The organism is Arthrobacter glycogeni, from assembly GCF_054510815.1.
In genome coordinates this window covers 110,891-165,935 of record NZ_JBTNDV010000009.1, presented here as the reverse complement: position 1 = coordinate 165,935, position 55,045 = coordinate 110,891, and the positions used below count along the sequence as shown (strand labels likewise).

At 65.4% G+C, this 55,045-nt stretch carries 49 protein-coding genes, 1 tRNA gene and 1 riboswitch (1 of these 51 only partly in view); of the genes, 39 read left to right on the top strand and 11 right to left on the bottom strand.

Translation table 11 applies throughout. From position 1 onward, the window contains the following. The coding region (locus tag ACX80G_RS11530; RefSeq protein ID WP_459307781.1) for an HNH endonuclease signature motif containing protein at nucleotides 1-1,529 on the top strand (1,529 nt) is incomplete at its 5' end. Between the two features lie 126 nt (nucleotides 1,530-1,655). Here ACX80G_RS11530 and ACX80G_RS11525 read toward each other — a convergent pair. Together ACX80G_RS11525 and ACX80G_RS11520 are read right to left on the bottom strand one after the other, a co-directional pair. Then, a complete protein-coding gene (locus ACX80G_RS11525; RefSeq protein ID WP_459307780.1) occupies nucleotides 1,656-1,913 on the bottom strand; it encodes a mycoredoxin in 258 nt (85 codons plus the stop codon). Nucleotides 1,914-2,048: 135 nt separating this feature from the next. After that, entirely contained in the window at nucleotides 2,049-2,486 is a 438-nt protein-coding gene (locus tag ACX80G_RS11520; RefSeq protein WP_459307779.1) for a VOC family protein, read from the bottom strand. Nucleotides 2,487-2,655: 169 nt separating this feature from the next. Between ACX80G_RS11520 and thrS the strand changes: the two genes are divergently transcribed. From thrS to pdxS, 4 genes are all read left to right on the top strand, one after another. Beyond that, a complete protein-coding gene (thrS, locus tag ACX80G_RS11515) occupies nucleotides 2,656-4,671 on the top strand; it encodes a threonine--tRNA ligase (RefSeq protein ID WP_459307778.1) in 2,016 nt (671 codons plus the stop codon). A gap of 5 nt (nucleotides 4,672-4,676) precedes the next feature. Continuing rightward, nucleotides 4,677-5,315, top strand: coding sequence for an HIT family protein (locus tag ACX80G_RS11510; RefSeq protein ID WP_459307777.1), 639 nt, complete (start codon nucleotides 4,677-4,679; stop codon nucleotides 5,313-5,315). Then, on the top strand, nucleotides 5,305-5,925 hold the full coding sequence (pgsA, locus tag ACX80G_RS11505; RefSeq protein ID WP_459307776.1) for a phosphatidylinositol phosphate synthase: 621 nt from the start codon (nucleotides 5,305-5,307) through the stop codon (nucleotides 5,923-5,925). Before ACX80G_RS11510 ends, pgsA begins: the two co-directional genes overlap by 11 nt. Nucleotides 5,926-5,992: 67 nt before the next feature. Beyond that, nucleotides 5,993-6,907: a pyridoxal 5'-phosphate synthase lyase subunit PdxS gene (gene pdxS, locus ACX80G_RS11500; RefSeq protein ID WP_196841623.1), complete on the top strand. Its 915-nt coding sequence runs from the start codon at nucleotides 5,993-5,995 to the stop codon at nucleotides 6,905-6,907. Nucleotides 6,908-7,025: 118 nt separating this feature from the next. Here pdxS and ACX80G_RS11495 read toward each other — a convergent pair whose 3' ends face one another. Together ACX80G_RS11495 and ACX80G_RS11490 are read right to left on the bottom strand one after the other, a co-directional pair. Next, a complete protein-coding gene (locus tag ACX80G_RS11495) occupies nucleotides 7,026-7,736 on the bottom strand; it encodes a GNAT family N-acetyltransferase (RefSeq protein ID WP_459307775.1) in 711 nt (236 codons plus the stop codon). 6 nt (nucleotides 7,737-7,742) lie between these two features. Then, entirely contained in the window at nucleotides 7,743-9,752 is a 2,010-nt protein-coding gene (locus ACX80G_RS11490; protein ID WP_459307774.1) for a M3 family metallopeptidase, read from the bottom strand. 94 nt (nucleotides 9,753-9,846) lie between these two features. Between ACX80G_RS11490 and ACX80G_RS11485 the strand changes: the two genes are divergently transcribed. Then, the gene (locus ACX80G_RS11485; protein ID WP_459307773.1) at nucleotides 9,847-11,184 is read left to right on the top strand and encodes a CapA family protein; all 1,338 of its coding nucleotides are present in this window, start codon (nucleotides 9,847-9,849) and stop codon (nucleotides 11,182-11,184) included. A 78-nt stretch (nucleotides 11,185-11,262) separates the two neighbouring features. Here the strand turns inward: ACX80G_RS11485 and ACX80G_RS11480 are convergent, their stop codons facing one another. Next, nucleotides 11,263-11,985, bottom strand: coding sequence for a type 1 glutamine amidotransferase (locus tag ACX80G_RS11480; RefSeq protein WP_459307772.1), 723 nt, complete (start codon nucleotides 11,983-11,985; stop codon nucleotides 11,263-11,265). Continuing rightward, nucleotides 11,985-13,256, bottom strand: a complete 1,272-nt coding sequence (locus tag ACX80G_RS11475) for a Mur ligase family protein (RefSeq protein ID WP_459307771.1) — start codon at nucleotides 13,254-13,256, stop codon at nucleotides 11,985-11,987. The genes ACX80G_RS11480 and ACX80G_RS11475 overlap by 1 nt, the downstream gene beginning before the upstream one ends. Before the next feature lie 69 nt (nucleotides 13,257-13,325). On the opposite strand from ACX80G_RS11475, the gene pdxT reads away from it, so the two are divergent. The 9 genes from pdxT to ACX80G_RS11430 all read left to right on the top strand — a co-directional run bounded on the left by pdxT (nucleotide 13,326) and on the right by ACX80G_RS11430 (nucleotide 23,432). Further along, nucleotides 13,326-14,042, top strand: coding sequence for a pyridoxal 5'-phosphate synthase glutaminase subunit PdxT (gene pdxT / locus ACX80G_RS11470; protein ID WP_459307770.1), 717 nt, complete (start codon nucleotides 13,326-13,328; stop codon nucleotides 14,040-14,042). Next, nucleotides 14,026-14,784, top strand: coding sequence for a YebC/PmpR family DNA-binding transcriptional regulator (locus ACX80G_RS11465; RefSeq protein ID WP_459307769.1), 759 nt, complete (start codon nucleotides 14,026-14,028; stop codon nucleotides 14,782-14,784). The genes pdxT and ACX80G_RS11465 overlap by 17 nt, the downstream gene beginning before the upstream one ends. Before the next feature lie 48 nt (nucleotides 14,785-14,832). Further along, nucleotides 14,833-15,405, top strand: a complete 573-nt coding sequence (gene ruvC / locus ACX80G_RS11460) for a crossover junction endodeoxyribonuclease RuvC (RefSeq protein ID WP_459307768.1) — start codon at nucleotides 14,833-14,835, stop codon at nucleotides 15,403-15,405. 88 nt (nucleotides 15,406-15,493) lie between these two features. Then, nucleotides 15,494-16,120 (top strand): Holliday junction branch migration protein RuvA, encoded by a 627-nt coding sequence (gene ruvA, locus ACX80G_RS11455; protein WP_459307767.1) that lies wholly within the window; start codon nucleotides 15,494-15,496, stop codon nucleotides 16,118-16,120. Continuing rightward, on the top strand, nucleotides 16,120-17,280 hold the full coding sequence (ruvB, locus tag ACX80G_RS11450; RefSeq protein ID WP_459307766.1) for a Holliday junction branch migration DNA helicase RuvB: 1,161 nt from the start codon (nucleotides 16,120-16,122) through the stop codon (nucleotides 17,278-17,280). The genes ruvA and ruvB overlap by 1 nt, the downstream gene beginning before the upstream one ends. A 103-nt stretch (nucleotides 17,281-17,383) precedes the next feature. After that, nucleotides 17,384-17,935 (top strand): preprotein translocase subunit YajC, encoded by a 552-nt coding sequence (locus tag ACX80G_RS11445; RefSeq protein WP_459307765.1) that lies wholly within the window; start codon nucleotides 17,384-17,386, stop codon nucleotides 17,933-17,935. An 89-nt stretch (nucleotides 17,936-18,024) separates the two neighbouring features. After that, on the top strand, nucleotides 18,025-19,764 hold the full coding sequence (secD, locus tag ACX80G_RS11440) for a protein translocase subunit SecD (RefSeq protein WP_459307764.1): 1,740 nt from the start codon (nucleotides 18,025-18,027) through the stop codon (nucleotides 19,762-19,764). Further along, on the top strand, nucleotides 19,765-20,775 hold the full coding sequence (gene secF / locus ACX80G_RS11435) for a protein translocase subunit SecF (protein ID WP_459307763.1): 1,011 nt from the start codon (nucleotides 19,765-19,767) through the stop codon (nucleotides 20,773-20,775). A gap of 167 nt (nucleotides 20,776-20,942) precedes the next feature. Next, nucleotides 20,943-23,432, top strand: a complete 2,490-nt coding sequence (locus tag ACX80G_RS11430) for a RelA/SpoT family protein (RefSeq protein WP_459307762.1) — start codon at nucleotides 20,943-20,945, stop codon at nucleotides 23,430-23,432. An 8-nt stretch (nucleotides 23,433-23,440) separates the two neighbouring features. Here the strand turns inward: ACX80G_RS11430 and ACX80G_RS11425 are convergent, their stop codons facing one another. Both ACX80G_RS11425 and ACX80G_RS11420 read right to left on the bottom strand, forming a co-directional pair. Beyond that, nucleotides 23,441-24,070: a hypothetical protein gene (locus ACX80G_RS11425; protein WP_459307761.1), complete on the bottom strand. Its 630-nt coding sequence runs from the start codon at nucleotides 24,068-24,070 to the stop codon at nucleotides 23,441-23,443. A 138-nt stretch (nucleotides 24,071-24,208) separates the two neighbouring features. Then, the gene (locus tag ACX80G_RS11420) at nucleotides 24,209-25,924 is read right to left on the bottom strand and encodes a DUF349 domain-containing protein (RefSeq protein ID WP_459307760.1); all 1,716 of its coding nucleotides are present in this window, start codon (nucleotides 25,922-25,924) and stop codon (nucleotides 24,209-24,211) included. A 434-nt stretch (nucleotides 25,925-26,358) separates the two neighbouring features. On the opposite strand from ACX80G_RS11420, the gene hisS reads away from it, so the two are divergent. Beyond that, on the top strand, nucleotides 26,359-27,705 hold the full coding sequence (gene hisS / locus ACX80G_RS11415; RefSeq protein WP_459307759.1) for a histidine--tRNA ligase: 1,347 nt from the start codon (nucleotides 26,359-26,361) through the stop codon (nucleotides 27,703-27,705). A gap of 21 nt (nucleotides 27,706-27,726) precedes the next feature. Here hisS and ACX80G_RS11410 read toward each other — a convergent pair whose 3' ends face one another. Next, entirely contained in the window at nucleotides 27,727-29,007 is a 1,281-nt protein-coding gene (locus ACX80G_RS11410; RefSeq protein ID WP_459307758.1) for an APC family permease, read from the bottom strand. 117 nt (nucleotides 29,008-29,124) lie between these two features. Here ACX80G_RS11410 and aspS point away from each other — a divergent pair, with 117 nt between their 5' ends. The 10 genes from aspS (at nucleotide 29,125) to hisF (ending at nucleotide 37,594) form a co-directional block, all read left to right on the top strand. After that, entirely contained in the window at nucleotides 29,125-30,891 is a 1,767-nt protein-coding gene (gene aspS / locus ACX80G_RS11405) for an aspartate--tRNA ligase (RefSeq protein ID WP_459307757.1), read from the top strand. Nucleotides 30,892-30,966: 75 nt separating this feature from the next. Beyond that, a riboswitch (FMN riboswitch) is annotated at nucleotides 30,967-31,110 on the top strand. 103 nt (nucleotides 31,111-31,213) lie between these two features. Continuing rightward, nucleotides 31,214-31,897, top strand: a complete 684-nt coding sequence (gene pnuC / locus ACX80G_RS11400; RefSeq protein ID WP_459307756.1) for a nicotinamide riboside transporter PnuC — start codon at nucleotides 31,214-31,216, stop codon at nucleotides 31,895-31,897. Nucleotides 31,898-31,902: 5 nt separating this feature from the next. Further along, nucleotides 31,903-33,006 (top strand): bifunctional diaminohydroxyphosphoribosylaminopyrimidine deaminase/5-amino-6-(5-phosphoribosylamino)uracil reductase RibD, encoded by a 1,104-nt coding sequence (ribD, locus tag ACX80G_RS11395; protein ID WP_459307755.1) that lies wholly within the window; start codon nucleotides 31,903-31,905, stop codon nucleotides 33,004-33,006. After that, the gene (locus ACX80G_RS11390; RefSeq protein WP_459307754.1) at nucleotides 32,991-33,731 is read left to right on the top strand and encodes a riboflavin synthase; all 741 of its coding nucleotides are present in this window, start codon (nucleotides 32,991-32,993) and stop codon (nucleotides 33,729-33,731) included. Before ribD ends, ACX80G_RS11390 begins: the two co-directional genes overlap by 16 nt. Beyond that, a complete protein-coding gene (ribB, locus tag ACX80G_RS11385) occupies nucleotides 33,728-34,405 on the top strand; it encodes a 3,4-dihydroxy-2-butanone-4-phosphate synthase (RefSeq protein ID WP_459307753.1) in 678 nt (225 codons plus the stop codon). The genes ACX80G_RS11390 and ribB overlap by 4 nt, the downstream gene beginning before the upstream one ends. Continuing rightward, the gene (gene ribA / locus ACX80G_RS11380; RefSeq protein ID WP_459307752.1) at nucleotides 34,402-35,037 is read left to right on the top strand and encodes a GTP cyclohydrolase II; all 636 of its coding nucleotides are present in this window, start codon (nucleotides 34,402-34,404) and stop codon (nucleotides 35,035-35,037) included. Before ribB ends, ribA begins: the two co-directional genes overlap by 4 nt. 55 nt (nucleotides 35,038-35,092) lie before the next feature. Continuing rightward, entirely contained in the window at nucleotides 35,093-35,572 is a 480-nt protein-coding gene (gene ribH / locus ACX80G_RS11375) for a 6,7-dimethyl-8-ribityllumazine synthase (RefSeq protein ID WP_459307751.1), read from the top strand. Between the two features lie 63 nt (nucleotides 35,573-35,635). Beyond that, nucleotides 35,636-35,899 carry a phosphoribosyl-ATP diphosphatase gene (locus ACX80G_RS11370; protein ID WP_459307750.1) on the top strand — a complete coding sequence of 88 codons (264 nt, stop codon included), beginning with the start codon at nucleotides 35,636-35,638 and terminating at the stop codon, nucleotides 35,897-35,899. A gap of 72 nt (nucleotides 35,900-35,971) precedes the next feature. Further along, nucleotides 35,972-36,814, top strand: a complete 843-nt coding sequence (gene hisG, locus ACX80G_RS11365) for an ATP phosphoribosyltransferase (RefSeq protein WP_459307749.1) — start codon at nucleotides 35,972-35,974, stop codon at nucleotides 36,812-36,814. A 9-nt stretch (nucleotides 36,815-36,823) separates the two neighbouring features. Further along, entirely contained in the window at nucleotides 36,824-37,594 is a 771-nt protein-coding gene (hisF, locus tag ACX80G_RS11360) for an imidazole glycerol phosphate synthase subunit HisF (protein ID WP_459307748.1), read from the top strand. A 290-nt stretch (nucleotides 37,595-37,884) separates the two neighbouring features. Here the strand turns inward: hisF and ACX80G_RS11355 are convergent, their stop codons facing one another. Further along, nucleotides 37,885-38,532, bottom strand: a complete 648-nt coding sequence (locus ACX80G_RS11355) for a TIGR03085 family metal-binding protein (protein ID WP_459307785.1) — start codon at nucleotides 38,530-38,532, stop codon at nucleotides 37,885-37,887. A 120-nt stretch (nucleotides 38,533-38,652) separates the two neighbouring features. On the opposite strand from ACX80G_RS11355, the gene hisI reads away from it, so the two are divergent. From hisI to pyk, 11 genes are all read left to right on the top strand, one after another. Next, complete coding sequence (gene hisI / locus ACX80G_RS11350; protein WP_459307747.1) at nucleotides 38,653-39,099, top strand: phosphoribosyl-AMP cyclohydrolase; 447 nt, start codon at nucleotides 38,653-38,655, stop codon at nucleotides 39,097-39,099. 37 nt (nucleotides 39,100-39,136) lie between these two features. Next, entirely contained in the window at nucleotides 39,137-40,711 is a 1,575-nt protein-coding gene (locus tag ACX80G_RS11345) for an anthranilate synthase component I (RefSeq protein WP_459307746.1), read from the top strand. Next, a complete protein-coding gene (locus ACX80G_RS11340; RefSeq protein ID WP_459307745.1) occupies nucleotides 40,708-41,334 on the top strand; it encodes a Trp biosynthesis-associated membrane protein in 627 nt (208 codons plus the stop codon). The genes ACX80G_RS11345 and ACX80G_RS11340 overlap by 4 nt, the downstream gene beginning before the upstream one ends. A 75-nt stretch (nucleotides 41,335-41,409) precedes the next feature. After that, on the top strand, nucleotides 41,410-41,742 hold the full coding sequence (locus tag ACX80G_RS11335; protein ID WP_459307744.1) for an HGxxPAAW family protein: 333 nt from the start codon (nucleotides 41,410-41,412) through the stop codon (nucleotides 41,740-41,742). Continuing rightward, nucleotides 41,743-42,567 carry an indole-3-glycerol phosphate synthase TrpC gene (gene trpC, locus ACX80G_RS11330; protein WP_459307743.1) on the top strand — a complete coding sequence of 275 codons (825 nt, stop codon included), beginning with the start codon at nucleotides 41,743-41,745 and terminating at the stop codon, nucleotides 42,565-42,567. A gap of 44 nt (nucleotides 42,568-42,611) precedes the next feature. Next, entirely contained in the window at nucleotides 42,612-43,946 is a 1,335-nt protein-coding gene (gene trpB / locus ACX80G_RS11325) for a tryptophan synthase subunit beta (RefSeq protein WP_459307742.1), read from the top strand. Next, on the top strand, nucleotides 43,943-44,743 hold the full coding sequence (gene trpA / locus ACX80G_RS11320) for a tryptophan synthase subunit alpha (RefSeq protein ID WP_459307741.1): 801 nt from the start codon (nucleotides 43,943-43,945) through the stop codon (nucleotides 44,741-44,743). The genes trpB and trpA overlap by 4 nt, the downstream gene beginning before the upstream one ends. A gap of 3 nt (nucleotides 44,744-44,746) precedes the next feature. Further along, a complete protein-coding gene (gene lgt / locus ACX80G_RS11315) occupies nucleotides 44,747-45,844 on the top strand; it encodes a prolipoprotein diacylglyceryl transferase (protein WP_459307740.1) in 1,098 nt (365 codons plus the stop codon). Nucleotides 45,845-46,115: 271 nt separating this feature from the next. Continuing rightward, entirely contained in the window at nucleotides 46,116-50,849 is a 4,734-nt protein-coding gene (gltB, locus tag ACX80G_RS11310; protein WP_459307739.1) for a glutamate synthase large subunit, read from the top strand. Next, nucleotides 50,842-52,299, top strand: coding sequence for a glutamate synthase subunit beta (gene gltD / locus ACX80G_RS11305; RefSeq protein WP_459307738.1), 1,458 nt, complete (start codon nucleotides 50,842-50,844; stop codon nucleotides 52,297-52,299). Before gltB ends, gltD begins: the two co-directional genes overlap by 8 nt. Nucleotides 52,300-52,371: 72 nt before the next feature. Next, nucleotides 52,372-53,865, top strand: coding sequence for a pyruvate kinase (pyk, locus tag ACX80G_RS11300; RefSeq protein WP_459307737.1), 1,494 nt, complete (start codon nucleotides 52,372-52,374; stop codon nucleotides 53,863-53,865). Nucleotides 53,866-53,933: 68 nt separating this feature from the next. On the opposite strand, the gene ACX80G_RS11295 is transcribed toward pyk, so the two are convergent. Beyond that, nucleotides 53,934-54,536, bottom strand: a complete 603-nt coding sequence (locus ACX80G_RS11295) for an ANTAR domain-containing response regulator (protein ID WP_459260250.1) — start codon at nucleotides 54,534-54,536, stop codon at nucleotides 53,934-53,936. A gap of 147 nt (nucleotides 54,537-54,683) precedes the next feature. Between ACX80G_RS11295 and ACX80G_RS11290 the strand changes: the two genes are divergently transcribed. Together ACX80G_RS11290 and ACX80G_RS11285 are read left to right on the top strand one after the other, a co-directional pair. Then, nucleotides 54,684-54,765 (top strand) — tRNA-Leu (locus tag ACX80G_RS11290). A gap of 88 nt (nucleotides 54,766-54,853) precedes the next feature. Next, nucleotides 54,854-55,045, top strand: partial view of a tyrosine-type recombinase/integrase gene (locus tag ACX80G_RS11285; RefSeq protein ID WP_459307736.1) — the start only. It continues 957 nt past the right edge of the window; the window shows 192 of its 1,149 coding nt (coding positions 1-192); its start codon is at nucleotides 54,854-54,856; its stop codon lies beyond the right edge, outside the window.

The window sequence follows — 55,045 nt, the reverse complement described above, 5'->3', positions numbered from 1 at the left end:
AGGACACTGTTGAGGACACTGTTGAGGACACTGTTGAGGACACTGTTGAGGACACTGTTGAGGACACTGTTGAGGACACTGTTGAGGACACTGTTGAGGACACTGTTGAGGACACTGTTGAGGGCGCGCCTGAAGAACCAGCGGAGCAGCCGGCTGACGGCCCTGCTGAAGGCGCTGGTGGGGGTTTGCCGGGGACTGCTGAGTTGTTGGTGGCGGTGGAGCGGTTGGCGTCGTGGGTCGCTGCCCGGCAGGCGGAGCTGGTTGCTGCCCTCCATGTTGAGGTGCGGGCCCAGGCCGCCGCCCTGGCTGCCTCGCGTAGCGGATCGGGTTCGCAGATTGGTAACGGGCTCGGCTTCACCCTTTCTGCCGAGGAATTGGCGCCGTTGCTGAATATTTCCGGCCGGGCAGCGCACCGGTTGCTGGGTCAGAGCCTGACCCTGGTCCTGGACCTCCCGAAAACCCTGCACTGCCTGGGCCGGGGAATGATTTCGGTCCGGCAAGCCCAGCTGATCGCCGACGAAGCGTTGTTCTTACCGGCCGAGGTGTTGCCTGGGTTCGAGGATCAGGTCCTGGCCCGCGGCGCGCATCTGACCCCGCCACGGTTGAGAGCGACCTGTCACCGGGTCCGGGAAAGACTGCATCCCGCATCCATCGTCACCCGTAAGGCCGCCGCAGCCTTGGACCGGCACGTGGAAGTGACCTCAGCCCAGGACGGGATGGCCTGGCTCTCCGCGTATCTGCCGGCCGAGCAGGCCTGCGGCATCGAACACCGCCTGACCTTCACCGCACGGGCCCTGCAAAACCCGTCCGAATCCCGGACTCTCACCCAACTCAAGGCCGACGTCTTCAGCGACCTCCTCACCCACCACTGCCCACCCACCGAGAGCACTCACCACGACGCCGACGCTGATGGTGCTGGCGGTGCCGCTGACGGCCGCGCCGGCGCGGCCGACCCCAGCACAGCTACCGGCACTGGTGATACCGGTGGTGCTGGTGGTGCTGCTGGGGCTGGTGGTGGTGGGGGTGGGTTGGTTGATCTGGCGTCGGTGAAGGGTGTGCAGCCGGTTGTGTTCGTGACCGTTCCGGTGCTGACCCTGCTCGGCGGCGATGGGCCGGCCGACCTCGAAGGGTACGGTCCGATCGACCCGGACACGGCACGCCAACTCGCCGCCCACGCCCCCGGATTCATCAGGATCCTCACCCACCCCGAAACCGGGACCGTGCTCAGCGTCGGCCGGGACCGCTACAAAGTCCCCCAAGGCCTGCGCACCACAATCCTGGTCAGGGATAAAACCTGCCGCCACCCGGGCTGCAACCGGTCCGCGCCGGCCTGCGATATCGACCACACGATCCCCTGGCACCAGGGCGGGACCACCAGCTACGACAACCTGGCAGCGCTCTGCCGACGCCACCATATGCTCAAAACCGAGGGTTTCTGGCACTACGAACAACCCGAACCAGGGACCATCGCCGCTACCTCACTGACCGGCAAAAACTACACCACCCTGCCCCAACCACCACCCTTCTAACCTGGGCGAGAGGTGGGGCAAGCCATGGGCGAGAGGTGGGGCACCATGTGAGAGCAGGCAGCGGGGCAAAAGGTCGGACATGCCTGGAGCGGTGGTGCAGGCTTCACCGGATCGAAGAGTGCAGAGCTAGCTTCCCAAACGAGCCAGGACGTCCGACACCGAAGGGTTGGTAGCAGCGGAGCCGTCGGGGAACAGCACCGTCGGGACCGTCTGGTTACCACCGTTGAGGGATTCGACCAATGCCGCGGTGCCTTCCACCTCTTCGATGTTGATCTCGGTGTAGCCGACTCCCTTGGCATCCAGCTGCTTCTTCAACCGGCGGCAGTAGCCGCACCAGCTGGTTGAGAACATGGTGATCGTGCCGGCATCGGGGGTGAAGTCCACGGTGCTCCTTCTTGAATTGATAAATCGAATTAAGGGAAGCGCTGGGAAGCGCTCACTCAGTTTGGGCGGTCCATAGTCTTCAACACGCGGAACTGCAGTTAGATTCCTGAGCCGAGCTCGGGCACTGCTTTCCGGTCAGACAATCTCGCGCAGCGAGACGGTGCCGTCCTCGACGACAGCCAGGCCCGGATTGTGGCAGACCTCCCAATGGAAGCCGTCCGGATCGGCGAAGTACCCCGAATATCCGCCCCAACTCATCGCGGTCCCCTCCGCGATCAGCTCAGCACCGGCATTGACCGCCGTCTGAAGGATCACATCCACCTCATCGGGAGAGTCCACGTTATGCCCCAAAGTCAGCGGAGGTGCGATGGGTCCGTGACCGATGTTCCCCACCTCAGCAGCCAGATGATCCGCCCTGAAGAGGGACAGCACCAAACCATGGCCTACCTGGAAAAATGCCACCTCATCAGGAACGTAGACCAGGGGCTCCCAGCCAAGAGCTTTAGCGTAAAAACCGTAGGACGTATCAAGGTTACGGACGCCCAACGTAATGACTGAGACCTGAGACTTCATGGATTGATCCTACTGACAATGACTGAGACCTGAGACTTCATGGATTGATCCTACTGACACCGTGGCGCTTCGGCAGCGACGCGCGCTAGCCAGGTTGTTGGAGGCGCCCAAGCACAGCAGATACCATCAGAGAGTTAACCCGCCGTACCACCCTAGCTAGGAGACCACTGTGTCAGCGCCCTCCCTTATCACCCTCCTCGTCGACGGCGAGGAGCACCAGGTGACTACGGGCACAACCGGCGTTGACCTGTTCGCGGAACGCCGCGACGTCGTCGTCGTCCGGGTGGACGGTGAACTGGTCGACCTTGACCAGCCGCTCCCCGCGGGTGCCCGCGTTGAACCCATCACCATCAGTTCACCCGAGGGGCTGGAAGTGCTGCGCCACTCCACGGCCCACGTGATGGCACAGGCGGTCCAACAACTGCGCCCCGATGCAAAGCTCGGCATCGGCCCCTACATTACCGACGGATTTTACTTCGACTTTGACGTCGAAACCCCCTTCACTCCAGAAGACCTGAAGCAGCTCGAAAAGATGATGCTGAAGATCGTCAACAACAACCAGCTGTTCGTCCGCCGCGTCGCCACCGACGCCGAAGCCCGCGAAGCGATGGCCAACGAGCCCTACAAGCTGGAGCTGATCGGCCTCAAAGGCGGTTCGGGCGATATCACTGACGACGACGGCGCCTCCGTCGAGGTTGGCGCCGGCGAGCTGACCATTTACGACAACATCGACCGCAAGAGCGGCGACGTGGTCTGGAAAGACCTGTGCCGTGGGCCACACCTGCCCAACACCAAGCTCATTTCCAACGCCTACGCCCTGACCCGCTCCGCCGCCGCCTACTGGCGCGGCAGTGAGAAGAACCAGCAGCTGCAGCGCATTTACGGCACCGCCTGGCCCACCAAGGACGAGCTGAAGGCCTACCAGGAGCGCATCGCCGAAGCTGAGCGCCGCGACCACCGCAAACTCGGCACCGAGCTGGATCTGTTCTCCTTCCCCGACGAGCTGGGCTCCGGACTGCCCGTCTTCCATCCCAAAGGCGGCATCATCCGCAAGGCAATGGAGGACTATTCCCGGCAGCGCCACGTCGACGCCGGCTACGAGTTCGTCTACACCCCGCACATCACCAAGGGGCACCTGTACGAGGTGTCCGGCCACCTGGACTGGTACCGCGACGGCATGTTCCCGGCGATGCACGTCGACGAGGAACTCAACGAGGACGGCACCGTGCGCAAGCCGGGCCAGGACTACTACCTCAAGCCCATGAACTGTCCCATGCATAACCTGATCTTCAAATCCCGGGGCCGGTCCTACCGGGAACTCCCGTTGCGGATGTTCGAGTTCGGGTCCGTGTACCGATACGAAAAGTCGGGGGTGGTACATGGGCTGACCCGCGTCCGCGGTATGACCCAGGACGACGCCCACATCTACTGCAGCCGCGAACAAATGAAGGACGAGCTCACCGAGACGCTCAACTTTGTCCTCGGCCTGCTCAAAGATTACGGACTGGACGACTTTTACCTCGAACTGTCCACGAAGAATCCTGAAAAATCGGTCGGGTCTGACGAGATCTGGGAGGAAGCCACCCGGACCCTCGCCGAGGTGGGGGAAGCTTCCGGTCTTGAGCTGCGGCCCGATCCAGGTGGAGCCGCGTTTTACGGTCCGAAGATCTCGGTGCAGGCCCGCGACGCCATCGGCCGTACCTGGCAGATGTCCACCATTCAGTTGGACTTCAACCTGCCGGAACGGTTCGAACTCGAATACCAGGCGGCGGACGGCACCCGGCAGCGCCCGGTGATGATCCACCGCGCCCTGTTCGGCTCCATTGAGCGGTTCATGGGCGTCCTGACCGAGCACTACGCGGGCGCGTTCCCGGCCTGGCTCGCTCCGGTCCAGGTCCTTGCCATCCCGGTGGCCGAAGCGTTCAACGACTACCTGTTCGACGTCGTCGCCTTACTCAAGGCCGAGGGAATCCGTGCCCAGGTGGACATCGGTACCGACCGGTTCCCGAAGAAGATCCGCACCGCAAGCAAGGAGAAGGTTCCCTTCGTGCTGATCGCGGGCGGAGATGACCAGGATGCCGGAGCCGTGTCCTTCAGGTTCCGCGATGGTAGCCAGGACAACCAGGTGCCGATCGATGAGGCAGTGCGGCGCATCGTCGAGGCCGTCCGGAATCGGGACAAGTAAAACGTATGGAGAGTGCTACAGGGGCTGACGGGCAACACGCCGATGGGCGTTATCCGGGCGACGACGGTGTGACCGATGACTTCGAGATCGCTGGCGTCCCGGATGCCTTTCAGCGCCTGTGGACTCCCCACCGGATGGCGTACATCAAGGGTGGACAGTCCCAGTTCAAGGACAAAGACGACTGTCCCTTCTGTGTTGCGCCGTCCCGCAGCGACGAGGATTCACTCATCGTGCATCGGGGGATCCACGCCTACGTGATCCTCAACCTCTTCCCTTACAACCCGGGGCACCTGCTGGTCTGCCCCTACCGGCATGTACCCGACTACACCGACGTCGACAGCGACGAGACGATCGAGATCGCCGAGCTTACCCAGACAGCGATGCGGGTGCTGCAGGAAGTGGCTAAACCCACAGGCTTCAACCTCGGCATGAACCAGGGGGTCACCGGGGGAGCCGGCATCGCCGCCCACCTGCACCAGCACGTGGTGCCGCGTTGGGGTGGAGACGGCAACTTCCTGCCGATCATCGCTCAAACCAAGGCGATCACCCAAACCCTCGACGAGGTGCGGATCCAGATGGCGGGTGCCTGGCCCCAGACCGCTGGTGTTCGGACCCCACAGGCCGGTGATTCAGGTGCTGAATAAGTATGCGCGCAGTTTTTTCACGAGGCTTTTCAGCCCGATCGCCAGGCTCTTCCTCAGATGGGGCGTCTCTCCCGACGCGGTGACTATTGTCGGAACCTTGGGCGTGGCGATCGGTGCCCTGGTTTTTTACCCGCTGGGTGAACTGTTCTGGGGCACCATCTTCATCACCGCCTTCGTGTTCTCCGACTTGATCGACGGCATCATGGCCCGCATCAAGGGCGCAGGCGGCACTTGGGGAAACTTCCTTGACTCCACCCTGGACCGGATTGCCGACGGTGCCTTGTTCGCCGGGGTGGCTATCTGGTTCTTCGGCGGCGGCGACAACCACCCCATCGCTATTGCCGCGCTGGCGTGCCTGGTGTTGGGCATGCTGGTCTCCTATGCCCGGGCAAAAGCGGAATCCCTGGGCTTCACAGCAAACGTTGGCATCGCCGAACGAGCCGAACGGCTGGTATCGGTTCTGGTGGTGACCGGCCTGACCGGACTGGGGTTACCCCAGGCGTTCCTCCTGACTGTCCTGGTCCTACTGGCTCTCGCAAGCACCGCGACAGTGATTCAGCGGGTAGTGGCAGTTCACAAACAGGCGATGGCCTCCAGCGACACCCGTTAGCGGCAATTGCCGCCCATGAGCGGGCGTATTATTAATTGTTATCTTTTACCTAACTTAGGGGCGAATTGTGTCCACCGTTGAAGAAACTTCGACAACCGCGCCCGTGACCGGCAGCAGCCGGGTCAAGCGCGGCATGGCTGAAATGCTCAAAGGCGGCGTCATCATGGACGTGGTCACCGCGGAGCAGGCGCGCATCGCTGAAGATGCTGGCGCCGTCGCGGTGATGGCGCTCGAGCGTGTTCCCGCCGATATCCGCGCGCAGGGTGGCGTGTCCAGGATGAGCGATCCGGACATGATCGACAGCATCATTGCGGCTGTCTCCATTCCGGTGATGGCAAAGGCAAGAATCGGGCACTTTGTCGAGGCGCAGGTTCTGCAGTCCCTCGGCGTCGACTACATCGACGAGTCCGAGGTCCTGACCCCCGCCGACTACGCCAACCACATCGACAAGTGGAAGTTCACCGTCCCCTTCGTCTGCGGTGCAACTAACCTGGGCGAGGCGCTGCGTCGCCTCAACGAGGGTGCTGCGATGATCAGGTCCAAGGGCGAGGCCGGCACCGGCGACGTCTCGAACGCCACCATGCACATGCGTAAGATCCGTTCGGAAATCCTTCGCCTGTCATCGATGGCTGAGGACGAACTGTACGTGGCAGCGAAAGAGCTGCAGGCACCGTTTGACCTGGTCAAGGAAGTAGCGCGGACCGGAAAGCTCCCGGTCGTGCTCTTCACCGCGGGCGGCATTGCCACCCCGTCCGACGCAGCAATGATGATGCAGCTCGGAGCCGACGGCGTGTTTGTTGGCTCGGGAATCTTCAAGTCGGGCAACCCGGCTGAACGCGCCGCAGCCATTGTGAAGGCCACTACCTTCCACGACGATCCCGACATGATCGCCAAGGTGTCCCGTGGCCTGGGCGAAGCAATGGTTGGCATCAACGTTGACGAAATCCCTGAGCCTCACCGCCTCGCCGAGCGCGGCTGGTAAGCACCAGGTTACCCCGGACAAAAAGTCGGACCGCCAGAATCTGGCGGTCCGACTTTCTGTCGATGCAGGTCAGTGCAGGCCGAGCAGGTCGAGCAGGTCGGTCAGCGTCGCATCCACATCACAGTTGCCGCCAGTAAGTCTGGCCCCTGCCGATCAGCTCAAACCCCCGCTTTGAGTACAGCTCGTAGCCTTGCGGTGTGGCGTTCAATGCCAGATGCTCGGCGCCCGAGGCCGCGGCGGCCTTGGAGAGTCTGCTCAACAGCGCAGTCCCCAGGCCGCGCCGCTGGTAGTCCTGAAGTACCTCCATATTGAAGATGCCACCGAGCCCTTTGAGCCCCGGAACCCCTGACGGGTAGAATGAATACCCCGCGCCAACAATGCTGCCGTCCAACCGTGCCTCGGCATGCCACGCCTGACGGGGCTGGGACCGCACCACCCGTAGTTCCCGCGCCAGGGGCCCCCCGTAGTCGGGGACGTCGGTGGACAGGGAGGTGCCGGCGTCGTCGTACGCGGAGGGTTCCTCGACCGGAGCAGCCATCCACCAGGGCTGCCAGCCCGGGCTGAAGCCCAGCCCGGTCAGCTGGGACCCCTTCACCCCGCCGCCGAGCCACGCTCCCGCGCTGTGAGCACCCAGCCGGGCGCCTTCCGCCAGGGCGGGCCGGATCCCCGCGGGGGAGATTTCCTGAGGAAAGAGCAGGATCAGCTCACGCCGCGCTGGCAGCCACACCCAGTCGGACCCGTGAGTTGTGAAGGTTCGGCCGCTAGTCGCTGAGGACACCGCGGCAAACCAGGAACGTTGGAGGCGCTGGCACGCCGCGATGGTCACCATGGTGGTCTAGGCCAGCCCGCGGCGGGTGAGCAGGGGATCGATCAGTGCGTCGCGGCCGCGGAAGTTGCGGAAGGCCTGCAGCGGATCAATGCTGTTGCCGCGGGAGAGTAATTCGGTCCTGAAATGGTCGCCGTTCTCGCGGGTGAGTCCGCCCGCGGACTTGAACCACTCGACGGTGTCGGCGTCCAGTACTTCGCTCCAGATGTAGGCGTAGTACGCCGCCGAGTATCCGCCGGCGAAGATGTGCTTGAAATAGCCGGTACGGTAGCGTGGCGGGACGGGGGAGAAGTCCAGCCCTGCGGCGGCCAACGCCTCCCGTTCGAACGCCGCCGGGTCGGCAACCGTGGATCCCTCCGGAAGGGCGTGCCAGGCGAGGTCCAGCAGGGCTGCGCCCAGGTACTCGGTGGTGGCGAAGCCCTCGCCCCAGGTCTGGGCGGCGAGCAGCTTGTCGATGGTCGCCGTCGGCAGCGCCTCGCCGGTCCGATGATGCTTGGCGTAATTGGCCACCACCTCCGGCCACAGGATCCACATCTCGTTCACCTGCGACGGGTACTCGACGAAGTCCCGGGGCACACTGGTACCTGAGAAGGTGGGGTAGGTGACCGCGGAGAACAGCCCATGCAGCGCGTGGCCGAACTCGTGGAAGGTGGTCACCACCTGGTCGAAGGTGAGCAGGGTCGGCTCGCCGGCCGGCGGCTTGGGAATATTGAGGTTGTTGACGACGACGGCGTGGGTCCCGTTCAGCGCTGACTGTTCCACAAAGGAGTTCATCCAGGCGCCGCCGTTCTTCGTGTCCCTGGTGTAGTAATCGCCGAGGAACAGGCCCAGCCCGTCGCCGTCGGCGTCCTTGACTTCCCAGACCCGCACCTCGGGGTGGTAGCCCTCAAGATCGGTCCGCTCGGTGAAGGTCAGCCCATACAACCGGTTGGCGGCGAAGAAGATCCCGTCCTGCAAAACACGTTCCAGTTCGAAGTACTGGCGCAGTGAAGCGAGGTCGACGTCGAACTTGGCGGCGCGCACCCTTTCCGAGTAGTAGGCCCAGTCCCAGGCTTCGATCGGATGGCCTGCGGCAGCCTCCAGCTCCACCGCCTCGGCTCGCGCATTGCGGACAGCCGCCGGTGCGAGCTGTCCCAGCATCCGATGGATGGCGTCGAGTGAGGGTGCTGTCTGGTCATCGGTGGCGGCCGCGGCATGGCTGTCAAACCCGAGGAGAGCTGCCCGTTCGGCGCGCAGCTCCGCCATCCGGGCTGCAATGCCCAGGGTGTTGAACTCGTTGTCGGCCAACCCCCGGCTAATCGACGCCTCGTGCAACCGCTGGCGGGTGGTCCGGTTGGTCAGGGTCTCCAACGCGGGTTGCGCCGTCGGCAGGATCAAGGTGATCAGGTACTTGCCAGGCTGGCCAGCCGACTCGGCGGCTGCGGCAGCCGATCCGACGTCATCGGCGGACATGCCGTCCAGCTCGTCGACGGTGTCAACCCACAGGGCGGAGCGGTTGGTGTCCTTCAGGAGTCGCTGCTGGAAGTCGGTGCTCAGCTGGGACAGCTCGGTGTTCAGCTCCCGGAGCCGGTCCTGGGCGGCGTCGTCGAGCTGGGCACCCGCACGGATGAACCGTTTGACGTATTCCTCGACCAGACGGGTTGCCTCCGCGTCCAGACCATCAGCCGATACGGCGTTGACCCGCTCAAACAATTTACGGTTCAGGAAGATGTTATCTTCGTGGGCGGCGTAGCGCGGGGCGACCGCGGTCTCCAACTCCTGGATCGCCGGGGTGGAATGGGACGAGGAGCTGTTGTAGAACGCCAGGGCCACCCGGCGCAGGGTGTCCCCGGCGCGTTCGAGACCGACGATGGTGTTCTCGAAGTCCGCCGGCTCCCGCGAGGAGACGATCGCGTCAATCTCGGCGAGATGTTCGGCGAAGCCCGTTTCGAAGGCCGGCAAATAGTGGTCGTCCTTAATCAGCCCAAACGGGGGGAGCTGATACGGCAGGGTACTTGGTGCGAGGAAAGGGTTGCTCATAACAACTACCCTTACACACCAGCGACCCGCCCTCCAGCACCCGGTATACCCCAGCTGTGACGAAACGGGGACTATCGACGATGCAAGGTCTATCATGACTGTACGTCCGTTCAAGGAGGCTGCCATGGCAGTGAGGCTGAACAGGGTGGCGGCGACGGCGCTGACCATCGGAATGCTCTGCGGCTGCTCAGGAGTGGACGGCGGCACCCCCACAGCAGGTGACGGCACGACGGTGGCAGCGTCCGCCACCGCGTCCGGTTCGGCGACGAGCACCAAGTCAGCACCTGAACCGTCTCCCGAACCAGCACCTGAACTGTCGCCTGAACCGTCTCCTCAGCCAGCGCCTGAGATCACCCCAGGCGAAGGGCCACCCTGTGCGGCGGATCGTTGTTTCACAGTGGCCGCCACCGGCGACCTCCTGATCCATCCGGGCCTGTGGGAGCAGGCTGCCGCCGACGCGCACGACGCCTCCAACGACCCTGCCGCCGGTGGCACCGCATCCTTCGACTTTGGGCCCTTGCTGGCGAAGCAACGGGAATACCTGAACCACAGCGATCTGGGATTGTGCCACCTGGAAACCCCTGTGGCGGTGCCCGAGGGCCCGTTCAGTGGTTACCCCCAGTTCAACGTGCCGCCGCAGATCCTCGACGCTGCCAAAGCCGTCGGCTACGACGCCTGCACCACGGCCAGCAACCACACCATCGACGCCGGCACCCAGGGGTTGACCAGAACACTCGACGACCTCAACCGGGTGGGTCTTGAGCACACCGGTTCCTACGCCGACGAGAAATCGTCCCAGGACGTCATGATCCTCGAAACCACTGCCGCACGGGTGGCAGTCATCGGGGCCACCTACGGCCTCAACGGGCTGATCCCCGACCAGCCCTGGCAGGTTGACCTGATCGACGCCGACGTGATGATCGCCAAGGCGCGGCAGGCCCGGACGGAGGGGGCCGACGTCGTAATCGCCGCCATGCACGCCGGTGATGAGTATGCTTCGGTGCCCAACGCGCAGCAAGTCGAGGTGGCCCACGCCCTGGCCGACAGCGGCGAGGTCGACCTTATTTACGGCCACCACACCCACTCGGTGCTCCCGATCGAGAAGTACAACGGCACCTGGATTGTTTACGGCCTGGGCAACGGGGTCAGCGAACTGTCCCCGGTCCATGCCGTCAACAACGAGGGTCTGATGATCAGGGCCCAGTTCGCGCAAACTGACGGCGCGTGGACGGTCAGCGATCTGGCCTGGGTACCGTCGATCATTGTCAGCGCTCCGTACCGCTGGTGCGCGCTGCCACCGGAACAGCCGCCCGGCGAGTGCACCTCGCCAGACCGGGAAGCTGAGGTCAGCGCCCGCATCCTGGCCACGGTTGACACCTACGGAGCGGTCGACGACGGTGCCCACCTCTGGAATCTCGCCGAGGACCGGTGACCCGGGCTGGCTACTTGTATCGCCTGAGAGGTTGGTGACCCGGGCTGCGTGACCCGGGCCGGGCGCAGCCGGCCCGCTCTAGCGTGGACGCGCTCCCGCGTGGCGGCGGGCCAGATCGGCGAGGCTGTCGTCGAGGACGCCCGGTTCGAAGGACCCGAACTTCCGTTCGGCGGCCTTTCGGAGCAGGAAATCGGCGATCGCCGGGTTTTTCGGCAGCAGCGATCCGTGGAGGTAGCTCGCGACGACGTTCAGGTGGCGTGCACCCTCGTGACCGTCGCTGGAGTTGTTGCCTGCCCCCTTGGTCACCATGCCCAGCGGCCTGACACCGGGCCCCAGCCGGGTCTGTCCGCTGTGGTTCTCATACCCGTGGATCTCGCCGAATTCTTCGCTCTCAGCCACCACGTTGCCGATGAGGCGCTCGTTGGTGCCGTGGGTTTCCAGGTCGAGGATCCCGATGCCGGGAATGACAGTGCCGTCATGGGTTCTGAAGAACTTTCCGAACAGTTGGTACAGTCCGCAAATGACCAGCATCGGCAGCCCGTCCTCGGCGAGCTGCCGCAGCCTCGGCGCGATGGCCTGCAAATCCTGCTGGATGACCAGTTGGCCGCTGTCCTGCCCGCCGCCGCCAATAATCAGGTCGACGTCCGCCGGGAACTCGTCCCCGGCGGCGTGCTCAAGGATGGTGGCGGTGTACCCGTGCCAGGCGAGCCGCTGCTTCAGCACCAGGACGTTGCCCCAGTCGCCGTAGATGTTCATTTCCTTCGGATAGAGCTGCAGGATATTCAGGGTGCCTTTGGACATCAGGAAACCACCTCGACGGTTGTGATCTTGGAGAGGTCACGCCGGACCGCGAGCATCGCCGTATAGGTGCAGAAAATGCGTTTGGGCTGATCCGTCGCCGCGCTGATGAAGGACCGTAGCGCTGCTGTGGTGTCGGGTTCAACGGCGCGCACCTCGACGTCGTCGTACTTCAGCCGCAGCGCCATATCGTAGGCGCGGACCCCGCTGACCATGTCGACGCCAGCGAGCCCGAGGGAATCGAAGTCGACGTCCCAGAGCCAGGACATGTCACGGCCGTCGGCGTAGTTGTCGTTGATGGCGATCATCGTGGCGTAGCCGGCGGCGTCGAACGACTTCAGCCCCAGCCGGAACCCGCTGGGGTTCTTCACCAGCACCAGTTCCAGCGGTTTGCCGTCCACCACCAGCGACTCGCCGCGTCCGAAGGCCGGTTCCACGGTCGCGAGTGACGCGAACAGCGCCGCACGGTTGATGGTGTCACCGAGGACCACCCGGGCGGTGGCCAGCGCTGCCGCCGCGTTGAAAATGTTGTAGACCCCGCGCAGCCGCAGGTCGACGCTGGTCGACTCGCCGTCGGTCAGGAACGACGCCGAGTTCCCGTCGACGTGCTCCAGGATGACGTCGGCAGGAATGCTCGACGGGGGAGCGACGCCGATGTTGCCGCGCAGTTCGTCGTCGTTGGGGAAGGTGCTGCGCAGCGAGGAGTCAAGACCGAAGTAGGCGATGTCGGCAGTTGTCACAGTCGATGCGATACCCGCCACCCGTGGATCCTCGCGGTTCAGCACCACGGTGCCGGTGGTTCTCGCAGCAATTCGCTCGAGCAGGCGGGTGGTTTGGTCAATTTCACCGAACCGGTCCAGCTGGTCGCGGAGCACGTTGAGCAGCAGGCAGTGGGTGGGTGGCACCAGCTTCACGAAGTGGACTGCGTGTGCCTCATCCAGCTCCAGGACGGCGATGTCAGCCGTGAGCCTGCCCCGCCAGTTCACCTCGCCGAGCAAGGCTGCGGCGACGCCGCGGGTGAAGTTGCTGCCGGTACGGTTGGTGAAGACCGTCAGGCCCTGACCCTGCAGTAGCTCGACCACCATCTTGGTGGTGGTGGTCTTCCCATTGGTTCCGCTGATCACTACCACGCCTTGCGGCAGGCCGCTGAGCGCCCGCCCCATGAATCCTGGATCAATTTTTTCGACCACCAGGCCCGGCAGCGCCGAGCCTCCGCCCCGCAGCCGCGAGACGCGACGCACAGCCTTGCCGACCAGCACACTAAAGGGGAACATGACACCTAACTTATCGCAGTCGGGGCGGCCGTTTCTCCCCAGCGCCGCGCCCCAACCTAGAATGGATGGATGACCACTTTTCCCGCACCGGACTCATCCGGTGTGCACGTCGGCGTGTTGGCCGTCCAGGGTGACGTGCGAGAACACATCAGCACGATCGAGTCCCTGGGGGGCCGTGCTAGTGCTATCCGCCGCCCAACCGAACTGGCCAGGCTGGACGGCCTGATTATCCCGGGCGGTGAATCCACTGCCATGGATAAACTCACCAGGGCTTTCGACCTGGCCGAACCGTTGCGTAAGCTGATCGGGTCCGGGCTGCCCGTCTACGGGTCATGCGCGGGCATGATCATGCTGGCCGATGCCATCGCCGATCCGGCGACAGACCTGCAGGGCCGCCCGCAGCAGACCCTGGGCGGGCTCGACATCGTGGTGCGCCGCAACGCATTCGGTAGGCAACGGGATTCCTTCGAGACTGACCTTGAGTTCTCGGGGCTGGCCCCTGACGATTCCGGCACCGTCCCGCCGGTGCGTGCCGTCTTCATTCGCGCACCCTGGGTTGAGCGGGTCGGGGACTCGGTTGAGGTGCTGGCCGCGGTGCCGGGACGGGCGCCTGGCACGGACCTGCAGCAACCGGAAACCCACCGGGTCGCTAGGATTGTTGCGGTGCGGTCGGGGAACCTCCTCGCCACCAGCTTTCATCCCGAGGTAACCGGGGAGCGGCGGATTCACCAATTGTTTATGCAGATGATCCTAAGGAGAACGGTAGATCATGTCGGGGCACTCTAAATGGGCAACCACCAAACACAAGAAGGCCGCGATTGATGCGAAGCGCGCCAAATCCTTTGCCAAGCTGATCAAGAACATCGAGGTCGCCTCCCGTGCGGGCGGTGCCGATCTGGCAGGCAACCCGGGGCTCGAGCTTGCGGTACAGAAGGCGAAGAAGACTTCGGTGCCGATCGACAATATTAACCGCGCAGTGAAGCGCGGCGCCGGTCTGCTGGGCGACGCCGTCGAATATCAGACCATCATGTATGAGGCCCGCGGCCCGCAGGGTTCAGCCCTGCTGATTGAGTGCCTCACCGACAACAAGAACCGCGCCGCCTCGGAGGTCCGGTTGGGGGTCACCCGCAACGGCGGATCGATGGCCGATCCAGGGTCCGTGGCCTACCTCTTCACCCGGAAGGGTGTGGTGACGCTGCCAGCCAGCGAGCTCACCGAGGACGATCTGTTGCTGGCAGTGCTCGACGCCGGTGCCGAGGAAGTCAAGGAGACTGCGGGACGCTTTGAGGTCATTTCCGAACCTCAGGATCTTCGCGCCGTGGTGGCGGGGCTTGAGGAAGCCGGCATCGACTACGACACCGACGAGGCTGAGTTCGTCCCGTCCATGCAGGTGGAGCTCGACGCCGACGGCGCCCGCAAGTTCATCCGCCTGGTCGACGCGCTGGAGGACCTCGACGACGTCCAGAACGTGTACTCCAACGCCGATCTTTCGGATGAGGTGCTGGCCGAACTGGATGGCGACGACTAACCCAGTGGCTATCCCTTCAGCCCCGCCGCAGCACCGCCGGGCCGTCGCATGACCCTGCGCGTCATGGGAGTCGACCCGGGCCTGACCCGGTGCGGGCTGGCTGTCGTCGACATTGAGCCCAACCGGCGGTCGACTCTCGTGGCCGTGGGGGTGGTGGGCACACCCGCCGACCAATTGCTGGACCGGCGGCTGCTCGTCATCTCCGATGCAGTCGATGAATGGCTCGACGCCCACTCACCCGACGTGCTCGCCGTCGAACGCGTGTTCAGCCAACTCAACGTGAGCACGGTGATGGGTACAGCCCAGGCCTCCGGCGTCGTCATGGTCGCGGCGGCCCGGCGCGGCATCCCGGTGGCCCTCCACACACCCACCGAGGTGAAGGCTGCAGTGACGGGCAACGGCCAGTCGGACAAGGCGGCGGTTACCAAGATGGTGACGAAAATTCTCCGACTCGACACGGCGCCCAAACCCGCCGACGCCGCCGATGCCCTTGCCCTGGCCATCACGCACGCCTGGCGGCAGGGGGTCGCCGCCAATCGCGCGTCGGCCGACCGCGGGACAGCGACGGTGGCGCAACGGATCTGGGCCGAGGCCGAGGCGAAAGCCCGACGACGCCGGTAACCCGACGGTGTGGCGCTCCGGAGAAAGTCCGAGAAGACCAGTACGCTGTTCGTAGATATGTTCGGATAGAAATTTTGGAGTAGCGCGCATGATCAGTTCCCTCCGCGGCACCGTTAGCCACGTTGGCCTCAACTCGGCCGTGCTGGACGTCAACGGGTTTGGTATGCAGATTCTTGCCACCCCGCAGACGCTTGCTACCCTCCGTACCGGGCAGGAAGCCCAGGTGTTCACCGCGATGATCGTCCGCGAGGATTCCATGACGCTCTTCGGGTTCGAGGAAGCCGATCAGCGTGAGGTGTTCGACACGCTCCTCGGCGTCAGCGGCGTCGGCCCCCGGCTGGCATTGGCGGTGCTGGCCGTGCACACGCCGGAGGCCATCCGGGTGGCCGCGTCGTCCGGCGACGACAAGGCGTTCAGCAGGGTGCCCGGCATCGGACCGAAGGGCGCCCGACGGATTGTGCTGGAACTGGCTGACAAGCTAATTCCCCTGGGCACCACCGGGACGACGCCGAAGAATAGCTGGCAGGGACAGGTCCTGACAGCGATGATGGGGCTCGGTTGGTCGGAAAAGGACGCCACAGCCGCGATCGACGCAGCAACCGCCGAAGCACCCGAGGTGGCCGCGACGGGCGACGTCGGAGCCATCCTGAAGCTCACTCTGCGCAGGCTCGGCCAGGACGGTGCCCGGGCGTCAGCACGTAGCCGGGTCAGCTGATGGCCCGCGACGACGCAGCAACGGGGGAGGAGACCCCCGTGGTCGCACCCGCCGGTGACCCCGAGGACCGGGCGGTCGAGGCAGCGCTGCGCCCCAAGAACCTTGACGACTTTGTGGGGCAGCAGCGGGTCCGCCGACAGCTGTCGTTGGTGCTGGAAGCCTCACGGCTGCGCGGCAGGACGGCCGATCATGTGCTATTGTCCGGCCCGCCGGGACTGGGCAAGACCACGCTGGCAATGATTATCGCCGCCGAGATGAACGCTCCGCTGCGGATCAGTTCCGGGCCGGCCATCCAGCACGCCGGCGACCTCGCAGCTATCCTCTCCTCACTCACCGACGGGGAGGTGCTGTTCCTCGACGAAATCCACCGCATGTCCCGGCCCGCCGAGGAAATGCTGTACATGGCGATGGAGGACTTCCGGGTCGACATCATTGTCGGCAAGGGTCCCGGAGCGACCGCGATCCCGCTGGACCTGCCGCCGTTTACCCTGGTGGGTGCCACTACGCGAGCCGGCCTGCTGCCCGGCCCGCTGCGTGACCGGTTCGGTTTCACCGGACACCTCGAGTTTTATTCGACGGCGGAGCTTGAGCTGGTGCTGCGCCGGTCGGCGATGCTGATGGATATGAAGGTGAATTCGGCTGCCTTTTCCGAGGTGGCCGGGCGGTCCCGCGGCACGCCCCGTATCGCCAACCGCCTGCTGCGCCGGGTCCGCGACTGGGCGCTGGTGCACGGCGTCGACCTGATCGACGCGCGCTGCGCCGGGGCGGCGCTGGACATGTATGAGGTGGACGCCAAGGGCCTTGATCGTCTCGACCGGGCGGTCCTGACCGCCCTGATCACCAAGTTCAACGGCGGTCCGGTGGGCTTGTCCACGCTGGCCATCGCCGTCGGCGAAGAGCCTGAGACTGTCGAGACGGTCGCTGAACCGTTCCTGGTGCGGGAAGGGATGCTCGGACGGACCCCCCGTGGCCGGATCGCCACCCGGGTGGCCTGGGACCACCTTGGCCTGGTCATGCCGGCCACTGTTGCTGCGGCCATGCCGGAAGACCTGTTCACCGTGCTGTCCGAAGAAGACACCCTGAGTGAGAACAACCTCGGTGACAGCAACCTTGGCAGCGACAACGACGAGGTAACAGAATGGGCCAACACCGAGGGGTAGGCGAGCCGGCAGGACGCGCACCATCACGTTTCCCTTTACACTGATATGACGTGCGGCACGTCAGGTGCGTGCGGATCCCAAGATATAGAAACGGAATCACCCTGTGTTCCCCACCCTTTTAGCCCAGACTGCCGCCCAAGATCCAGGTTTTGACATTTTCAACCTGCTCCTGCCGTTGGCGCTCGGAGTATTGATCTTCATGATGTTCCGGAGGCAGCGGAAGACCCAGAAGACCATCAAGGAGCAGCGTACTCAAATGGTTCCCGGCACCGAAGTGATGACCAACTTCGGCCTCTTCGGCACCGTTATCTCACTCGATGAGGAAGCCAATAAGGCGCTCCTGCAGCTCGGTCCGGGCGCCACGGCCACGGTCCACATGCAGACCCTCACCAAGGTGGTTCAGCCCGAACCCGCCGATGACGACGACGAAACGCCAGCCGTCCCGGACGACGCTTCCTCGCTGACCAGCCACGGTGCGGACACCCCGGTCGCCGACTCCCGGACCACCGCCGCCCGGGCCGCCACTGTCGAAGGCCAGGATCAGCCCCGCCAGGACGAGGTACTTCCCGGCTCGGACCCTGAGCGACCTGCATCCCGTCCGGAGGACGAGCTCCGTCCGGACTATGACAACAAGCGGGACAACAAAGACAACTAGCGCCCGGGTGGGGCCAGCGTCGACGCGGCGTTGGCCCTACCGCTCTCAGATCCACCCCAGCGTGCGCTCTCGATAAAAGGAAATTCCACATGCCTCGTACCGGCCCAGGCACGGCAGCCAAACGGACCCTCGTTTGGCTCGGCGTTATGTTCGCTTTACTTGCGGTTCTCCTGGGCAGCGGGTCCGTCTGGAGCACCGCGAGCTGGAGCCCCAAACTGGCTCTTGACCTTGAGGGCGGAACCCAGATGATCCTGGCGCCGCAGGTACAGGGCGGCGGCGAAGAGATCACCGAAGAGCAGCTCGACCAGGCGGTCGAGATCATCAGGCAGCGCGTCGACGGCAGCGGTGTGGCCGAGGCCGAAATCAACACCGAGTCGGGCCGCAACGTCATTGTTTCACTGCCCGGCATCCCCGACGCCGAGACCCGTGAGTTGATCCAGGCATCCGCGCAAATGGAATTCCGTCCAGTCCTATTCGGCGGCGCGGGGCAAGCGCCTGCGGCTGAGACGCCGACCCCCGAGGAGGAACTGCCCGTCCCCACCGCCGAACCCACCGACGCCAGCGATCCAAACTGGATCACCGGCGAGGTTCTCTCCGAATTTGAAGCCCTGGACTGCACCTCCCCTGAGGCACTCCAACCGGCTGAGGAAGCGGCACCAGCCGACGAGCCGCTGGTTGCCTGCGAGCCGGGCACCCAGGGTAAGTACATCCTCGGGCCGGTGGAGGTGCCGGGCACCGACATCGACACAGCCGACTTCGGCATGCAGCGCAGCCCCCAGGGTCAGTCGCTTAACACCTGGGCCGTCAACATCCAGTTCAACGCCGAAGGCAGTGAAATCTTCCGCGGAGTCACTGAACGGTTGTTCGCTTTCGGGGAGGGCGATCCGCGGAACCAGTTCGCCATTGTGCTCGACGGAACCATCATCTCCGCCCCCACCACCAACGTGGTGATCCCCAACGGCCAGCCCTCCATCAGTGGCAGCTTCACCGAAGAGTCGGCAGCAGCATTGGCCGAACAGCTGAAGTACGGCGCTCTTCCCATCAGCTTCGAGATCCAGAGCGAACAGCAGATATCGGCGACCCTGGGAGCCGACCAGCTCCGGCTGGGGCTCATCGCCGGCATCATCGGCCTCATCCTGGTGGCCGTCTACTCAATCTTCCAGTACCGGATGCTGGGGCTGGTCACGATCACCTCCCTCGTCGTCGCCGGTCTGCTGACCTACCTGGCCATCTGTATTCTCGGTTGGACCGAGAATTACCGCCTGTCCCTGGCGGGCGTTGCGGGCCTGATCGTAGCGATCGGGCAGACCGCCGACTCCTTCATCGTCTACTTCGAACGAATTCGCGATGAGCTCAGGGACGGTCGCGGCCTGGTATCTGCAGTCGAGAACGGCTGGCGCAGGGCAAAACGCACGGTCCTGGCCTCAAAGGCAGTCAACCTGCTCGCCGCCGTCGTGCTGTACTTCGTGGCGGTGGGTAACGTGCGCGGGTTCGCCTTCACCCTCGGCCTGACCGCCGTCGCCGACCTGATCGTGGTCTTCCTGTTCACCCAGCCGGTCATGCGGCTGCTGGCCAAGACCAAGTTCTTCGGGGAAGGACACCGGTTCTCGGGTCTCGATCCGAAGAAGCTCGGCGTCATGCCGCTGTACCGTGGCGCAGGCAGGATCCGGATGCCCTCGGCCACCCCCGAGATGGCTGCCGCCGGCCGCACCAAGAACAAGGCAGTGTCAGGCGAAATCGCCCGGCGCACCACTATCGCAGAGCGGCGGCTGGCCGAACAAAAAGCTCTTGCCGCGCGCAGCAATGGCACCGAAGAGAAGGACAAGTAAATGCGGGGCTTCAGCTTTGCCAAGTTTGGCAACGACCTCTACTCGGGCAAACGGTCCTACCCCTTCGTGGGGAAGCGCAAACTGTGGTTCACCATTGCAGCGGTAGCTGTCCTGGTGTCCATCCTGATCCCTGTGGTCAAAGGCGGGTTCAACCTCGGGATCGACTTCCGCGGTGGGTCCGAGTTCACCGTGTCCAGCGTTGAGAACACCGACGTCGCGCTGGGCGAGCGGGCAGTCACCGACGTCGTCGCCGACGCTGTTCCGAGCGTCACGAACATCGCCCCGCAGACGATGCGCATCCAGACCGAGCGCCTCTCCGACGACGAAACGCTCAGCGTCAGGGATTCGCTAATCGGCGCCTACGACGTCACAGCCGAGGAAGTCACCTCCACCTTCGTGGGGCCGACTTGGGGTGAGGACGTCAGTCGTCAGGCGCTCATCGGGCTGGTGGTCTTCGTCGCCCTTGCCGCGGTGCTGATGGCCGTCTACTTCAGGACCTGGAAGATGTCCGTCGCAGCACTCGCCGCTCTGGTGGTGGTGATGACCGTGACAGCCGGTCTGTACGCGCTGAGCGACTTTGAGGTCACCCCGTCAGCGGTGATCGGCTTCCTCACGGTGCTCAGCTACTCGCTCTACGACACGGTCGTGGTCTTCGACAAGGTCAGAGAGAACACCGCGGACCTAGATGTTTCAACGAAGCGGACGTTCGCCGAGCAGGTCAACCTTGCGGTCAACCAGACTCTGGTCCGCTCCATCAACACCTCGGTGGTGGCCGTGCTGCCGGTCGCCTCTATCCTTTTCATCGGGGCGCTGCTCCTCGGAGCGGGCACCCTGCGGGACCTCTCCCTCGCTCTCTTCATCGGCATCATCATGGGCACCATCACCACCCTCTTCGTGGCGGCGCCGATGTACGCATGGCTGCGGATGCGGGAACCAGACATCAAACGCCAGGAGAAGCGGGTGCTCCAGCGCAGGTCGGTTGAAGCGGCGGAGACCGTCCCGGCGACCTAATTGGCGCCGTGCGTCTCAGACCATGACCGACCGTGTCCTGGACCCCTGTGGGGTTCAGGACACAGTCGTTTCCAGGCCCGGTCCGTCCGCCCCCGGAGAAGTGTGCACGACGGTTTGGTTTGCACGTCTAGACTTAAGGATGCACGCCGGAGAAGTGGCGTGGTGTAATGCCCGTCAGCCGTCTGGCGGGTGAGGAATCGGAGTGGTACGTGGCAGAAGCCAGTGGTCCAGCAGAGCGGGCAGACACGGATAGCCGTGAGCAGCGTCCCGGCGCCACCTCGCGCCCGTCAACCGCGCAGCTCGAACAGGTGCCAGCACCCCCGGCGGCCACCCCACCGGTCCGCAGCGACGCTGCGGCAGCGTCGCCGTCGTCGGCCCCCTCAGCGGGCAGCGCCGACCATAGCGCACTGCCAGAGCGGAAAGTCCGCCCCCGATCCCGACTGGCACGGCTGACGGGCAGGGGAGCGCCCGGGTACTCGCCGGTACTCGAACCGCTGCTCCGGACGGTCAGGGCCAACAACCCCAAAGAGGACCTGGACCTCATCCAGCGGGCGTACCTGGTTGCCGAGCGTAGCCATGACGGCCAGAAACGGAAAAGCGGCGACCCGTATATCACCCATCCGGTCGCCGTCGCGACCATCCTCGCCGAGTTGGGGATGACCGGCACCACCCTCGCCGCCGCACTGCTGCACGACACCGTTGAGGACACCTCGTGCACCCTCGACGACATCAAACGGGACTTCGGCGCCGAAGTGGCGATGCTGGTGGACGGGGTGACCAAACTGGACAAGGTGTCCTTCGGGGACGCCGCGCAAGCGGAGACAGTCCGCAAGATGGTCGTCGCCATGGCCAAGGACATCAGGGTGCTGGTGATCAAACTTGCCGACCGGCTCCACAACGCGCGGACGTGGCGGTTTGTCTCACCCGAGTCGTCGGCCAGGAAAGCACGCGAAACCCTGGAGATTTTCGCCCCGCTGGCCCACCGGCTCGGGATGAACACCATCAAGTGGGAGCTCGAGGATCTGTCCTTCGCTGCGCTGCACCCGAAGGTTTACGAAGAGATTGTGCGGATGGTGGGTGATCGCACCCCCGAGCGTGAGAAGCACCTGTCGGTGGTGCGCACCCAAATCGGTGAGGACCTCCGGTCGGTCAAGATCAAGGCCGCCATCACCGGGCGACCAAAGCACTACTACTCGATCTATCAAAAAATGATTGTCCGCGGCAAGGACTTCGACGATATCCACGACCTGATGGGGATCCGGGTCCTGGTTGATAGTGTCAGGGACTGCTACGCCACGCTCGGGCAACTGCACGCCCGCTGGAACCCGCTCCCGGGCCGGTTCAAAGACTACATAGCGATGCCCAAGTTCAACATGTACCAGTCGTTGCACACCACGGTCATCGGGCCGGGTGGGCGTCCCGTGGAAATCCAGATCCGGACCCACGACATGCACCGCCGTGCCGAGTACGGTGTGGCAGCGCACTGGAAGTATAAGGGCACCGGGGCGAAAGTCGGTGACGGACCCGACAACAGCGACATGGGCTGGTTGCGGAGCCTCGTCGACTGGCAGCAGGAGACCTCTGACCCCGATGAGTTCCTGGATTCACTTCGCTTCGAGATCAACGCGCGGGAAGTCTTCGTGTTTACCCCCAAAGGCGAGGTGATGGCGTTGCCGTTCGGCTCGACGCCGGTCGACTTCGCCTACGCCGTGCACACCGAGGTGGGCCACCGAACCATCGGCGCGCGGGTCAACGGCAAGCTGATCCCCTTGAACAGCGAGCTCAACCACGGTGACTGGGTGGAGATTTTCACCTCAAAGGCCGAGGGCGCCGGGCCAAGCCAGGATTGGCAGGGTTTCGTCAAGAGCCCGCGGGCTCGCAACAAGATCCGGCAATGGTTCACCAAGGAACGCCGCGAAGAGGCGATTGAGAAGGGCAAGGAACTGCTCACGCGTGCCATGCGTAAGCAGAACCTGCCGCTGCAGCGCATGATGACCCATGATGCGCTGATGGCCGTCGCCCAGGAACTCCGGCACGCCGACATTGCCGCCCTGTACGCCGCCGTCGGGGATGGGCATTCCTCGGCGCAGAACGTGATCGAACACCTTGTTGCACTGATGGGCGGCAATGAGGGCGCCGAAGAGAGCCTCGCCGAATCAACGGTTGCCACCACCCCCCGCCGGCCCAAGTTCTCCGACTCGGGGGTGACAGTGCGTGGGGTTGGGGATGTCTGGGTCAAGATTGCCCGTTGTTGCACACCGGTCCCACCGGATCCGATCGTCGGGTTTGTCACCCGCGGTTCGGGTGTCTCGGTGCACCGGACTGATTGCCGCAACGTTGAGGAGTTGCGCGACCAGCCGGACCGGATTGTCGAGGTCGAATGGGCGCCCACCCAGTCCAGCGTGTTCCTGGTTGAAATCCAGGTCGAGGCGCTTGACCGCAAGAGCTTGCTCTCCGACGTCACCCGGGTCCTGTCGGAAAACCACGTCAATATTCTCGCCGCGAGCGTCAACACCTCAACGGACCGGGTTGCGTTGTCGCGGTTCGCCTTCGAAATGGGCGACCCGAAGTATCTGACCCACATCCTCAACGCCGTGCGTCGAATCGACGGCGTATTCGATGTCTATCGCACCACCGGGGCCCAGCGGAGGCTGTAGCTGAGGTATCAGTCCTGCCCCGAATGCATGGCTGTCTGTAGGCGAGCCAGGGCGCGGTTCTTACCGGGAACACGACGGGTTGCCTCAAGGGCCCTGACTACCAGAACCAGATCGCAGCCCAGCGACGGCTGGGTGGCCAGTCTAATGAGGCTTGGCAGCGCCCACGATTCGTGACCGTGAACCGCAACGTCCAGTGCAGTCCTGAGGGGTGAGGTGACACCCACCCCACCCAGCACCCTGACGTCGCGGGGACCCAATGCCACCTGATGCATCAGGGCGTCACTGAACGGTGGCAGGGCGGTCGTTCGACGCCGATGGTCGGTCACCAGATTGACCGTGCCGGGTAGGCTGGCGCAGCCGTACACCCAGGCAGCGCTCTGGCGGGCAAGGGCCACCTTCGGACGCAGCGGTTCCGGGACGCACAGGATTGCTGATTGTGCGCGGGAGACCGGATCGAGATGGAGGTCGGCACGCGCATACGACTCCCCACACACCCGGTGGAGCAGGCCATCGTTGCACATGGCCTGCAGCTCAACCGTGCTGAAGATGTCGTTGGCACGAAACAGGACACCGCCGGTTGAGGTGACCGGCTCTGCCCTGTCCATTGCGGGGGTCGCGCCCTGCAGGTGTTGGGACATAGCACTAGCATTCCGACTTGCCCAGCAAAGCGAAAGCCCCGGTGTCCGGATGTGGATAACTCAAAGCCCGGCCAACCAGACTCTGGTCAACCGGGCTTCAGCGCATCGTCCTGACCCGTGGGTCCTCGGGAAAATATCCTAGGAGAAGTCCTTCGCCGACTTGCGGAGCATCTCCAGCCACTGCTCGCGGGCCGTCAAGGCCTCCCCGGCAGCGGCAATACGCTTCGCGTCGCCGGCCTTCTGGGCGGCACCCAGATCGTCCTGAAGTGCTGCGATGGTGGCTTCGAGCTGGCTCAGCGCGCTGTTGGTGCGGGCCTGAGTCTCCGGGTTGGTCCGCTCCCAGTGGGCGTCGTCAGCCGACTTGACTGCGTCCTCAACCTCACGGATACCAGCCTCGATGCGGCCCATGTCGGAGCGCGGCACCTTGCCGGCCTCCTCCCAGCGGTCGCGGATGGACTGCAGCGACTTCTTCGCCGCGGCAAGGTTCTTGATCGGCAACAGCTGACGAGCTTCCGCCAACAAGGCTTCCTTGACCACCAGGTTGGCTCCGTACTCCTCGTCGATCGCCTCGTTGGTGGCCTTCCTCGCGGTGAAGAACCGGTCCTGGGCGGCCCGGAAGCGGGCCCAGAGGGCGTCGTCGTCCTTGCGGCTGGCCCGTTTGGAGGCCTTCCACTCGTCCATCAGCCGGCGGTACTCGCCAGCGGTGTGGCCCCAATCGGTGGAGGTGGACAGCGCCTCGGCCTGCTGGATGAGGGATTCCTTCGCCTGCTTGGCTGAGGCGTTGTCGGTGTCCAGCTGGGAGAAGTAGGCGCGGCGATGACGGTCGAAAATGGTGCGCGCCGCGCGGAACCGCTTCCACAACCCGTCCTCGGTGCCGCGGCCAAGACGGATGCCGTTCTTTTGGGCGGCCTTCCAGGTCTCGAACAACTCGTTCATCCTGGTGCTGCTGGCCTTCCACTGGACGGTGGAAGGGTCGCGGCCGGCGATCTCCTCAGCTTCGGCAACAATCGCCTCGCGGGCCGCCAACTCGGCGGTCTTCAACGCATCCTGGACGGCTTTCTCGGCGGTAACGAGTTCGGAGATCGAGCCGGTCAGGGCGTCAAGCCGGGTTTCGAGCGCCAGCACGTCGCCGACCATTTTCTTCTCGGCCACCTGTTCCCGCAGGTGATCCGCCGTCTTCTGCATGTCAGCCGACGGCGCCTTTGCCTGCACCCGCTGCTCAAGGAGCACAATCTGGCTGGCCACGTCGTCGTACTTCCTGACGAAGTAGGCAAGCGCCTCATCCTTCGACGCATCCGGGTACTGCCCAACAGCGTGCTCCTCGCCGTTGACGATCAGAAACACATGGCCGTCCTCCTCGACGCGGGCGAACCTGGCCGCCTCGCTAAGGGAAGTGCTGTGCGCTGGGGGAGCGGCGACTGGGGATCCGGGTTTGCCAGCGGGCCTCCCGCCGGGCTTGGCCCCGGGACGCGGTGCCATCGCGCCGGGGGTCGGGGCAGCGGGAGCCGGGGTAGCAGTGGGGGTCGGGGCGGCGCCGGGGGTCGTGCTCGGGTGGGGCACGGGGCGGTCGGCCAGAGGGGTCGCCTCAGGAGCCGGGGTCTCTTCAGTTGCTGCGGTCTCGGCAGGCGCAGAGGCCGCGTCCGACGCTGGGGTCTCCGGAGCCACCTGGGCAACTGGTGCTGCCGCCGGTTCAGCTGGCTTGGGCTCGACTACCGCGGCTTCTGCCGCCGGTTCAGCTGGCTTGGGCTCGACTACCGCGGCTTCTGCCGCCGGTTCAGGGACTGTGGGGGCTACCTCGTCGCCTGACGTTTCGTCGCCACGGGGTGTTTCGTCGGATTGCTGACTTTGTGTCACCGCTAGAAGTCTTTCGCTCGTTGGTTTGCCTGCTACCTCGCGGCAACTAGTTCAGGGCTCCTGAGTCTATCGTCACAGCACTGGCCGGGGGACCGTTCTCTCTCGTCTACCGGCTCCTGCTTTGCGTCCCGGTGCTGCGCAGCCTAAAAGGTTACTTTACGCATAAGGGTTCGGCAGCGGAATTTCGTAGCGCTCACCGTGGACCGAGTGCGCCCGCCACGGACCGACTGCTGCGGTGAGCAACCCGGACTGGCGGGGTCAACCTCGACCGCGGAGCGGGAAAAGCTGCTCACCGATACCCAGGTTGACCACCGTGGGCGGCGAAGGTGGCGACCGGGGAAGGGACGAAGCGTTTCGCGTGGGTCCACCCCAGCCCCTAAAATGAATGCCGCACCAGTCACCCGAAAGCTACGTACTGCAAGGAGCTCAGCCGTATGGCACGCAAGGCCTCACTGTCAGGTTTCCCAGAATGGCTGCCGGAGGAGCGACTGGTGGAGCTGCATGTGCTGGACACGCTGCGCAAGACGTTCGAACTGCACGGCTTCTCCAACATTGAGACCCGCGCTGTCGAGACGGTGTCCCACCTGCTACGCAAGGGCGACATCGACAAAGAGGTCTACGCCGTTTCCCGACTGCAGGCCGACGACGACGGCGGCCGCGCGCCCAGTGCCGGCGACGGCCTTGCCCTCCACTATGACCTCACAGTCCCGTTCGCACGCTACGTGGTCGAAAACTCGGGGCACCTCGCCTTCCCCTTCCGGCGCTACCAGATCCAGAAGTGCTGGCGCGGCGAGCGCCCGCAGGATGGCCGGTTCCGCGAGTTCACCCAGGCGGACATCGATGTGGTGGGCGACGGCGTCCTCCCGTTCCGGTACGACGTCGAACTCGCCCTCGTGGTGGTCGATGCCCTGTCCGCCCTCCCCATCCCCGACTTCACCGTGCGCGTCAACAACCGGAAGCTGGCCGAGGGATTCTACCGGGGGATCGGCCTTGAGGACACCGCCGGTGTGCTGCGGAGCATCGACAAACTGGAGAAGATCGGCGCCGAGAAGGTGACCGCGCTCCTTGAGACCGAACTTGGTGCCACCGCCGAGCAGGCAGCACTTGCCCTCCGCCTCGCCTCTATCCGCACCACTGACGTGGCGTTCGTCGATCAGGTCCGCGCCCTCGGGGTGACCCACCCACTGCTCGAAGAGGGCCTCGGGGAGCTGGAGCAGGTCATCGCCGAAGCCTCCAAGCGCGCCCCGGGCCGGGTCGTGGCGGACCTCAGCATCGCCCGCGGCCTCGACTACTACACCGGCACCGTCTATGAGACGGTACTCAACGGGCACGAGTCGTTGGGCTCCATCTGCTCCGGCGGCCGCTATGACAGCCTGGCCGCCAAGGGCAACCGCACCTTCCCCGGCGTCGGCCTCTCCATTGGGGTTACCCGGCTGGTGTCGCGGATCCTCAGCCAGGGCTTCACCGCGGTCTCCCGCCAGGTCCCCACCGCCGTCCTGATCTCGCTCACCGATGACAGTTCGTGGTCCGCCGCGCAGGACATTGCCGCGTCGCTGCGTGGCCGGGGCATCTCCGCCGAGGTGGCAGCCTCGGCCGAGAAGTTCGGCAAGCAGATCAAGTTCGCTGATCGGCGTGGCATCCCGTTTATCTGGTTCACGGCCGAGGACGGGACGCACGAGGTCAAGGACCTCAGAACCGGTACCCAGGAGCCAACCGACCCTGACACCTGGTCCCCTCCGGCTGCCGACCGGGTGCCGACGGTGCTGCGTTCAGAGGGCTAGCCGACGCCCGCGCACCAAAGCTCAGGCCCGTCGTCGTCGCACATTGACGACGACGGCGCGGCAGAGCACCCCGGCGGTCAGGACCGCGAGCATGGTCAGCACCGACGACGCCGGGAGGGTCAGGGCCAGCAGCACGCACCCGGCGAAGCCGACCACGTTCAGCGCCCGCGGCGAATGCCACGGCCGGTCCGTCAGCGTGAACGCTGACAGGTTGGTGATCGCATAGTAGATCAGCACCCCGAAGCTGGAGAAGCCCACCACCGTGAGCACATTGGTAGCCAGAAGTAAGCCAATGACGACGACGACGGTCGCCAGGTCCGCGGCATAGGGAACTCCGAAGCGCTGCCAGATACTGGCAAGCACTCGGGGCAGGTCGCCCTCCCGCGCCATGGCCAGGGTGGTCCTGCCCACCCCGGCGATGAGGGCCAGTAGGGCTCCGAGGCTGGCTAGCGCCGCCGCCACGGTGACCGCCGCCGTCGGGACCCCTGACGTTGAGGCAGCGAACACCTCGAGGAGTGGTGCGGGGGACCCGGCCAGCGTCGTCGGGCCGAGCGCGGAGAGCAGCCCAAACGAGAGCAGCAAATACAGTACCAGCGTGAAGCCGAGTGATCCGAAGATCGCTGCCGGGATGGTGCGTTGCGGCTCGCGCACCTCTTCGCCCATGGTGGCCAACCGCGCATACCCGGCAAAGGCGAAGAACAGCAGCCCAGACGCCTGCAGCACCCCGAGCCAGGTGGTGGGCAGGGGGATCGGGTCGGACGGTGCGGGAGCGGCGAAGGCGGCGACCACCACGAACGCCAGGACCGGAACCACCAGGGACACGATGATCCGGGTCATCAGGGCGGTTCGGCTGACGCCTAGCAGATTCACTACCGTCAGACCCACGACCGCGGCAACCGCTGCGGCGGTCTCGAAGCCCGGGGCGGCGTATAGGCCAAAGGTCAGGGCCATCGCGGCGCAGGAGGCGGTCTTACCGGAGACAAAACTCCAGCCAGCGACAAATCCCGGCCAGGGACCGAGCTGACGACGCCCGTAGACGTACGTGCCGCCACTCTGCGGATGCACCGCAGCGAGCTGCGCCGAGGCCGCCGCGTTACAGTACGCGACGAAACCGGCGATCGACACGGCCAGGGGGAGCCAGCTCCCGGCGGCCGCGGCTGCCGGGGCAAACACCACAAACACCCCGGCGCCGATCATGGAGGCGATCCCCACGGTGGTGGCGTCGAAGCCGCCCAGCTGCCGCCGAAGTCCCGGTGGATTAGTGGGAGGCGGATTGTTCCCTGCCGGATTAGGCGGTGCCATCTGTGATCCCCTGCCGTGGCGGGTGGGTTCCGGTATCACCGGTAAACTCGAACGAGACGATCTTTTCATACGCGGGTAGCCCATCGATGCCCCGCACCTCCACCCGGAAGGAATGCTGTGCTGCGCACACATGACCTCGGTTCACTACGGACTGAGCACATTGGACACACCGTCACCCTGGCAGGCTGGGTAGCCCGCCGCCGAGATCACGGCGGGGTAGCATTCCTTGACCTGCGCGACGCTTCAGGCTTCGCCCAGGTCGTCGTCCGGGAAGAGGAAGTGTTTCACGGCCTGCGCAATGAATACGTCCTGCAGATCACCGGCACCGTCGAGAAGCGGCCCGAGGGCAACGAGAACCCAGCGCTGGCCACCGGTGGCATCGAAGTCATCGCCGAGACGGTGACCATCCTGAACACCTCCGACCCGCTGCCCTTCCAGATCGACGAGCATGTCGAGGTGGGTGAGGAAGCCCGCCTGAAGCACCGCTACCTGGATCTGCGCCGGCCCGCGCCGAACGCCAACCTCCGGCTGCGCTCCGAAGCGAACCGGGTGGCGCGCGAACTGCTGCATCAGGACGGGTTCGTCGAGATTGAGACCCCCACCCTCACCCGGTCGACCCCCGAGGGCGCCCGCGACTTCGTGGTGCCAGCCCGTCTGGCCCCCGGCTCCTGGTATGCCCTGCCCCAGTCACCGCAACTGTTCAAGCAACTCCTTCAGGTCGGCGGCTTCGAAAAGTACTATCAGATTGCCCGCTGCTACCGCGATGAGGACTTCCGCGCGGACCGCCAGCCCGAGTTCACGCAGCTCGACATCGAAGCCAGCTTCGTCGAGCAGGACGACGTCATCGCCCTCGGCGAGAGCCTGGTCAAGGCGCTCTGGCAGCTGATCGACGTCGAGATCCCCACCCCGATCCAGCGGATGACCTACGCCGACGCCATGGCCCGGTTCGGCTCCGACAAGCCCGACCTGCGCTTCGGCCTGGAGCTGACCGAGCTCACCGACTTCTTCAAGGACACCGATTTTGGCGTGTTCAAGGCACCCTACGTCGGCGCCGTCGTAATGCCCGGCGGGGCCTCCCAGCCGCGCCGCCAGCTTGACGCCTGGCAGGAATGGGCCAAGCAGCGCGGCGCGAAGGGCCTCGCCTACGTCCTCGTCGACGACGACGGCAGTCTCCGCGGGCCCGTCGCCAAGAACCTCACCGACACCGAGCGCGACGGCCTGCCCTCCGCCGTCGGCGCCAACCCTGGCGACTGCATTTTCTTCGCCGCCGGGGAGAAGACCCCGTCCCGCGCACTGCTCGGCGCGGCACGCGTCGAGATCGGCCACCGCACCGGTCTGATCGACCCAAAGGCCTGGGCGTTCGTCTGGGTGGTCGATGCACCGATGTTCGAACCGGCGTCGGCGGCCGTCGCAGCCGGCGACGTGGCGGTTGGCGGGGGAGCGTGGACGGCTGTGCACCACGCCTTCACCTCGCCCAAGCCCGAGTACCAGGATACTTTCGACAAGGATCCGGAGACCGCGCTGGCCTACGCGTACGACATTGTCTGTAACGGCAACGAGATTGGTGGCGGCTCGATCCGTATCCACCAGCGCGATGTGCAGGAACGCGTGTTCTCGGTCATGGGCATCAGCACGGATGACGCGCAGGAGAAGTTTGGGTTCCTGCTCGAAGGGTTCAAGTACGGCGCGCCCCCTCACGGCGGCATCGCATTCGGCTGGGACCGCGTCGTCGCGCTGATGGCCGGCACCGAGTCCATCCGCGACGTCATCGCGTTCCCGAAGTCCGGCGGCGGCTTCGACCCGCTGACCGCGGCGCCCGCCCCGATCACCGCGCAGCAGCGCAGGGAAGCCGGGGTGGACTTCACGCCGGAGAAGAAGAACTAAGGGCTCCCGGGCGGATCCGGTTTGTGACGGGAATGGATACACGCCCAATCCGGTTGTGAAATACTGATAGACACAAACGTGCTCCGGGGTCGGTGTAATTCCGAACCGGCGGTGATAGTCCGCGACCCGTCCGCTCCAGCGCCACCCGCGCCGGAAGGGACGGTTGAGCCGGTGAAATTCCGGCACCGACAGTTAAAGTCTGGAGGGGAGAAGCGCGTGCAGCTTTGGCTGTGCTGGTTCGTTGGCGCCTTGGTGCACAGCAACCGGCACCGGCCGTTCCTGTCGTTACCCCGGAGCGCACCGCTCGAGACAAGGGAACGACGTGGACTTTCTGAGGTGGCTCTTCGAAGCTCAGATCCCTGTTGCCGGCAGCGCACTGTTGCTCCGCGAGGTGATCGGCAACATCTTCGGTCTCCTCAGCGCGCTTGGCGGGATGCGGCGGAAGCTGTGGGCCTGGCCGGTCGGCATCGTGGGCAACGTCCTGCTCCTCACCGTCTTCCTCGGATCGTTCTTCGGCGGGGCCGACGCCGCCAACCTCCTGGGTCAGGCTGGCCGCCAGATCATGTTCATCGCTGTCGCCGTCTACGGCTGGCGCCAGTGGCGGGCGAGCTCCGAACCGGACGGCTACGCTATCACCCCGCGCTGGGCACCCCGCCGGGCACGGATCGGGCTGGTCGCGGGAATGATCCTCGGCACCGTGGCGCTGACCCCCCTCTTCCGGATGCTTGGCTCCTACGAACCGGTCTGGGCCGATGCCTGGACCTTCGTCGGTTCGCTGCTGGCCACCATCGGTATGGCCAAGGGCTGGGTCGAGTTCTGGCTCATCTGGGTAGCCGTCGACGTCGTCGGGGTGCCGCTGCTCTTCAGCGCCGGCTACTACGCGTCGGCCTTCATGTACCTGTGCTACGGAATCTTCACGCTGATCGGTTTCTTCGTCTGGATGCGGGCGCGCGATCGCAGCAAACCCCGCGTCGATGTCCTCCTCCCGGATCCCGCCCTCCGGTGAGTACCGTGAACCAGCCAGCGTCCGACGCCGAAACCCGGGCGATGCGCCACGCCCTCGAGTTGGCGGGCCAAGGTGTGCGCGGCGCCAACCCTTTGGTGGGATCGGTCATTCTTGATGAGGGTGGTGCCACCATCGGCGCTGGCTACCACCGGGGAGCCGGTACCCCGCATGCGGAAGTCGATGCTCTAGCCGATGCCACGACCCGGCGTGCCGACCTCACGGGCTGCACGCTGGTCTGCACGCTCGAACCCTGCAACCACGCCGGACGCACCGGACCCTGCACCGATGCTATTGCCGTGGCGGGGATCGTCCGCGTGGTGTACGCCGCCGACGACGTCCACGGCCCGGCCGCTGGCGGCGCCGGCTCGCTCCGGGACCACGGCGTCGACACGGTCGGGGGACTGCTGGCCGACGAAGCGCACCGGATGAACCGCCGGTGGCGCGACGCCACCAGCTCGCACCGCCCCTTCATCACCCTCAAGATTGCCCAGACCCTCGACGGGCGGGTCGCGGCAGCGGACGGCACCAGCCAGTGGATCACCGGCCCCGAGTCACGCACCGACGGGCACGCCATCCGGGGGCGGGCCGACGCGGTGCTGGTCGGCACCGGCACCGTGTTCGCTGACAACCCAGCCTTGTCGGCGCGGCACTCTGATGGGTCCGATGTGGCCCGGCAGCCCCTGCGCGTCGCCATGGGACTGCGCCCGGTCCCGGAGGATGCGGCGATCCGTGGCGCCCGGTTCAGTCAGCTCAGCACCAGAGATCCGTGGGCAGCGGTGCAGAACCTGTACGACGAGGGCGTGGGTCACCTGATGATCGAGGGCGGTCCCACAATCGCCAGCGTATTCCTCGCCGCAGGGCTGGTCGATGAACTGGTCATTTACCAGGCACCCCTGCTACTCGGCGGCGGTACGCCAGCTGTCCAGTCCCTCGGGATCGGCTCGCTCCGGGATGCCAGCACCTGGGAGCTCGACCACCACGGGGGCGGCGCGCTCATGCAGTGCGGCAAGGACATGCGCCTCCGCTTCAGCCCGGCACCCGCCGGCCATCAGACCCCGTCGCAGACGACACCCAGCAGCAAAGGACCCACCACATGTTCACAGGAATAGTCGCCGAACAGGGCAGCGTCGTCTCACTGGACGTCTCCGCGGACCAGACCAGCGCCATCCTGGTTTTCGACGCACCAACCACCGGCCAGGATCTGGGCCTCGGCGGCTCGATCGCCGTCAACGGCGTCTGCCTCACCGCCACCAGCATCGATGGCGGCAGGATCGCCGTCGACGTGATGGGCGAGACCCTGCTGCGAACCACCACCGGGTCCCTGGCCGCAGGCAGCGCGGTCAACCTTGAGCGCTGCGTCCCGGCGGCCGGTCGGCTGGACGGACACGTGGTCCAGGGTCACGTCGACGGTATCGGCACCTTGCTGGAGCGGGAGAACCAGGGCGCCTGGCACCGGCTGCGGTTCGGCTTGCCGACCCGGTTGGCCCGCTACGCAGCGGAGAAGGGGTCCATCACTGTCGACGGCGTGTCGCTCACGGTCAGCGCTGTCAGCCCCGTTTCCGCCCCCGACCCCTGGTTCGAGGTGGGACTGATTCCCACTACGCTGCAGGAAACCAGTCTGGGCCTGAAGCAAACCGGGGATTCGGTGAACCTGGAAATGGATGTGTTGGCCAAATACGCTGAACGGCTGATGAGTTTCATGTTGCCGGCGTGGCAGTCGCCGAACACCCAGACAATCCCCATCCAGAAACCAGCAGTCCAGAAACCCGCGGTCCTCAGACCTGCAGTCCAGAAACCGACGGTTCCGCCGGCCATCGCCGAGCCGCAGCCATGACCGCCCACGACACCGAACCGGTAACGGGGTCCATCCGGATGGACGCCGTGCCAGCAGCTGTCGCAGCGATAGCCGCGGGCCGCGCCGTCGTTGTCGTCGATGATGAGCGGCGCGAGAATGAGGGCGACATCATCTTCGCCGCCCAGTTCGCCACCCCGGAACTGGTCGGGTGGACCGTCAGGTACACCTCGGGGGTGCTGTGCGTGCCGATTTCCGGCGCTGCCGCGGACCGGCTCCTGCTGCCGCCGATGACCGCCGTCAACGAGGACGCCAAGGGCACCGCCTACACCGTCTCCTGCGACGCGGCGGAGGGCGTGAGTACCGGGATCAGCGCAGCCGACCGGTCGGTCACCGCACGCCTGCTCGCCGATCCGACAACGACGGCGGCGCACCTCACCCGTCCGGGGCACATATTCCCACTGCGCGGCGAGCCTGGCGGGGTGGGCGAACGTCCAGGCCATACCGAGGCCGGCCTCGAACTGTGCACCCTGGCCGGCCTCGAGCCGGCGGCGGTAATCGCCGAGCTGGTGCATGACGAAGGGCAGATGATGCGCCTGCCCGCCCTGCGGGACTTCGCCGACGCCCACGGCCTGCCCCTGATCTCCATCAAAGACCTCCTGAGCTACCTGGCTACGTCAGGCACCCCCGATGTAGAGGAGAGGGACCCACGATGAACACCGCCAACGTCACCGGCGGGCCGGTGGTCACCCTCCCGACGGCCTTCGGGCAGTTCACCACCCGCGCGTGGACCGATGAGGTGACCGGAGTCGAACACCTGAGCCTTTCATCGCCGGGTGGCAAGGGCGCGGCCGGCGCCGAGGCCCCGCTCGTGCGGTTGCATTCCGAATGCCTCACCGGAGACGTCTTCTCCTCCTTCCGGTGCGACTGCGGTGAGCAGCTTGAACAGGCGCTGCAACTGGTCGCCGAACAGGGCGGCACGGTGGTGTACCTGCGCGGCCAGGAAGGCAGGGGGATCGGCCTGGCCAACAAGATGCGGGCCTACGCGTTGCAGGAAGGCGGAGCCGACACTGTTGAAGCCAACGAGCAGCTCGGCCTGCCGGTCGATTCCCGCGATTACCAGGCGGCAGCGGCGATCCTCCACCAGCTGGACCTGGGCGCGATCCGACTGCTCAGCAACAACCCCGAGAAGCGCGACAAACTGCTGGAGCACGGCATCGAGGTCACCGCGATGGTGCCCGCGGTGGTGCCAGCGCGGGCCGAAAACCAGCGGTATCTGCAGACCAAACGGGACCGGCTCAACCACCGGCTCACCCAGCTTGAAGACCACGGGCTCCAGCAAAGCTAAGCCCACCCCTCCTGATCACCACACCTCCTAATCACCACACCGAAAAGAGACCCTTATGAGCGGCCACGGCGCACCACCCATCGACCTCAGCCACCTTGCCGGAGCGCAGCACCTGCGCCTCGCCGTCGTCGCCGCCAGCTGGCACACGGAGATCATGGACGGGCTGCTCGACGGCGCCCTGCGCGCCGCGCGCGACGCGGGCGTCGACCCAACGGTGGTGCGGGTTCCCGGCAGCTTCGAGCTTCCTGTCGCTGCCGCGCGGCTGGCTCCGCACTTCGACGCGGTGGTGGCGCTCGGTGTCGTCATCCGCGGCGGCACCCCGCACTTCGACTATGTCTGCCAGGCCGCGACCTCCGGCCTGACCGACGTCAGCGTCCGGACCGGGAAGCCGGTCGGATTCGGCGTCCTGACCTGCGACACCGAAGAGCAGGGGCTTGACCGTGCCGGGCTGCCCGGATCCAGCGAAGACAAGGGGTACGAGTCGGTCGCCGCGGCACTGACCACCGCCGCCGCGCTCGGGGCGTGGCAGGGCTAGAGCTGTGTCACACGAAATCCGCCGAATGAGGCTCAGCGCCGCCAACCCAGTAACGTTGGCTCTGTGAAAAGCTTCGAAACACTCTTTGCCGAACTCAGCGCCAAAGCCGTCGCGCGCCCCGACGGATCGCGCACCATCGCCGAACTCGATTCGGGCGTCCACGGCATCGGCAAGAAGGTTGTTGAGGAGGCCGCCGAGGTGTGGATGGCCGCCGAGTACGAATCGGATGAGGCAACCGCGGAGGAAATCTCCCAACTGCTGTACCACCTGCAGGTCCTGATGATCGCCAAGGGTCTGACGCTGAACGACGTGTACAAGCATCTCTAGGCACCGTCCCACCCCGGAGATGAGTGCCGCCAGCAGCAGATTCCCCTCGAACACCTCAGCGAAAGAAACCCCATGCTCCGTGTAGCAGTACCCAATAAGGGCGCCCTGTCCGAAGCCGCCTCAGCCATGCTCGCCGAGGCCGGCTACCGTCAGCGCCGCGACACCCGCGAACTGGTCCTTGAGGATCCGGATAATGGGGTCGAATTCTTCTTCCTCCGCCCCCGCGATATCGCGGTCTATGTGGGCGCCGGAACGCTCGACGTCGGCATCACCGGCCGCGACCTGTTTCTTGACGCCGACGTCGACGCCCAGGAGCGGCTGACGCTGGGGTTCGGCGCATCGACCTTCCGGTTCGCCGGCCCGGTAGGGGATTTCACCGATGTCGCGCAGCTCGACGGCAAGCGGCTCGCCACCAGCTACGACGGTCTTCTGCGCCGGTACCTGACGGATCACGGAGTCGAGGCGACGGTGGTGCGGCTCGACGGAGCCGTCGAGTCTTCAGTGCGGCTCGGCGTCGCCGACGCCATCGCCGACGTCGTCGAGACCGGTAACACGCTCAAAGCCGCCGGAATGGAAATCTTCGGCGAGCCGATCCTGCGCAGTGAGGCGGTCCTGATCGGCCGCAACGGCGACGCGCCGGCCGGCCTCGATGTGCTGATCCGCCGGCTGCAGGGTGTGCTCGTGGCACGCCGGTACGTACTGATGGACTACGACATCCGCAAGGACCTGGTCGACCAGGCTGCAGCGCTGACGCCCGGCCTGGAATCCCCGACGATTTCCCCGCTGCGCGACTCAGACTGGGTGGCCGTCCGGTCCATGGTGCTCCGCAACCAGACCAACCAGGTCATGGACGAGCTTTACGAGCTGGGCGCCCGCGCCATCCTGGTCAGCACCATCCACGCCTGCAGGGTCTAGGCCGCTGTCATGGGTGTAGCCATTCGTGTCATCCCGTGTCTCGACGTCGACGCCGGACGCGTCGTCAAGGGCGTCAACTTCGCCGATCTGCGCGACGCCGGCGACCCGGTTGAGCTAGCTCACCGGTACGATCGGGCCGGGGCCGACGAACTCACGTTCCTCGACGTCACCGCGTCCTCGGGTAACCGGGACACGACGTTCGACGTTGTCGCCCGCACCGCCGAGGAAGTGTTCATCCCGTTGACGGTGGGCGGGGGAGTCCGTGGGATTGCCGACGTCGACAAGCTGCTGCGGTTCGGCGCGGATAAGGCGTCCATCAATACTGCAGCGGTCAGCCGTCCGGCGGTCATTGACGAGATCGCCGGCCACTTCGGGTCGCAGGTGCTGGTGTTGTCGCTCGACGCGCGGCGCGTCTCCGGCGGTGGGACGCCGTCGGGCTTCGAAGTGACGACGCACGGCGGCCGGCAGGGGACCGGGATCGACGCAGTGGAATGGGCCCGCGAAGCTGCCGACCGGGGGGTGGGCGAGATCCTGCTCAACTCGATCGACGCCGACGGTACGAAGGCCGGGTTTGACCTGGAAATGATCCGGGCGGTCCGCGCCGCCGTCACCGTGCCGCTCATCGCCTCTGGCGGAGCTGGCCTACCGGAGCATTTCCCGCCCGCCGTCGAAGCCGGTGCCGATGCGGTACTAGCGGCGTCGGTATTCCACTTCGGACCACTGGATGCCATTGCGCAGGTGAAGAAGGCCATCAGCGACGCGGGCTTCCCTGTCCGCTAGGCGGTCATCCCTGCCCCGCTGGCGGGGAAACCCGCACCTTTGAGCTCCAGCCGTTGCTGATGGTGTCGCGGGAGGTCAGCCGACGGTACCCAACGCTGTCAGGCGACTTTAACGCTCTCGGCGCCCGCCTCTGCGTGCGGTTCGGCTGGGGTTCCCGACACCGACAGGATTTGCGCAGCAGTGGTGGGTAATCTCAAACGAATGTGCAGACGTGGCGGGTTAGGTCGGGTCCAACCCGCCACACGTGCGCAAAGTTTCCGGCGGCGGGACGCCGGGACAAGTTCAGGGGGTTAGAGGCCGACCTCGGCGCTGTCCAGCAGTGCGACGGCGTCGGGCTGGCCCTCGAAGGTCACGAGGGCGTGGCGGGTGCGGCCGTGGGCGTGCATGAGGAGCTCGCCCGGCTCGCCTTTGATGGCGACGGAGACGGGAGCGCGTTTGGCGACGTGGCGGGGCCCGTCGGAACGGACCAGCACGATGCCCAGGTCCACCCCGCGGTACAGGATAGCGGCGCGTTTGATCAGTTCATCCCAAAGCGCGTTCGAGTAGTCCTCGTCGAGGGCCCGCGGCGCCCACCGGCTCCGCGCGCGGCGGACATCCTCGGTGTGCACAAAGTATTCGATCAGGTTGGCGCTGGCGTCGAGAGATTTTGACCGCTTAAGCGGGGAGTAGAAGGGGTGGCCTGCGCGGAAGTCGTCGACGAGCTTCTTATACCCTGCGGCGGACTCGGCTTTGGCCGCCATCTTTCGTACCGACTGATCCGACACGGCTGCCAGGGGTTTGATGACCATGGCGAGGCTGACGGCTGGCCGGTGTTCCCGCAGGTACAGGTGTGCCGCCAACTCTTTGGTCTGCCAGCCATCGCACAGAGTCGGCGAGTGCGGCCCTGCAGCGAGAAGTGTTTCGGCCAACACTTCGCGGGACGGTTCTACATATTGCATCACTGCTGAAACTAGCACGATCCGGGACCGAATGACACGAAGAACCCGCGGAAAGGGCGGTCCAATCGCCTGCAGTCCAACGTCAGGTGGTGGACGTCGGGCGCGATAGAATCGAAGACGATGCCATCACAGACCAGCACCACACCAGCGCCCGATTCGACCGCGGGGAACACCCTCGATCCGGCGATCGCCGCAGCCCTGAAACGTGACTCAGCCGGGCTGGTTGCCGCAGTGATCCAGCAGCACGATTCGGGTGAGGTCCTCATGCTGGGCTGGATGGACGACGAAGCGGTCCGCCGCACGCTCACCACTGGGCGGGTCACCTTTTTCTCGCGGTCCCGCGGCACCTACTGGCGCAAGGGCGACACCTCCGGTCACACCCAGTGGGTGAAGTCGGCGGCCATTGATTGCGACGGCGACGCCCTCCTGATCGGCGTCGATCAGGTTGGCGCTGCCTGCCACACCGGCACCCGGACCTGCTTCGATGGCCGGGACCTCGACGTCGTCATCGGGCAGAACCCCGACCAGCGCCCAGCCATAAACCCCGCCCAAAGCACCTCCCACTAGTCCTTTCCCGCCGCCACCCGAAAGAACACTCATCTTTATGCAGGAACTTGGAGTCATCAGCCCCAGCCTTACCGAGTTCCGCGAGCTCGCCAGGGAGCGCCGGGTCGTCCCGGTGCACCTCAAGGTCCTGGCCGACGCACACACCCCGATCGCCATCTACCGGAAGCTCGCGAATGGCGAGCCTGGGACGTTCCTGATGGAGTCGGCTGCTGTCGGAGGGGTCTGGTCGCGGTATTCCTTCATCGGCGCCCATTCCCGGGCCACCCTGACCAGCCTCGACGGCGAAGCGCACTGGCTGGGTGAGCCACCCGCCGGCGTCCCGACGTCGGGCAGCCCGGTCGAAGCCCTGCGCCAAACCATCGAGGCCCTCCGCACCCGCCGTTTCGATCAGCTGCCGCCGTTCACCTCCGGCCTGGTGGGGTTCATCGGCTGGGAATCGGTCCGTCATTGGGAGCGCCTCACCAGCCCGCCCGAAGACGATCTGTTCCTGCCCGAACTGGCCATGTGTCTGGTGACTGACATGGCAGTCCACGACAATTCCGAGGGAACCCTCACCCTGGTGGCCAACGCCATCAACTTCGACGACTCCAGCGACCGGGTGGACGAAGCCTGGCATGACGCCGTCCAACGGATCCGCGGGATGCTCACCAAGCTGGGCGAGGCAGCCGAACAGCCCGTCTCGGTCCTGCAGCGGGGGTCCGTGGACACCGCGGAGCTGCTCTCCCGCGTCGACGAACGGTGGGATAAGAGCAAATACCTGGCCGCCATTGAACGCGGCAAACGGGCCATCGTGGACGGTGACGTCTTCCAGGTAGTCATTTCGCGGCGTTTCGAACTTGACTGCCAGGCGTCACCACTTGACGTCTACCGGGTGCTGCGCAACACCAACCCCAGCCCCTACATGTACCTGTTCAGCCTGGCCGATGCCGACGGGCGGGAATACTCGATTGTCGGGTCCTCCCCGGAGGCGCTGGTCACAGTGACCGGCAAGGACGTCATCACCCACCCGATCGCCGGCTCCCGGCCCCGCGGGCAGACCCTCGACCAGGACCGGGCCCTGGCCGACGAGCTCCTGGCCGACGAGAAGGAACGCGCCGAACATCTCATGCTGGTGGATCTGGCACGCAACGACATGTCCAAGGTCTGCGTGCCCGGCACCGTTGACGTCACCCAGTTCATGGAGGTGGAGCGGTTCAGCCACATCATGCACCTCGTCTCGACCGTCGTCGGGTCCCTGACCCCCACCAAAACCGCCTACGACGTCCTGGCCGCCACCTTCCCCGCCGGTACACTCTCGGGGGCACCCAAACCCCGGGCGCTGCGTCTGATCGACGAAGTGGAACCACACCGCCGGGGCATCTACGGCGGTGTGGTCGGCTACCTCGACTTCGCCGGCGACATGGACCTGGCCATCGCGATCCGCTCCGCGCTGCTCCGGGATGGACGAGCGTACGTGCAGGCCGGCGGCGGAATAGTCGCCGACTCGGTCCTCGAAGACGAAGCACAGGAAACAGTCAATAAGGCGGCAGCACCCCTGCGGGCGGCCCTGATCGCGTCAAGCCTCAGAACAGTCACCGCAGCCGACGAGCTTCACGAGGTGGAGGTCCCATGAGCACCGAACCAGACACACCCGATCGCACGCCACATGCTCCCTCCGCGTGGCAGCGGAAGGGCACTGTGATCCTCGCGACGGTCCTGTTCTCGCTTGCCGCGTTCGCCAGCACCACCCGGACCTGGTTGACAGTCGTGTTGCCGCAGGACGCAGTCCAGACCCCGGACCTGCAGATCCCGGGCAGCGACGCCGCCACGGCGGTCACCGCCTTCGCCCTCGTCGCGTTGGCGGCTGCGTTGGCAGTGTCGATCGCCGGGCGGATCGCACGGGTTCTGGTGGTTGCAATTCTGCTCATCGCCGGTGTGGGCATCGTGTGGAACAGCATCCGGGTGGTAGCCGACCCGGCGGGCGCCGCAGCCCCAGCCATTGGGGAGGCAATCGGGGTCAGCACCGGCAGCGGCGCCGAACTCGTTCTCACTGCGTTTCCCTGGCTGGCGGCCGCCGCGGGAGTGCTGCTCACGGGCACTGCCGTGTGGATGCTGATCGCCGGCCGCAGCTGGAACCGTTCCACCCGCTACGAAAAAGTCGCCGCCGAGAATCCGACGGCACGGACAACCACAGCACATTCGGACGAGATCGACAGCTGGGACCAGCTCACCAAGGGGAAAGATCCCACCAGCTGACCCAGTGAGGGCAGACCACGGTCGTCCTGAACTAATGGCAGAATGGACACCAGACCAGTTTCAAGGAGAGTCATCATGGCCAAAGACGCCACAGCCAACGCATCCACCCGGACCGCCGCGACAGAGCACCCGGAAAACTCGAGGGAAAACCACGCCTCGATGCACGATGAGACCATCGGCCACGGCAACAGCCCCGCGGCGTGGACCTGTGTCCTGATCATGTTGGCGGGCGCCGCCGTGTCCTCCTTCGCCTACGTCTTCGCCAGCACCGAAGGGAACTTCACGGCCGGCACCGTCCTGTTCTGGATTGGTATCGCCGTGATGGTGGTCGGCCTCGCCGTCGGCTTCGTCATGAAGCGGGCCGGCTTTGGCGTCGGCGGATCGAAGCTGAAGGACAAAGACGACTAGGTGAGCGTTCTCGACGACATCATTGCCGGCGTCCGGGAGGACCTCGCCCCACGCGTTGCGGCCCGCCCGCTTGCACTGCTGCGCGACGACGCCGGTGCCGCCGGTGCGGTCCGGGACGCCCACGCGGCGCTCAGCGGAGACGGCTCAAGAATCACGCTGATCGCCGAGGTGAAACGTCGCAGCCCCTCCAAGGGTCAGCTGGCCGACATCGCCGACCCCGCCGCACTGGCAGCCCGCTACGAAGCGGGCGGCGCCGCCGTCGTCAGCGTCCTGACCGAACAGCGCCGCTTCGGCGGCTCACTCGCCGACCTGGATGCCGTCCGGGCAGCCGTAGACCTGCCGCTGCTGCGCAAGGACTTCACCGTCGACGAATACCAGATCTGGGAGGCCCGGGCCCACGGCGCCGACCTGATCCTGCTGATTGTCGCGGCCCTGACCGACGAGGAACTGCGCCGTTTCCTGGCCCTGACCCACGAGCTTGGCATGAACGCCCTGGTCGAAACCCACACCCGCGATGAGGTGCAACGGGCCGTCGCCGTGGGGGCACGGATCATCGGGATCAACGTGCGTAACCTCAAGACGCTCGACATTGACCGGTCAGTGTTCGCGCCGCTGGCCACCGGTATTCCGGCCGGCACAGTAATTGTCGCCGAGTCGGGCGTGCGGGATGTGGCCGACGTCGGCCGGTTCGCCTCCGACGGCGCCGATGCCATTCTGGTGGGCGAAGCCTTGGTCCGCCACAACAACCCCGCAGACACCATCGTCGCTTTCCTTGACGCCGGCCACAGCGCGCGACTGGCACTCCAGGACCAGCCCACCGCGTAGTAACCGGCACGCTGCACCACCACCACAACAGGACAGGCAAGCTCATGACTGATTCGCCACAGGCAGCCAACGCACCCTCCGAGGTCACCGAAGGTACCGCCGAGGCCTTCCTCAATCCCACAGGCAGCCTCCGCCACGCGCCGGGACCGTACTTCGGTGAGTACGGCGGCCGGTGGATGCCCGAGTCACTGATCGCAGCCCTCGATGAGCTCACAGACACCTTCGACAAGGCCAAAGCCGATCCCGAGTTCACCGCCCAGGTAGCCGAACTGAACCGGACCTATGCGGGCCGGCCGTCCCTGCTGACCGAGGCGAAGCGGTTCGCCGAGTATGCCGGTGGGGTGAGGGTGTTCCTCAAGCGCGAGGACCTCAACCACACCGGTTCGCACAAGATCAACAACGTGCTGGGCCAGGCTCTCCTCGCGAAGCGCATGGGCAAGACCCGCGTCATCGCCGAGACCGGTGCCGGTCAGCACGGGGTGGCCAGCGCCACCGCCGCAGCACTGATGGGCCTCGAATGCGTCGTCTACATGGGCGCCGAGGACTGCCGCCGTCAGGCCCTGAACGTGGCGCGGATGGAGCTGCTCGGCGCCAGGGTGATTCCCGTGACGAGCGGGTCGCAAACCCTCAAGGACGCCATCAACGAGGCCCTCCGCGACTGGGTGGCCAACGTGGACACCACCCACTACCTGCTGGGCACCGCAGCCGGAGCGCACCCGTTCCCGTCGATGGTCAGGTACTTTCACGAGGTCATCGGCGAAGAGTCCCGCGAGCAGATGCTGGCCGAAACCGGGAAGCTGCCGGACGCTGTCTGCGCCTGCATCGGTGGCGGGTCAAACGCGATCGGCATGTTCCACGGCTTCCTCGACGATCCCGGGGTGGCCCTCTACGGGTTCGAGGCGGGCGGCGACGGCGTCGAGAGCGGACGCCACGCCGCGACCATTACCCTCGGACGCCCGGGTGTGCTGCACGGTGCCCGCTCGTACCTGATGCAGGACGATGATGGCCAGACTATCGAGTCGCATTCGATCTCGGCTGGACTCGACTACCCCGGCGTCGGCCCCGAGCACGCCTACCTGGCAGACATTGGCCGGGTCAGCTACGAGCCGATCACCGATGCCGAAGCGATGGACGCCTTCCGGGTGCTGTGCCGTAGCGAGGGAATCATTCCTGCCATCGAGACAGCCCACGCCCTCGCGGGCGCCATCAAGGTGGGCCAGCGTCTCGCCGCCGAGGGCGGTGACCCGGCCGGGAAGATTGTCCTGATCAACCTCTCCGGCCGTGGGGACAAGGATGTGGCGACCGCCGCCGAGTATTTTGACCTGCTGCCCGATGACAGCGCTGAAGCCGAAATCGGAAAGGACGGAGAGCAGCTGTGACCACCCAGACCACCAGCAAAGCTGCTGCAGCGATCGATCGCGCGCGGGACGCAGGGCGGGCCGCGCTGATCGGGTACCTGCCCGCGGGCTTCCCCGACGTGCAGACCACCATCGACGCGGCAGTGGCCATGGCGGAGAACGGGGTGGACCTGATCGAGATCGGGATTCCCTACTCCGATCCCGTGATGGACGGCCAGGTGATCCAGGACGCCACGGTGCAGGCCCTGAAGAACGGGTTCACCGTCGACAAGATCTTCGACATCGTCGCGGGCATCACCGCCCAGACCGACGCCGCGGTCCTTGTCATGACGTACTGGAACCCTGTCATGCAGCTCGGCGTCCGCGAGTTCGCCCAGCGCCTGCACGAAGCCGGGGGAGCGGGCCTGATCACGCCGGACCTGATCCCTGACGAGGCCATTGAATGGATGGCCGCCTCCGACGAGTTCGGCCTGGATCGGGTCTTCCTGGTGGCCCCGTCCACCAGCCCGGAACGCATGGAACGCACTGTCAACGCGAGCCGCGGCTTCGTCTACGCGGTCTCCATCATGGGCATCACCGGCGCGCGCACGGCAGTCAGTTCGGCGGCACGAGCCGTGGTCGACGCTGCCCACGGTGCGGGCGCCAACCGCGCCTGCGTGGGGTTGGGGGTTTCCACTGCCGCCCAGGTCAAGGAGATCGCCGCCTACGCGGACGGCGTGATCGTGGGAACGGCCCTCGTCGTCGCCCTCCGTGACGGCGGCATCCCCGCCCTCGCAGCACTGACCAAAGATCTCAGCAGCGGAACTGGAAAGAGCTAACCCATGCGAATCGTGAGCACCATCGGGATGCTTCCCGCCAGTATTCCCAGTCCACCAGCGGAATGGGCGTCGATCAGCCTCGGCCCGCTCACCCTCTACACGTACGCGCTGTGCATCCTGGCGGGCATTGTCCTCGCCCTCCTGCTCACCATCGCGCGCTGGAAGCGGTACGGCGGAAACCCGGACGTGATCTGGGACGTCGCCATCTGGGCCATCCCCTTCGGCATCCTCGGCGGGCGGCTCTACCATGTGGTTTCCTCACCCGACGCCTACTTCGGGCCCGACGGTGACCTCTCCCGCATCCCCCGCATCTGGGAAGGCGGCCTCGGCATCTGGGGCGCCATCGCCCTCGGCGCCGTTGGCGCATGGATCGGCTGCCGCCGGTCGGGTGTGCGCCTCAGCGCCTTCGCCGACGCGGCGGCACCCGGTATCCTGCTGGCGCAGGCCATCGGACGGTTGGGCAACTGGTTCAACCAGGAACTCTTCGGCGCGCCCACCACGCTGCCCTGGGGACTGGAAATCGACCCCGAGAATCCCAACTTCCCCGACGGCGTCCCTATTGACACGCTCTTCCACCCCACCTTTCTCTACGAAATGCTCTGGAACCTCGCCGGCGTCGCGCTGCTGCTGTTGCTCGACAAGCGGTTCCGGCTCCGTGGCGGCATGATGTTCTGGGCCTACGCTGCCTTCTACACAGCGGGCCGGGTCTGGATTGAGGCCTTGCGGATTGACGACGCCGAACTGGTCACCCTGTTCGGTGTCACCCAGCGCCTCAACGTGTGGACCAGCATCCTGGTCCTGCTGGGGGCCATCGGCGTCCTGATCTACCTCGGGGCCAAACGCAAGGGCGCCGACACGCCGTCGTTGTATCTCCCCGGCCGGGAGCCGGCACTGGACGACGCTGAGCCCAGCTCGGGCTCCGACTCCGACTCCGGCTCGGGCTCCGACTCCGGCTCGGAGGTCAATGCCCATGTGACGGACACAGAGGAAACGAAATCCACTACCCGTGGTAATCTCGTCGAAACAAACGGCAGTCGGGAACACCTTCCGGAAACGGAAGTGACATCGGACACGCCAAGGGATAAGGATTCCCGCCCCTAGCGTCCAGGGCCACCGCCCACACTGGACTGACTGCCACAGCGACGTGGCCCCCGGCGCCCTCGGCAGAATACCCTTCTCCCGGCGCTCCGGTTATGGCCGGGCACAGAAATGCCCGTTCGTTCTGCAATCGTTGTCCCAGGGACCTCCGGGGAACGTCAGCCACGCCATAGAATCTTAATAAGTTCGTGCAGTGCGCAGCCACAAGAGGCTGCAGACCTGGGGCCAAGGCCGTCCCCTCCCGACGCTCCATTCTGGGGGAAGGACTCTACCTATGAACACTCCCACTTCCGGCACCACCACCGGCGGCAACTTGACCGGCGACACCGCAGCGTCCGACGACGCTGTGACCGACACGGCTGCAACCGGCTCGCCGGGTCAGGACGATCCGGCCACGTCGATCGTCGACGACGCCCCAACCCGGGTCGCCAGGCCCGGCCGCGCCGGCTCCGCCGTCGAATCACCCTTCGACCGGTTCGCCACCATCCCTAAGGCCAAGGGACTGTACAACCCGGAGAACGAGAAGGACGCGTGCGGCCTCGCCGTCATCGCCACCCTCCGCGGCGAACCGGGACACGACATTGTCGACCATGCGCTCACCGCCCTGCGGAACCTTGAACACCGCGGCGCCGTGGGCGCCGACGAGGGTACCGGCGACGGTGCAGGCCTCCTCACGCAGGTACCCGACGAATTCTTCAGGGCCGTCGTCGACTTCGACCTCCCGCCGGCCGGGCAGTACGCCGTCGGGACCGCCTTCCTCCCCGCCGCGGGCCGCGAGGAACACACCGCGCGTGCCGGGCTGGAAGCGATCGCCGAGTCCGAGGGGATGACCGTCCTGGGCTGGCGGGACGTCCCCATCCAGGCCGACCTGGTCGGTGCCATGGCCCGTGCCTGCATGCCGCATTTCGTGCAACTCTTCCTGGCTCCGAACGATGTCGACGCCGTTGACATTGACGCGCTGGCGTTCCGGGTCCGGAAGCGCGCCCAGAACAAACTCGGCGTCTACTTCCCCTCCCTGTCGTCGAAGACCATGGTCTACAAGGGCATGCTTACCACGGCACAGCTGGAGCCGTTCTACCCCGACCTGTCCGATCCACGGTTCAAGACCAAGCTGGGTATCGTCCACTCACGGTTCTCCACCAACACGTTCCCGTCCTGGCCGCTGGCGCAGCCGTTCAGGACCATCGCCCACAACGGCGAAATCAACACGGTCAAGGGCAACCGGAACTGGATGCGTGCCCGCCAGTCGCAACTGTCCCACAGCCTGCTGGGTGACGATCCTGAAGAGTTGTTTCCCATCTGCACTCCCGGGGCGTCCGATTCGGCGTCGTTCGACGAGGTCGCGGAACTGCTGATGCTGTCCGGTCGTCCGATCACCCACGCCATCATGATGATGATTCCCGAGGCGTGGGAAAACCATTCGACCATGGACCCCGCCCGGCGGGCGTTCTACCAGTACCATTCGATGCTCATGGAGCCGTGGGATGGCCCAGCCGCCGTGTCCTTCACCGACGGCACGCTCGTTGGCGCGGTCCTGGACCGCAACGGACTCCGGCCCGCCCGCTACTGGGTGATGGAGGACGGACTGGTGGTGCTCGCCTCCGAGGTGGGCGTCATCGACATCGATCCGTCCACGGTGGTGCACAAGGGCCGGGTGTCCCCGGGCAAGATGTTCCTCGTCGACACCGAGGAGGGCCGGGTGATCGAGGACCAGGAAATCAAGGCCGAAATCGCCTCGGCCAACCCGTGGGGCGAATGGGTCAAGGACAACCTCCTGCGCCTGAAAGACCTCCCCGAACGGGAGCACGTCCTCCACACCAAGGCGTCCATCAACCGCCGCCAGCGTACCTTCGGGTACACCCAGGAGGAACTGCGCATCCTCATCGGTCCGATGGCGAAGGCCGGTGCGGAACCGTTGGGCGCCATGGGCTCCGACACCCCGGTGGCAGTGCTGTCCAAACGGCCACGGCTGCTCTTCGACTACTTTGTGCAGTCCTTCGCGCAGGTCACCAACCCGCCGCTGGACTCCATCCGGGAGGAACTGGTTACGTCGTTGCGCGCCTCGATCGGGCCGAACGGCAACCTGCTCTCCACGAGGCAGGTGCACGCCCGGCAGGTGGGCCTGAGCTTCCCCGTCATCAACAACGACGAGCTGGCCAAGATCGCCAACCTGGCCAACGACGACGGCGAACGCATCAGCATGAAGGTGCGCGGCCTCTACCGCCCCGAGGGGGGCGAGGCGTCCCTGCGGGCACGGCTCGCCGAAATCTGCGAGCAGGTCTCCAGCGCCATCAACCGGGGCATCCAGTACATCGTGCTCTCGGACCGTGACTCCAACGCGCAATGGGCGCCGATTCCGTCGCTGCTGCTCACCAGCGCCGTCCACCATCACCTGCTCAAGAGCGCCAACCGGACCAAGACCTCGCTCGTGGTAGAGGCAGGAGACGTGCGAGAAGTCCACCATGTGGCAGCGCTGATCGGCTACGGCTCCTCAGCGATCAACCCCTACCTGGCCATGGAAAGCTGTGAGGAACTGGTCCGCAACGGTGACGTCACCGGCGTCACCGCGGAGCAGGCCGTTGCGAATCTCATCAAAGGGCTCGGCAAGGGCGTCCTGAAAATCATGTCCAAGATGGGCATCTCAACCGTCGGCTCCTACTGCGGCGCCCAAACCTTCGAAGCGCTCGGTCTTGGCCAGGAACTGGTCGACGAATACTTCCACGGCACCCAGACCCAACTCGGCGGCGTCGGGCTGGATGTGCTGGCCGCTGAAACGGCTGCCCGTCACGCCAGTGCGTACCCCGAGGATGGCATCGACGATCCGCACCGGAGCCTCGACAACGGCGGCGAATACCAGTGGCGACGTGAAGGCCCACCCCACCTGTTCAACCCGGAGACGGTCTTCAGGCTCCAGCATGCCACCCGTGAGCGGCGCTACGACATCTTCAAGCAGTACACCCGCGGTGTCGACGACCAGTCCAAGGAACTGATGACCCTACGCGGGCTCCTCCAGTTCAAGGACGGGGTGCGTGAACCGATCTCCATCGACGAGGTGGAGCCCGTCTCCAGCATCGTCAAGCGGTTCTCCACGGGGGCCATGAGCTACGGGTCCATCTCCCAGGAAGCCCACGAGACACTCGCCATCGCCATGAACCGGTTGGGGGGCAAGTCCAACACCGGTGAGGGCGGCGAGGACGTCGACCGGCTGCTCGACCCCAAGCGCCGGTCCGCCATCAAGCAGGTTGCCTCGGGCCGGTTCGGGGTGACCAGCCTGTACCTGACCAACGCCACCGACATCCAGATCAAGATGGCGCAGGGGGCCAAGCCCGGGGAGGGCGGTCAGCTGATGAGCCAGAAGGTCTACCCCTGGGTGGCCCGGACCCGGCACTCGACGCCCGGTGTGGCACTGATCTCACCGCCACCGCACCACGACATTTACTCGATCGAAGACCTTGCCCAGCTCATTTATGACCTGAAGCGGTCCAACCCGTCGGCCCGCGTCCACGTCAAACTGGTCTCCGAGGTGGGGATCGGCACCGTCGCGGCCGGAGTGACCAAGGCCAGGGCCGACGTCGTGCTCATCTCCGGGCACGACGGCGGCACCGGTGCGAGCCCGCTGAACTCCCTCAAACATGCCGGGGTCCCCTGGGAGCTGGGGCTCGCTGAAACCCAGCAGACCCTGATGCTGAACGGGCTCCGCGGCCGCGTGGTGGTGCAGGTGGACGGCCAGCTCAAGACCGGGCGTGACGTCGTCATCGCCGCGCTGCTTGGCGGGGAGGAGTTTGGGTTTGCGACGGCGCCGCTGGTCGTCTCGGGCTGCATCATGATGCGCGTCTGCCACCTGGATACCTGCCCCGTCGGCGTCGCCACCCAGAACCCAGAACTGCGCAGCAGGTTCACCGGAAAGCCCGAGTTTGTGGTCAACTTCTTCGAGTTCATCGCCGAGGAGGTCAGGGAGATCCTGGCCAGCTTGGGCTTCCGGTCCATCGAAGAGGCCATCGGTCACAGCGAATCACTTGATGCCCGCAAGGCAATCAACCATTGGAAGGCCGATGGGCTGGATCTCGATCCGATCCTACGCGGCAACGAATTCGGCGACGATGCGCCAATGCGCAACATGACCACCCAGAACCACGAGCTGGACCAGCACTTCGATCGGAAGCTCATCGAGATGAGCGCCGACGCGCTCGAAAACCGCGCACCGGTGAGGATCTCGGTCGACGTCGTCAACACTGACCGCTCGGTCGGCACCATGCTGGGCCATGAAGTGACCCGGCTGTTTGGCGTCGACACCCTCGCCACTGACACCATCGATATCACGCTGACCGGGCAGGCCGGCCAGTCGCTCGGCGCGTTCCTGCCGGCGGGCATCACGCTGCGGCTGTTCGGCGACTCGAACGACTACGTGGGCAAGGGGCTTTCCGGTGGCCGGGTCATTGTGCGGCCGGACCGGTCCAACGTGTTCGCCGCGGACCGCAACGTCATTGCCGGCAACGTGATTGGCTACGGGGCGACCAGCGGTGAGATCTTCCTCAGAGGACAGGTGGGGGAGCGCTTCCTGGTCCGTAACTCGGGTGCCACAGCGGTCGTTGAGGGCATCGGCGACCATGGCTGCGAGTACATGACGGGTGGGCAGACCCTGATCCTGGGGCGGACCGGCCGGAACTTCGGGGCCGGCATGTCCGGCGGCACCGCCTACGTGCTGGACCTGAACCGGCGGCGTATGAACGTCCAGAGCCTCGAGAACGGCGAGCTTCAGCTCGTCGAGCTCGATGCCGAGGACATCGAGATTGTCCGCCAACTGATGATCAAGCATGTCGAAGAAACCGAATCGACGTTGGCAGCTCACCTGCTGGAGACCTTCGAGGACACCGTTGCCCGGCTCACCAAGGTGTTGCCGCGCGACTACGCGGCGGTGCTTGATGCGCGGGCTGCGGCCATCGAAGAAGGCCTCGACCCCGACGGCGAAGAAGCCTGGACCCGAATCTTGGAGGTAACCGGTGGGTGATCCACGCGGATTCATGAAGGTACGCGAACGCCAGACCCAACCCCGACGGCCCGTGCCGGTCAGGATCATGGACTGGAAAGAGGTGTACGAGGCGCAGGAAAAGGGTGTCCTCAAGGCCCAGGCCGGACGTTGCATGGACTGCGGCATCCCGTTCTGCCATCAGGGCTGCCCGCTGGGTAACCTGATCCCGGAGTGGAACGACCTCACCTACCGGGACAAAGGAAGGGAAGCGATCGAGCGGCTGCACGCCACCAACAACTTCCCCGAGTTCACCGGCCGGCTGTGCCCTGCACCGTGCGAGGCGTCTTGCGTGCTGGGGATCAACCAGCCGCCGGTCACCATCAAGCAGGTGGAGGTGTCCATCATCGATGAGGCCTTCGCCGAGGGTTGGGTCGAGGCACATCCGCCGGAGCGGCTGACCGACAGGACCATCGCCGTCGTCGGCTCCGGCCCGGCAGGGCTTGCGGCCGCACAGCAGCTGACCCGCACCGGGCACACCGTTGCGGTGTACGAGCGCGACGACAAGATTGGCGGACTCCTGCGCTACGGGATCCCCGACTTCAAGATGGAGAAGCACCACTTGGAGCGTCGACTTGAGCAGATGCGCGCCGAGGGTACCCGGTTCAGGACCGGCGTCGCCGTCGGCAAGGACATCAGCTGGGATCAGCTGCGTCGCCGCTACGACGCTGTGGTGGTGGCCACCGGCGCCACCATTCCCCGCGACCTGCCCATCCCGGGCAGGGAACTGGAGGGCGTCCACTTCGCCATGGATTACCTGGTGCAGGCTAACCGGGTGAGTGCCGGCGGCGTCGTCGAGGATCAGATCCAGGCCGAAGGCAAGCACGTGGTCATTCTGGGCGGCGGTGACACTGGTGCTGACTGCCTGGGTACTGCCCACCGGCAGCACGCCGCGTCGGTGACGACGCTGGCCATCGGGCAGCAGCCGCCGGCGGACCGTGCCGCACACCAGCCATGGCCTACGTTTCCTACCCTGTTCGAGGTTGCCAGCGCTCACGAAGAAGGCGGCGAACGAACCTACCTCGCCTCCTCCGTCGAATTCGTGGGGGAGAACGGCAAACTGACCGCCATCCGGGTGGCCGAGACAGAATTTGTTGACGGGCGCCGGGTCCCGAAAGTTGGAACCGAGCGGGATATCCCCGCCGATCTGGTGTTTCTGTCCCTCGGCTTCACCGGGCCGGAGCAGGCAGGCATCACCGAGCAGGTGCAGGCGGAGTTTGACGAGCACGGCAACATTGGCCGGGACGGTTACTACATGACCAACACGCCCGGAGTTTTTGCGGCCGGCGACGCCGGCCGCGGACAGTCGCTGATTGTCTGGGCCATCGCGGAGGGGCGCGCGTGCGCCGCAGCGGTGGATCAGTGGCTGATGGGGGAAACAAAACTGCCGGCACCGGTGGCTCCCACGGACCGCGCCATGGCAGTGCTTTGATGTCACCATCCCGCGGGCAGACGGCCGCGCATTACCACGACCACCGATCACAAGACGACTAGGCTAGGTTTCATGAGACGCGCGAAAATTGTTGCAACATTCGGCCCCGCGATTGCAAGCTACGAGAACACTTTGGCGGTGTTGAAAGCCGGTGTGGACGTTGCCCGGATGAACATGAGTCACGGCGATCACGGCGTGCACAACCAGACCTACGAGTTCGTGCGGCAGGCCGCTGAGGAGCTGGGCCGCCCAGTCGCCATTTTCGCTGACCTGCAGGGACCCAAGATCAGGCTCGGCCGGTTCGTTGACGGACCCCATGTGCTGGTTCCGGGCGACATCTTCACCATCACTACCGAGGACATTCTCGGTACCCAGGACATCTGCTCGACCACGCACCTCGGGCTCCCCAAGGACGTCAAGGTGGGGGACTCCCTCCTGATCGACGATGGTAAGGTAGCGATGCGGGCCACCGAGGTCGACGACGTCAAGGTCGTAGCCGTCGTGACAGTGGGCGGCGCGGTGTCGAACAACAAGGGCATCAACCTGCCCGGCGTTGCTGTGAGCGTGCCGGCGATGAGTGATAAGGACGAGGCCGACCTCCGGTGGGCCATCCAGCGCGGCGTTGATATGGTGGCGTTGTCCTTCGTGCGGGACGCGTCCGACGTCGTCCGCGTCCACGAGATCATGGACGAAGAAGGGCGCCGCGTTCCCGTGATCGCCAAGATCGAGAAGCCGCAGGCGGTGGACGCGATTGAGGAAATCATCGACGCGTTCGACGCCATCATGGTGGCTCGCGGCGACCTGGGCGTGGAACTGCCGCTCGAAGAGGTGCCCATCGTGCAGAAGCGGGCCATCGAGCTCGCTCGCCGCTGGGCCAAGCCCGTGATCGTCGCCACCCAGGTACTTGAGTCAATGATTGACAATCCACGGCCGACCCGCGCCGAGGCGTCCGACTGCGCCAACGCTGTCTTGGATGGCGCCGACGCCGTCATGCTCTCCGGTGAGACCAGCGTGGGCAAGTACCCCATGGAGACCGTGCAGACGATGGCCAACATCATCGAGTCCACGGAGAAGCACGGCCTTGACCGGGTGCCGCCACTCGGCAGCAAGCCGAAGACCCGCGGCGGTGCGATCACTCGCGCGGCGGTGGAGATCGCCGACCAGTTGGACGCCAAGTACATCTGTACCTTCACGCAGTCCGGCGATTCGGCGCGGCGCCTGTCCCGTCTGCGGCCAACCAAGCCGGTGTTCGCGTTCACGCCGGTGCAGTCCACTCTGAACACGATGGCGATGATCTGGGGGATCCAGCCTATGCTCGTCCCCTTCGTGGAGCACACAGACCAGATGACCGCTCAGGTGGACCGGATGTTGTTGGAACAGGGTCTGGTGGAGCCCAACGACCTGGTAGTCATCGCTGCTGGCTCACCTCCCGGACAGGCCGGCTCGACCAACTCCATCAAGGTCCATAAGGTGGGTGACATTGCCGACGCCGGGCAGCTGCCGAGCGGCTACACCCCGAACAAGGAAAAGGTCGGCCCCTGGCCGGTCAAGAACAAGCTCAAGTAAGCCGGTAACAGCAGAAGGGCCCCGCCAGAATCGTCTGGCGGGGCCCTTGTGGCTTGATCGGCGCGCTGTCAGTTGACCTGGTTAATGATGGTTTCGGCGACCTCGCGCATGCTGAGGCGGCGATCCATCGACGTCTTCTGGATCCAGCGGAAGGCTTCGGGCTCGGTGAGGCCCATCTTGGTGGTGAGTAGACTCTTGGCGCGCTCCACCAGCTTGCGGGTGGCGAACTGTTCCTGCAGACCTGAGACCTCGTTCTCCAGCGCCTTGATCTCCTCGTGGCGGGAGAGGGCAATCTCGATGGCCGGGATCAGGTCTGCGGGGGTGAACGGCTTGACGACGTACGCCATGGCGCCGGCGTCGCGGGCCCGCTCCACCAGTTCCTTTTGGCTGAATGCGGTCAGCAGGACCACGGGGGCGATGCGAGCTTTGACGATTTGCTCCGCGGCGGTGATCCCGTCCATGACTGGCATCTTCACGTCCATCAGGACCAGATCGGGCTTGTGCTCCTTGGCAAGCTGCACTGCCTTTTCGCCGTTGTCGGCTTCGGCGACGACGTCGTACCCTTCACCGCGGAGGATCTCCACAATGTCCAGACGGATGAGGGTTTCATCCTCGGCAACAATCACGCGCCGCGCAACACCCGAGACGGTCGGCTCGTTGGATTCAGACACAGCAGGCTCCTTGTTCAATCAATCAAATTGCCCGGCAGGGCAGTGCCCGTTGCCGGTTCACTGAAACAGCCTATCGGCATGTAGAGTGGTTTCGCGCACTGACGAAGGCTTGAGTTGTTCATCTCCTATTCGTCGGGGTGCATGTTGGCCCGAATGGCGGAATTGGCAGACGCGCTGCACTCAAAATGCAGTATCGAAAGATGTGTGGGTTCAAGTCCCACTTCGGGCACAGTGTTTCCCCTAGTCAGAGGGGTATTGGGTAAGTAAGTGTGCACAAAATCTCGTAATCTGTGCACACGAAGCCTAAAATTAGGTGCATGGCGAGCATCTGGGCGCGTAGAAAGTCGGACGGATCTCAATCGTTCACGGTTCGCTGGCGGAACCCTCAGACCCGAAAACAAGAGGCAATCAGCTTCGCATCTTCGTCGGAAGCCGAGACTCTCAAGCGCCTGCTCGACGCGAACGACCAGTCCTTCGCTATCGCTCAGCACGCAATGGTAAAGAACCAG

Bases quoted from the DNA above. Each gene is read 5' to 3' on its own strand.
- ruvC (WP_459307768.1), top strand. From the start codon at position 14,833: ATGACCCTGCGCGTCATGGGAGTCGACCCGGGCCTGACCCGGTGCGGG.
- ACX80G_RS11345 (WP_459307746.1), top strand. From the start codon at position 39,137: ATGCAGGAACTTGGAGTCATCAGCCCCAGCCTTACCGAGTTCCGCGAG.
- ACX80G_RS11475 (WP_459307771.1), bottom strand. From the start codon at position 13,256: ATGTTCCCCTTTAGTGTGCTGGTCGGCAAGGCTGTGCGTCGCGTCTCG.
- ribH (WP_459307751.1), top strand. From the start codon at position 35,093: ATGAGCGGCCACGGCGCACCACCCATCGACCTCAGCCACCTTGCCGGA.
- ACX80G_RS11355 (WP_459307785.1), bottom strand. From the start codon at position 38,532: ATGCAATATGTAGAACCGTCCCGCGAAGTGTTGGCCGAAACACTTCTC.
- hisI (WP_459307747.1), top strand. From the start codon at position 38,653: ATGCCATCACAGACCAGCACCACACCAGCGCCCGATTCGACCGCGGGG.
- hisF (WP_459307748.1), top strand. From the start codon at position 36,824: ATGGGTGTAGCCATTCGTGTCATCCCGTGTCTCGACGTCGACGCCGGA.
- pdxT (WP_459307770.1), top strand. From the start codon at position 13,326: ATGACCACTTTTCCCGCACCGGACTCATCCGGTGTGCACGTCGGCGTG.
- hisS (WP_459307759.1), top strand. From the start codon at position 26,359: ATGGCACGCAAGGCCTCACTGTCAGGTTTCCCAGAATGGCTGCCGGAG.
- ruvA (WP_459307767.1), top strand. From the start codon at position 15,494: ATGATCAGTTCCCTCCGCGGCACCGTTAGCCACGTTGGCCTCAACTCG.
- pyk (WP_459307737.1), top strand. From the start codon at position 52,372: ATGAGACGCGCGAAAATTGTTGCAACATTCGGCCCCGCGATTGCAAGC.
- ACX80G_RS11480 (WP_459307772.1), bottom strand. From the start codon at position 11,985: ATGTCCAAAGGCACCCTGAATATCCTGCAGCTCTATCCGAAGGAAATG.
- hisG (WP_459307749.1), top strand. From the start codon at position 35,972: ATGCTCCGTGTAGCAGTACCCAATAAGGGCGCCCTGTCCGAAGCCGCC.
- gltB (WP_459307739.1), top strand. From the start codon at position 46,116: ATGAACACTCCCACTTCCGGCACCACCACCGGCGGCAACTTGACCGGC.
- ACX80G_RS11425 (WP_459307761.1), bottom strand. From the start codon at position 24,070: ATGTCCCAACACCTGCAGGGCGCGACCCCCGCAATGGACAGGGCAGAG.
- ribA (WP_459307752.1), top strand. From the start codon at position 34,402: ATGAACACCGCCAACGTCACCGGCGGGCCGGTGGTCACCCTCCCGACG.
- ACX80G_RS11335 (WP_459307744.1), top strand. From the start codon at position 41,410: ATGGCCAAAGACGCCACAGCCAACGCATCCACCCGGACCGCCGCGACA.
- ACX80G_RS11410 (WP_459307758.1), bottom strand. From the start codon at position 29,007: ATGGCACCGCCTAATCCGGCAGGGAACAATCCGCCTCCCACTAATCCA.
- ribB (WP_459307753.1), top strand. From the start codon at position 33,728: ATGACCGCCCACGACACCGAACCGGTAACGGGGTCCATCCGGATGGAC.
- ACX80G_RS11510 (WP_459307777.1), top strand. From the start codon at position 4,677: ATGGAGAGTGCTACAGGGGCTGACGGGCAACACGCCGATGGGCGTTAT.
- ACX80G_RS11340 (WP_459307745.1), top strand. From the start codon at position 40,708: ATGAGCACCGAACCAGACACACCCGATCGCACGCCACATGCTCCCTCC.
- trpB (WP_459307742.1), top strand. From the start codon at position 42,612: ATGACTGATTCGCCACAGGCAGCCAACGCACCCTCCGAGGTCACCGAA.
- ACX80G_RS11485 (WP_459307773.1), top strand. From the start codon at position 9,847: ATGACTGTACGTCCGTTCAAGGAGGCTGCCATGGCAGTGAGGCTGAAC.
- ACX80G_RS11430 (WP_459307762.1), top strand. From the start codon at position 20,943: ATGCCCGTCAGCCGTCTGGCGGGTGAGGAATCGGAGTGGTACGTGGCA.
- lgt (WP_459307740.1), top strand. From the start codon at position 44,747: ATGCGAATCGTGAGCACCATCGGGATGCTTCCCGCCAGTATTCCCAGT.
- ACX80G_RS11465 (WP_459307769.1), top strand. From the start codon at position 14,026: ATGTCGGGGCACTCTAAATGGGCAACCACCAAACACAAGAAGGCCGCG.
- ACX80G_RS11520 (WP_459307779.1), bottom strand. From the start codon at position 2,486: ATGAAGTCTCAGGTCTCAGTCATTACGTTGGGCGTCCGTAACCTTGAT.
- ruvB (WP_459307766.1), top strand. From the start codon at position 16,120: ATGGCCCGCGACGACGCAGCAACGGGGGAGGAGACCCCCGTGGTCGCA.
- ACX80G_RS11495 (WP_459307775.1), bottom strand. From the start codon at position 7,736: ATGGTGACCATCGCGGCGTGCCAGCGCCTCCAACGTTCCTGGTTTGCC.
- ACX80G_RS11390 (WP_459307754.1), top strand. From the start codon at position 32,991: ATGTTCACAGGAATAGTCGCCGAACAGGGCAGCGTCGTCTCACTGGAC.
- secF (WP_459307763.1), top strand. From the start codon at position 19,765: ATGCGGGGCTTCAGCTTTGCCAAGTTTGGCAACGACCTCTACTCGGGC.
- ACX80G_RS11490 (WP_459307774.1), bottom strand. From the start codon at position 9,752: ATGAGCAACCCTTTCCTCGCACCAAGTACCCTGCCGTATCAGCTCCCC.
- secD (WP_459307764.1), top strand. From the start codon at position 18,025: ATGCCTCGTACCGGCCCAGGCACGGCAGCCAAACGGACCCTCGTTTGG.